Annotated in this window: 58 protein-coding genes (2 of these 58 running past the window's edge); 42 read left to right on the top strand and 16 right to left on the bottom strand. The window is 32.4% G+C overall.

Features of this window, described 5'->3' with window-relative positions:
• The 13 genes from CW733_RS09620 to CW733_RS09560 all read left to right on the top strand — a co-directional run.
• Nucleotides 1-118, top strand: the 3' end of a protein-coding gene (locus CW733_RS09620; RefSeq protein WP_100996981.1) for a hypothetical protein. It extends 533 nt beyond the left edge of the window; the window shows 118 of its 651 coding nt (coding positions 534-651); its start codon lies beyond the left edge, outside the window; the stop codon is at nucleotides 116-118.
• A 17-nt stretch (nucleotides 119-135) separates the two neighbouring features.
• Nucleotides 136-1,401, top strand: coding sequence for a kynureninase (gene kynU, locus CW733_RS09615; protein ID WP_100998758.1), 1,266 nt, complete (start codon nucleotides 136-138; stop codon nucleotides 1,399-1,401).
• A gap of 4 nt (nucleotides 1,402-1,405) precedes the next feature.
• Entirely contained in the window at nucleotides 1,406-1,966 is a 561-nt protein-coding gene (locus CW733_RS09610) for a hypothetical protein (RefSeq protein ID WP_157811565.1), read from the top strand.
• Nucleotides 1,959-3,356 (top strand): NAD(P)/FAD-dependent oxidoreductase, encoded by a 1,398-nt coding sequence (locus CW733_RS09605; RefSeq protein WP_100996979.1) that lies wholly within the window; start codon nucleotides 1,959-1,961, stop codon nucleotides 3,354-3,356. Before CW733_RS09610 ends, CW733_RS09605 begins: the two co-directional genes overlap by 8 nt.
• Before the next feature lie 92 nt (nucleotides 3,357-3,448).
• Nucleotides 3,449-3,853 carry a RidA family protein gene (locus CW733_RS09600; protein WP_055435764.1) on the top strand — a complete coding sequence of 135 codons (405 nt, stop codon included), beginning with the start codon at nucleotides 3,449-3,451 and terminating at the stop codon, nucleotides 3,851-3,853.
• Between the two features lie 79 nt (nucleotides 3,854-3,932).
• Nucleotides 3,933-5,372: an aldehyde dehydrogenase gene (locus CW733_RS09595; RefSeq protein ID WP_100998756.1), complete on the top strand. Its 1,440-nt coding sequence runs from the start codon at nucleotides 3,933-3,935 to the stop codon at nucleotides 5,370-5,372.
• A 10-nt stretch (nucleotides 5,373-5,382) separates the two neighbouring features.
• On the top strand, nucleotides 5,383-6,714 hold the full coding sequence (locus tag CW733_RS09590) for a short-chain dehydrogenase (protein WP_100996978.1): 1,332 nt from the start codon (nucleotides 5,383-5,385) through the stop codon (nucleotides 6,712-6,714).
• A 123-nt stretch (nucleotides 6,715-6,837) separates the two neighbouring features.
• Nucleotides 6,838-7,620, top strand: coding sequence for an SDR family oxidoreductase (locus CW733_RS09585; protein WP_100996977.1), 783 nt, complete (start codon nucleotides 6,838-6,840; stop codon nucleotides 7,618-7,620).
• A 228-nt stretch (nucleotides 7,621-7,848) separates the two neighbouring features.
• Nucleotides 7,849-8,376, top strand: coding sequence for a 3-hydroxyanthranilate 3,4-dioxygenase (locus CW733_RS09580; RefSeq protein WP_100996976.1), 528 nt, complete (start codon nucleotides 7,849-7,851; stop codon nucleotides 8,374-8,376).
• A 104-nt stretch (nucleotides 8,377-8,480) separates the two neighbouring features.
• Nucleotides 8,481-9,566 carry an amidohydrolase family protein gene (locus tag CW733_RS09575; RefSeq protein WP_100996975.1) on the top strand — a complete coding sequence of 362 codons (1,086 nt, stop codon included), beginning with the start codon at nucleotides 8,481-8,483 and terminating at the stop codon, nucleotides 9,564-9,566.
• Between the two features lie 54 nt (nucleotides 9,567-9,620).
• Nucleotides 9,621-10,262 carry an O-methyltransferase gene (locus CW733_RS09570; protein WP_100996974.1) on the top strand — a complete coding sequence of 214 codons (642 nt, stop codon included), beginning with the start codon at nucleotides 9,621-9,623 and terminating at the stop codon, nucleotides 10,260-10,262.
• An 8-nt stretch (nucleotides 10,263-10,270) separates the two neighbouring features.
• Nucleotides 10,271-11,050, top strand: a complete 780-nt coding sequence (locus tag CW733_RS09565) for a HipA family kinase (RefSeq protein WP_100996973.1) — start codon at nucleotides 10,271-10,273, stop codon at nucleotides 11,048-11,050.
• Nucleotides 11,040-11,423: a DUF3037 domain-containing protein gene (locus CW733_RS09560; RefSeq protein ID WP_100996972.1), complete on the top strand. Its 384-nt coding sequence runs from the start codon at nucleotides 11,040-11,042 to the stop codon at nucleotides 11,421-11,423. Before CW733_RS09565 ends, CW733_RS09560 begins: the two co-directional genes overlap by 11 nt.
• 80 nt (nucleotides 11,424-11,503) lie before the next feature.
• Here CW733_RS09560 and CW733_RS09555 read toward each other — a convergent pair whose 3' ends face one another.
• The 5 genes from CW733_RS09555 to CW733_RS09535 form a co-directional block, all read right to left on the bottom strand.
• Nucleotides 11,504-13,024, bottom strand: coding sequence for a S8 family serine peptidase (locus CW733_RS09555; RefSeq protein WP_100996971.1), 1,521 nt, complete (start codon nucleotides 13,022-13,024; stop codon nucleotides 11,504-11,506).
• 102 nt (nucleotides 13,025-13,126) lie between these two features.
• Nucleotides 13,127-13,414, bottom strand: coding sequence for a twin-arginine translocase TatA/TatE family subunit (locus CW733_RS09550; RefSeq protein ID WP_232730343.1), 288 nt, complete (start codon nucleotides 13,412-13,414; stop codon nucleotides 13,127-13,129).
• Between the two features lie 91 nt (nucleotides 13,415-13,505).
• Nucleotides 13,506-13,880 (bottom strand): DoxX family membrane protein, encoded by a 375-nt coding sequence (locus tag CW733_RS09545; protein WP_100996970.1) that lies wholly within the window; start codon nucleotides 13,878-13,880, stop codon nucleotides 13,506-13,508.
• 140 nt (nucleotides 13,881-14,020) lie between these two features.
• Nucleotides 14,021-15,598: a hypothetical protein gene (locus CW733_RS09540; RefSeq protein ID WP_100996969.1), complete on the bottom strand. Its 1,578-nt coding sequence runs from the start codon at nucleotides 15,596-15,598 to the stop codon at nucleotides 14,021-14,023.
• A gap of 92 nt (nucleotides 15,599-15,690) precedes the next feature.
• Nucleotides 15,691-22,095 (bottom strand): alpha-2-macroglobulin, encoded by a 6,405-nt coding sequence (locus CW733_RS09535; protein ID WP_100996968.1) that lies wholly within the window; start codon nucleotides 22,093-22,095, stop codon nucleotides 15,691-15,693.
• Between the two features lie 174 nt (nucleotides 22,096-22,269).
• Between CW733_RS09535 and CW733_RS09530 the strand changes: the two genes are divergently transcribed.
• Both CW733_RS09530 and murC read left to right on the top strand, forming a co-directional pair.
• Complete coding sequence (locus tag CW733_RS09530; protein WP_100996967.1) at nucleotides 22,270-23,226, top strand: tetratricopeptide repeat protein; 957 nt, start codon at nucleotides 22,270-22,272, stop codon at nucleotides 23,224-23,226.
• Between the two features lie 287 nt (nucleotides 23,227-23,513).
• Nucleotides 23,514-24,869 carry a UDP-N-acetylmuramate--L-alanine ligase gene (gene murC / locus CW733_RS09525; RefSeq protein WP_100996966.1) on the top strand — a complete coding sequence of 452 codons (1,356 nt, stop codon included), beginning with the start codon at nucleotides 23,514-23,516 and terminating at the stop codon, nucleotides 24,867-24,869.
• A 254-nt stretch (nucleotides 24,870-25,123) separates the two neighbouring features.
• Here murC and CW733_RS09520 read toward each other — a convergent pair whose 3' ends face one another.
• Nucleotides 25,124-26,254, bottom strand: coding sequence for a T9SS type A sorting domain-containing protein (locus CW733_RS09520; protein WP_100996965.1), 1,131 nt, complete (start codon nucleotides 26,252-26,254; stop codon nucleotides 25,124-25,126).
• Between the two features lie 212 nt (nucleotides 26,255-26,466).
• Nucleotides 26,467-27,939: a glycosyltransferase family 39 protein gene (locus tag CW733_RS09515; protein WP_100996964.1), complete on the bottom strand. Its 1,473-nt coding sequence runs from the start codon at nucleotides 27,937-27,939 to the stop codon at nucleotides 26,467-26,469.
• Between the two features lie 334 nt (nucleotides 27,940-28,273).
• On the opposite strand from CW733_RS09515, the gene CW733_RS09510 reads away from it, so the two are divergent.
• Nucleotides 28,274-28,909: a hypothetical protein gene (locus CW733_RS09510; RefSeq protein WP_100996963.1), complete on the top strand. Its 636-nt coding sequence runs from the start codon at nucleotides 28,274-28,276 to the stop codon at nucleotides 28,907-28,909.
• Between the two features lie 2 nt (nucleotides 28,910-28,911).
• Entirely contained in the window at nucleotides 28,912-29,547 is a 636-nt protein-coding gene (locus CW733_RS09505; protein WP_100996962.1) for a hypothetical protein, read from the top strand.
• On the opposite strand, the gene CW733_RS09500 is transcribed toward CW733_RS09505, so the two are convergent.
• Entirely contained in the window at nucleotides 29,548-30,138 is a 591-nt protein-coding gene (locus tag CW733_RS09500) for an FMN-binding negative transcriptional regulator (RefSeq protein ID WP_100996961.1), read from the bottom strand. It abuts the gene before it with no gap.
• Nucleotides 30,139-30,317: 179 nt separating this feature from the next.
• Here CW733_RS09500 and radC point away from each other — a divergent pair, with 179 nt between their 5' ends.
• From radC to CW733_RS09480, 4 genes are all read left to right on the top strand, one after another.
• Complete coding sequence (gene radC / locus CW733_RS09495; RefSeq protein ID WP_100996960.1) at nucleotides 30,318-31,016, top strand: DNA repair protein RadC; 699 nt, start codon at nucleotides 30,318-30,320, stop codon at nucleotides 31,014-31,016.
• A 100-nt stretch (nucleotides 31,017-31,116) separates the two neighbouring features.
• Nucleotides 31,117-32,418 (top strand): polysaccharide deacetylase family protein, encoded by a 1,302-nt coding sequence (locus CW733_RS09490; protein WP_100996959.1) that lies wholly within the window; start codon nucleotides 31,117-31,119, stop codon nucleotides 32,416-32,418.
• The gene (locus tag CW733_RS09485) at nucleotides 32,408-33,094 is read left to right on the top strand and encodes a YjjG family noncanonical pyrimidine nucleotidase (protein ID WP_100996958.1); all 687 of its coding nucleotides are present in this window, start codon (nucleotides 32,408-32,410) and stop codon (nucleotides 33,092-33,094) included. The genes CW733_RS09490 and CW733_RS09485 overlap by 11 nt, the downstream gene beginning before the upstream one ends.
• Before the next feature lie 98 nt (nucleotides 33,095-33,192).
• Nucleotides 33,193-34,029, top strand: coding sequence for a hypothetical protein (locus tag CW733_RS09480; RefSeq protein WP_100996957.1), 837 nt, complete (start codon nucleotides 33,193-33,195; stop codon nucleotides 34,027-34,029).
• Between the two features lie 21 nt (nucleotides 34,030-34,050).
• Here CW733_RS09480 and CW733_RS09475 read toward each other — a convergent pair whose 3' ends face one another.
• A complete protein-coding gene (locus CW733_RS09475; RefSeq protein ID WP_100996956.1) occupies nucleotides 34,051-35,328 on the bottom strand; it encodes a replication-associated recombination protein A in 1,278 nt (425 codons plus the stop codon).
• Between the two features lie 191 nt (nucleotides 35,329-35,519).
• Here CW733_RS09475 and CW733_RS09470 point away from each other — a divergent pair, with 191 nt between their 5' ends.
• Nucleotides 35,520-36,278, top strand: a complete 759-nt coding sequence (locus CW733_RS09470) for a rhomboid family intramembrane serine protease (protein ID WP_100996955.1) — start codon at nucleotides 35,520-35,522, stop codon at nucleotides 36,276-36,278.
• On the opposite strand, the gene rlmB is transcribed toward CW733_RS09470, so the two are convergent.
• From rlmB to CW733_RS09435, 7 genes are all read right to left on the bottom strand, one after another.
• Nucleotides 36,273-37,007: a 23S rRNA (guanosine(2251)-2'-O)-methyltransferase RlmB gene (rlmB, locus tag CW733_RS09465; RefSeq protein WP_100996954.1), complete on the bottom strand. Its 735-nt coding sequence runs from the start codon at nucleotides 37,005-37,007 to the stop codon at nucleotides 36,273-36,275. The two genes, CW733_RS09470 and rlmB, sit on opposite strands and share 6 nt — an antisense overlap.
• A gap of 64 nt (nucleotides 37,008-37,071) precedes the next feature.
• Nucleotides 37,072-38,706 carry an aryl-sulfate sulfotransferase gene (locus CW733_RS09460; RefSeq protein WP_232730342.1) on the bottom strand — a complete coding sequence of 545 codons (1,635 nt, stop codon included), beginning with the start codon at nucleotides 38,704-38,706 and terminating at the stop codon, nucleotides 37,072-37,074.
• A gap of 65 nt (nucleotides 38,707-38,771) precedes the next feature.
• On the bottom strand, nucleotides 38,772-39,551 hold the full coding sequence (locus CW733_RS09455; protein ID WP_100996952.1) for a hypothetical protein: 780 nt from the start codon (nucleotides 39,549-39,551) through the stop codon (nucleotides 38,772-38,774).
• Nucleotides 39,552-39,571: 20 nt separating this feature from the next.
• Nucleotides 39,572-40,414 (bottom strand): hypothetical protein, encoded by an 843-nt coding sequence (locus tag CW733_RS09450; protein ID WP_100996951.1) that lies wholly within the window; start codon nucleotides 40,412-40,414, stop codon nucleotides 39,572-39,574.
• A 19-nt stretch (nucleotides 40,415-40,433) separates the two neighbouring features.
• Nucleotides 40,434-41,852: a SusD/RagB family nutrient-binding outer membrane lipoprotein gene (locus CW733_RS09445; protein ID WP_100996950.1), complete on the bottom strand. Its 1,419-nt coding sequence runs from the start codon at nucleotides 41,850-41,852 to the stop codon at nucleotides 40,434-40,436.
• A gap of 12 nt (nucleotides 41,853-41,864) precedes the next feature.
• On the bottom strand, nucleotides 41,865-44,996 hold the full coding sequence (locus CW733_RS09440) for a SusC/RagA family TonB-linked outer membrane protein (RefSeq protein ID WP_100996949.1): 3,132 nt from the start codon (nucleotides 44,994-44,996) through the stop codon (nucleotides 41,865-41,867).
• Nucleotides 44,997-45,114: 118 nt separating this feature from the next.
• Complete coding sequence (locus CW733_RS09435; RefSeq protein ID WP_232730341.1) at nucleotides 45,115-46,740, bottom strand: POTRA domain-containing protein; 1,626 nt, start codon at nucleotides 46,738-46,740, stop codon at nucleotides 45,115-45,117.
• 248 nt (nucleotides 46,741-46,988) lie between these two features.
• Between CW733_RS09435 and rpsL the strand changes: the two genes are divergently transcribed.
• The 20 genes from rpsL to rplF form a co-directional block, all read left to right on the top strand.
• Nucleotides 46,989-47,363: a 30S ribosomal protein S12 gene (rpsL, locus tag CW733_RS09430; RefSeq protein WP_013869047.1), complete on the top strand. Its 375-nt coding sequence runs from the start codon at nucleotides 46,989-46,991 to the stop codon at nucleotides 47,361-47,363.
• Between the two features lie 23 nt (nucleotides 47,364-47,386).
• Nucleotides 47,387-47,863 (top strand): 30S ribosomal protein S7, encoded by a 477-nt coding sequence (gene rpsG, locus CW733_RS09425; protein WP_055446734.1) that lies wholly within the window; start codon nucleotides 47,387-47,389, stop codon nucleotides 47,861-47,863.
• Between the two features lie 3 nt (nucleotides 47,864-47,866).
• Nucleotides 47,867-49,993 carry an elongation factor G gene (gene fusA / locus CW733_RS09420; protein WP_100996947.1) on the top strand — a complete coding sequence of 709 codons (2,127 nt, stop codon included), beginning with the start codon at nucleotides 47,867-47,869 and terminating at the stop codon, nucleotides 49,991-49,993.
• Between the two features lie 12 nt (nucleotides 49,994-50,005).
• Nucleotides 50,006-50,311: a 30S ribosomal protein S10 gene (gene rpsJ, locus CW733_RS09415; protein WP_007650482.1), complete on the top strand. Its 306-nt coding sequence runs from the start codon at nucleotides 50,006-50,008 to the stop codon at nucleotides 50,309-50,311.
• 151 nt (nucleotides 50,312-50,462) lie between these two features.
• Complete coding sequence (rplC, locus tag CW733_RS09410) at nucleotides 50,463-51,080, top strand: 50S ribosomal protein L3 (RefSeq protein ID WP_055446732.1); 618 nt, start codon at nucleotides 50,463-50,465, stop codon at nucleotides 51,078-51,080.
• A complete protein-coding gene (gene rplD / locus CW733_RS09405) occupies nucleotides 51,080-51,709 on the top strand; it encodes a 50S ribosomal protein L4 (protein ID WP_100996946.1) in 630 nt (209 codons plus the stop codon). The genes rplC and rplD overlap by 1 nt, the downstream gene beginning before the upstream one ends.
• Before the next feature lie 7 nt (nucleotides 51,710-51,716).
• Nucleotides 51,717-52,007, top strand: coding sequence for a 50S ribosomal protein L23 (gene rplW, locus CW733_RS09400; RefSeq protein ID WP_100996945.1), 291 nt, complete (start codon nucleotides 51,717-51,719; stop codon nucleotides 52,005-52,007).
• 11 nt (nucleotides 52,008-52,018) lie between these two features.
• Nucleotides 52,019-52,843: a 50S ribosomal protein L2 gene (gene rplB, locus CW733_RS09395; RefSeq protein ID WP_055435707.1), complete on the top strand. Its 825-nt coding sequence runs from the start codon at nucleotides 52,019-52,021 to the stop codon at nucleotides 52,841-52,843.
• A gap of 3 nt (nucleotides 52,844-52,846) precedes the next feature.
• Complete coding sequence (rpsS, locus tag CW733_RS09390) at nucleotides 52,847-53,125, top strand: 30S ribosomal protein S19 (protein ID WP_100996944.1); 279 nt, start codon at nucleotides 52,847-52,849, stop codon at nucleotides 53,123-53,125.
• A gap of 6 nt (nucleotides 53,126-53,131) precedes the next feature.
• Nucleotides 53,132-53,539, top strand: coding sequence for a 50S ribosomal protein L22 (gene rplV / locus CW733_RS09385; RefSeq protein WP_055435709.1), 408 nt, complete (start codon nucleotides 53,132-53,134; stop codon nucleotides 53,537-53,539).
• 7 nt (nucleotides 53,540-53,546) lie between these two features.
• On the top strand, nucleotides 53,547-54,269 hold the full coding sequence (gene rpsC / locus CW733_RS09380; RefSeq protein ID WP_055435710.1) for a 30S ribosomal protein S3: 723 nt from the start codon (nucleotides 53,547-53,549) through the stop codon (nucleotides 54,267-54,269).
• A 20-nt stretch (nucleotides 54,270-54,289) separates the two neighbouring features.
• Entirely contained in the window at nucleotides 54,290-54,709 is a 420-nt protein-coding gene (gene rplP, locus CW733_RS09375; protein ID WP_055435711.1) for a 50S ribosomal protein L16, read from the top strand.
• 13 nt (nucleotides 54,710-54,722) lie between these two features.
• Nucleotides 54,723-54,914, top strand: a complete 192-nt coding sequence (rpmC, locus tag CW733_RS09370; RefSeq protein ID WP_013869036.1) for a 50S ribosomal protein L29 — start codon at nucleotides 54,723-54,725, stop codon at nucleotides 54,912-54,914.
• A 12-nt stretch (nucleotides 54,915-54,926) separates the two neighbouring features.
• Entirely contained in the window at nucleotides 54,927-55,184 is a 258-nt protein-coding gene (gene rpsQ / locus CW733_RS09365) for a 30S ribosomal protein S17 (RefSeq protein WP_100996943.1), read from the top strand.
• Nucleotides 55,185-55,186: 2 nt separating this feature from the next.
• Nucleotides 55,187-55,555 carry a 50S ribosomal protein L14 gene (gene rplN / locus CW733_RS09360; RefSeq protein WP_013869034.1) on the top strand — a complete coding sequence of 123 codons (369 nt, stop codon included), beginning with the start codon at nucleotides 55,187-55,189 and terminating at the stop codon, nucleotides 55,553-55,555.
• A gap of 13 nt (nucleotides 55,556-55,568) precedes the next feature.
• Entirely contained in the window at nucleotides 55,569-55,880 is a 312-nt protein-coding gene (gene rplX, locus CW733_RS09355) for a 50S ribosomal protein L24 (RefSeq protein WP_100996942.1), read from the top strand.
• 2 nt (nucleotides 55,881-55,882) lie between these two features.
• The gene (gene rplE, locus CW733_RS09350) at nucleotides 55,883-56,434 is read left to right on the top strand and encodes a 50S ribosomal protein L5 (RefSeq protein WP_100996941.1); all 552 of its coding nucleotides are present in this window, start codon (nucleotides 55,883-55,885) and stop codon (nucleotides 56,432-56,434) included.
• Between the two features lie 3 nt (nucleotides 56,435-56,437).
• Entirely contained in the window at nucleotides 56,438-56,707 is a 270-nt protein-coding gene (gene rpsN, locus CW733_RS09345; RefSeq protein WP_055435713.1) for a 30S ribosomal protein S14, read from the top strand.
• Between the two features lie 60 nt (nucleotides 56,708-56,767).
• Nucleotides 56,768-57,166 (top strand): 30S ribosomal protein S8, encoded by a 399-nt coding sequence (gene rpsH, locus CW733_RS09340; RefSeq protein ID WP_100996940.1) that lies wholly within the window; start codon nucleotides 56,768-56,770, stop codon nucleotides 57,164-57,166.
• A 19-nt stretch (nucleotides 57,167-57,185) separates the two neighbouring features.
• Nucleotides 57,186-57,671, top strand: partial view of a 50S ribosomal protein L6 gene (gene rplF, locus CW733_RS09335; protein WP_100996939.1) — the 5' portion only. Its footprint extends 57 nt past the window's final position; the window shows 486 of its 543 coding nt (coding positions 1-486); the start codon lies at nucleotides 57,186-57,188; the stop codon falls past the right edge of the window.

The following is a 57,671-nucleotide window of genomic DNA, read 5'->3' as shown; positions in this document are numbered from 1 at the left end:
GATAAATACTTTTGAAAACTATAAAGATTTCAATGGAATAAAAGTAGCTCAAGATCATAAAAAAAGTGAAGGTAATTGGAACCTAAACTTTACAAACATAAAAGTAATTACAGAATAATATCTAAAACCAACCAAGTGTCAAACTATAATTTAGGCAGCGATTACGCTAAGCAATTAGATAAAGAAGATAAAATATCACATTATAGAGATCAATTTCATATTCCAAAAGATAAGGATGGAAACGATTGGTTGTACTTTACAGGTAACTCTCTTGGTTTGCAGCCAAAAGCTACAAAAGAATACATTAAGCAAGAATTAGACGATTGGGCTAATTTTGGAGTAGAAGGTCATTTTGAAGCCAAGAATCCTTGGATGCCTTACCATGAATTCTTAACAGAATCTATGGCAAAAATCGTTGGTGCAAAACCTATTGAAGTAGTTATAATGAATACCTTAACTACCAACTTGCATTTGTTAATGGTTAGCTTTTACCAGCCTACAAAAACCAAATACAAGATTGTAATTGAAAGTGATGCATTTCCTAGCGATAGATATGCAGTACAAACACAATTAGAATTTCATGGTTTTGATGCAAATGAAGGTGTTATAGAGTGGAAACCCAGAAAAGGCGAAGATCTTTTAAATATTGAAGATTTAGAAACTATACTTGAACAGCAAGGAGACGAAATTGCATTACTACTAATTGGAGGTGTAAACTATTACACAGGACAATATTTAGACATAAAGAAAATTGCAGAACTCGGTCATGCAAAAAACTGCATGGTTGGTATCGATTTGGCGCATGGAGCAGGTAATATTAAACCAGATTTTCATGAGTCTGGAGTAGATTTCGCAGCTTGGTGTACTTATAAATATTTAAATTCTGGACCAGGAAGTTTAGGAGGTCTTTTTGTGCACGAAAAACATGCACATAATAAAGACTTAAAACGCTTTGCTGGGTGGTGGAGCCATAATAAATCTACGCGATTTAATATGCGACAACCATTAGACGTTATTCCGGGAGCCGAAGGTTGGCAACTTAGTAATCCTCCAATTTTATCTATGGCAGCAATTAAAGCATCTTTAGATATGTTTAATGAAGTTGGAATGGATGCACTTCGCGAGAAGTCTGAAAAACTAACAGGTTATTTCGAGTTTTTAATAAATGAACTTAATAACGATAAAATTAAAATCATCACACCTTCTAATCCCAAGGAAAGAGGTTGCCAGCTTTCTATACAAGTTAAGAACGCTGATAAAAATTTGCATAAAAAATTAACCGAAGCACATATAATTACAGATTGGAGGGAGCCAGATGTTATACGTTGCGCTCCTATTCCGCTTTACAATACTTTTGAAGATGTATATAGAATGGTAGAAACTCTTAAAACGCTATTATAACAAAATGATTAAAAAAATCATATTAGTTTTAATGTCTCTTTTCTTAGTGTGGCAATCTTATAGTATACTAAGTGTAATAGATAAAATAGAAATAAACTCTTGGTGGTTTACAATAATACTAGCTTTTGTAATTAATTTATTTATTACAGGAATTTTTGCCTTTTTAGGATTTGCTTTACCAACACAAGAATTAATTTCGAATTCTTATTATAAAGTTTCAAATCCCAAAAGATTAAAAAAAACATACACCTTTTTAAAAGTGGCCATTTTTAGAAAGTTTTTATTAACCACATTTTGGAGAAGTAAAAAGCAGCAAAGAAAATATTTTAATGGAACACTAGAAGGTATTACAACTTTAGAAGTTCAATCTAAAAAATCTGAATTCGGTCATTTAATACCTTTTGTTGTTATTATAGCAATTAGCATATATTTTATTATTTTAGGGTTAATTACATTAGCAATAATTACTGTCGCAATAAATATTATAGGAAATTTATATCCAATTATATTACAAAGGCATCATAGAATGAGAATACAAATTTTAAGAAAAAGAATGCATGCATAAAAAAGAAAACATACTAATTATAGGAGCTGGACTTTGTGGTTCTTTACTAGCATTACGTTTAGCTCAAAGAGGTTACACTGTAAACGTATACGAAAGTAGACCAGATTTACGTACTACAGATATTTCTGCAGGACGATCTATAAATTTAGCACTTTCAGATCGTGGATTAAAAGCCATGCGTCTTGCAGGTGTTGAAGACAAAGTAAAACCACTCTGCATACCAATGTATGGTCGTTTAGTTCATGATGTTGAAGGCAACACATTTCCTTCAAATTATTCTGGTCGTGATAAAGAATATATTAATTCTATATCTAGAGGAGAGCTAAACGGGTTACTACTTACTGAAGCCGATAAATATGAAAATCTAACCATTCATTTTAATAAAAAATGCAATGGTATTGATATAGAAAAGAACACTGCGGCTTTATACGACTACCAAACTAAAACGGAATTTGAAGTAAAAGGTGATGTCCTTTTTGGAACAGATGGAGCTGGTTCTTCATTAAGAAAAAGCTATTATTTAGAACGTAAATTTTTATTTAGCTACTCGCAAAACTACTTAACACATGGTTATAAGGAATTAGAAATCCCTGCTTCAAAAGAAGGAACTCACTTAATTAGTAAAGACTATTTGCACATTTGGCCAAGAGGAGAGTATATGCTTATTGCATTGCCAAATTTAGATGGAAGCTTTACAGTAACACTATTTTTAAGTTATGAAGAAGGAAAATATAATTTTAAAAACCTTACTACAGAAGACGCTATAAAGGAATTCTTTAATACACAATTTCCAGATGCATTAGCATTAATACCGAATATAGCCGAAGAATTTTCTAACAACCCAACTGGTGCCTTAGGAACAGTAAAATGTTCGCCTTGGCATTACAAAAACAAAAATGTTTTATTAGGAGATTCTGCACATGCTATTGTTCCTTTTTACGGACAAGGTATGAATGCATCTTTTGAAGATGTAACCGTTTTCGATGCTATTTTAGATAAACACGAAGGCGATTGGGAAACCATTTTTAAAGTCTACGAAAAAACTAGAAAAGCAGATACAGATGCCATTGCAGATTTAGCAATAGACAATTATTACGAAATGCGTGATCATGTTGCTAATCCTATTTTTAAAGAAAAACGTACTATTGAAATGGCTTTAGAAAAAGAATTTCCAAACGATTATTTTTCAAAATATTCTATGGTAACTTTTAAAGAAGATATTCCGTATCACGAAGCTATGACAAAAGGAAGAGCACAAGACAAAGCTATTTTAAATTTATTAGTAAATAAAGAAATTACTACAAGCGAAGATTTAAATAGTATCTTAAAAAAAGTACAACAAGAAACCGAAGCGATTTTGCAAGATGATAAGATTGCTGGATTGAAATAGGCTTGTCATTCCTGCCTTCGCAGGAATAACAAAAAGAAAGAAGAATTTAAGCTAACATTAAAAAGATTCCTGCCTTCGCAGGAATGACAAATATGGAAGGAACAAAGGTAACACCAAGAGGAGCATATCCACACGTAAAACAAGTGGGCGATTTCATTTTCGTTTCAGGAACAAGTTCTCGTAGAGCAGATAACAGTATTGCTGGAGTTGATATTATCGACGAAATGGGAACCAAAAAACTAAACTCCTACACACAAACGCAAGAAGTTTTAAAAAACATAGACACCAATCTTAAAAAAGTTGGAGCCAGTTTAAAAGACGTTGTAGATGTTACTTCATTTTTAGTAAACATGAATGACTTTGCAGATTACAACAAAGCTTACGCTGAGTTTTTTGACAAAGAAACTGGGCCAACCAGAACAACTGTTGCAGTACATCAATTACCACATCCCGATTTGGTGGTGGAGATTAAGGTTATGGCTTATAAGAAATCTTAACTGTCATTCCTGCGAAGGCAGGAATCCATAATAAATGATAATTAAAAAGTAGATTCCTGCCTACGCAGGAATGACAAATATGGAAAACATAAAAAACTACATAAATGGAAAATTTATGCTTCCCATTGCTAATGGGTGGATAGACAACTACAATCCTAGCAATGGAGAAGTTTACGGGCAAATTCCTAACTCGACAAAAGAAGATGTAGAAAACGCATATATAGCTGCAAAATCTGCTTTTCCTAGTTGGTCACAAACTAGTATCGAAGAACGTAGTAGAATACTAATAAAAATTTCAGAGTTAATAGAAGCCAATTTACAACGCTTCGCGGAAGCAGAAAGTAAAGACAACGGAAAACCTATTAGCTTAGCAAAAGCAGTAGATATACCAAGAGCAGCAAGTAACTTTCGTTTTTTCGGAAATGCAATCACACAGTTTGCAAGCGAAAGTCACGAAAGCGTTGGACAAGCCATAAATTACACCTTACGTCAACCTATTGGTGTTGTGGGTTGTATTTCACCTTGGAACCTTCCACTTTATTTATTTACATGGAAAATCGCTCCAGCAATTGCAGCAGGAAATTGCGTGGTTGCCAAACCAAGCGAAGTAACACCAATGACCGCTTATTTATTAGGTGAGATTTGTAACGAAGCAGGACTCCCAAAAGGTGTTTTAAATATTGTGCATGGACTTGGCGGCTCTACAGGACAAGCCATTATAGAACATGAAGACATAAAAGCAATTAGCTTTACAGGAGGAACAGCAACAGGAGCGCATATTGCAAAAGTAGCAGCTCCAATGTTTAAAAAATTATCGTTAGAATTAGGAGGCAAAAACCCAAACATCATTTTTGCAGATTGCGATTATGATGATATGTTAGACACAACAGTACGTTCATCATTTGCCAATCAAGGACAGATTTGCTTATGTGGAAGCCGCATTTTTGTGGAAGCTTCTATTTACGAGAAATTTAAAAAAGATTTTGTTGTCAAAGTGAAGGCTTTAAAAGTCGGGCATCCATCTGAAGCTTCAACTAATATTGGAGCATTAGTATCCAAACCACATATAGAAAAAGTAAAAGAATATATAAATATCGCTAAAGCGGAAAATGGAACAATCCTTTGCGGAGGAAATGAAGTGACTGTAAAAGGTTATGAAAACGGTTACTATCTAGAACCTACAGTTATTGAAGTTCCAAACGATGAATGCAGAGTGAACCAAGAAGAAATTTTTGGACCTGTAGTTACCATTATGCCTTTTAATACAGAAGACGAAGTCTTAAAAATGGCAAATAAAGTAAAGTATGGTTTGTCTGCAACACTATGGACAAACAACTTAAAACGTACCATGAAAATGAGTAACGAATTACAAGCTGGTATAGTTTGGGTTAACACTTGGATGATGCGCGATTTGCGTACACCTTTTGGTGGTGTAAAAGCTTCAGGAGTTGGACGTGAAGGTGGTTTTGAAGCCTTACGCTTTTTTACCGAAGCTAAGAATGTTTGTATAAAATATTAGTCCATTAAAAATGAGAAAAGTAATATTTATATTCATACTAATTTTATGTAGTTGCTCTACAGAAGATAAAACAGATGAGGCACTTATAGAAAAAGATAAACAGACACTTATTGAAAATCTAGATGCTGGAAAAGTAGCAGGTTATAAGTTTGGTAAAATATTAATTAGAGCATCTGCAAAGAAGGACTCTACCTTTTATTCGCAAGACGAAACTAAAATAGATGCAGAAGAATTTATAAAGTTTAAAACCAATTTAGATAATACATTTAAAAAACTAGAGAAGCTAAGTGAAAATGAAGAGCTCTCAGTTTTGGAGTATATTTCTATATATCGCGATTATAAAAAAATGCAAGATTTTATAATGGAAACAGATGAAGATTTGTTCCCAACACTAACCGAAGCATTAAATAATACATATGGAGATTCATCTCAAAACGAACCTTATTTAACAGGTCTTAAAAAGAAAGAAGCAGAGGCTTTTGAGCATGCTATTTTAAGTGCAATTGTTTTATTAAGTAAAGATTTGGGTAAAGAAGTTGCTTTGTATGAATGCTCAAAAACACAACCCGAATTTTTAGCAGATTCAGAACTTAAAACACTTATTCAATATTTTAGAGGTTTTGTTTTTTTTGAAAAAGGATTAAACTACCTTTCTGAAGATGAGATTACCAGAAATATAAATTGGCTCGATGAGAATCAAGATGTAGATTTACCTTTAACAAGAGCAATGTTTAAATGGGGAAATTTAGATAACAAACAAACACATATTGGTTTTCATTCTATAAATCATCTATTCAGAGGTTTTAATAGACTTATGATGGATAGAGAAATAGATGAGCAACGAGCACTTGAAGATTTTGAGGTGTTTTTATCCGATTCAAAAAAACTAGGAGTAGATAATGAAATTGTTTGGTCTATTGAAACTTATTTATATCTTAAAAATGAAGACAACGAAAAAGCAATAGTATCGCTACAAAAATTAAAAACAAGTGTATTTGTATCTAGTAGTGATAAAACTAATATTGATGAGTCGATAGACTATTTAAAAAACAGAGAACCAGACAAAGTCTTAAATGGTTTTTATGATAAATATTTTTTAAGTAAAATAGCAACAAAATATATCTTTTCAATATTATCTGCTATTGATTGGGAAAAAGTATTAATTGAAAATGATGTTTCGCATACCAAAGAAATTTTTGAAATGATAGAGACTTTAAAAATACTATCACAAAAAATAGATGATCAATTAAGCGGTAAAGCATTAGAAGAAGCAGGTGAATCGTTAAAAAATAAAAGTAATAGCTTATTTAATAAAGCAAAAGGGCTATTTTATGATGAGTAACTGAGCTTATAAAATTAAAATAAAAGATCTCCTCTAGTGTAGTCGTGAGGTTTAAAACTAAAAAATAATTATCAATTGAAAGCAAGGTTTCGACTGCGCTTGACAAGGTATAAAACTTATATTATGAATCTAAACTTAAACAATAAATACGCATTAGTTTGCGGAAGTACAGCAGGAATAGGAAAAGCAACAGCAATGGCATTAGCCGAAGAAGGTGTGCAAGTAACGCTTATTGCTAGAAACGAAGATAAATTAAAAGCGACTTTAAAAGAGTTACCACAACATAGAGACCACAATTACATAGTTGCAGATTTTTCTGATCCTTCGGAATTAAAATATAAAGTTTCAGAATATGTTTCTAATCATCATGGCTTTCATATTTTGGTAAATAATACTGGTGGACCAAAAGGAGGGCCTGCTTTTTCTGCTCACGTAGATGAATTTGAAGCAGCTTTTACACAACACTTAAAATGCAACCATGTATTAGCACAAGCGGTTGTTCCGTTTATGAAAGATGAAAAATTTGGTCGTATTATTAACGTTATTTCAACGTCTGTTAAACAGCCTTTAGATGGTCTTGGTGTAAGTAATACCATTCGTGGTGCAGTTGCCAATTGGAGTAAGACGTTAGCTAACGAGCTTGGACAGTTTGGTATTACTGTAAATAACGTGTTGCCAGGAGCAACAGGAACAGATCGTTTGGCTGAAATTATTAAAAACAAATCGGCTAAATCTGGAAATACAGAAGAGGAATCTGCAAATACCATGAAAAGTGCAGTACCTGCAAAACGTTTTGCTAAGCCAGAAGAATTAGCAGATGCTATTACGTTTCTAGCGAGCGAGCGTGCAGCATATATTAACGGAATTAATCTTCCGGTTGATGGCGGAAGAACGAAGTCTTTATAATTATATCTGTCATTGCGAGATTTTTTCTTTTTAAAAAATCGTGGCAATCTGTTCAATTATCATTAATTTTATTGAATTGATTAATTTGCGTTAAGGATAGAAGTGGCATCCTTTTTTGCCTTTCGCAAAAAAGATATAACAAATAGCCTGACCCTTTTTAGGGTAACGCCCAAAATATATTAAAATCCTAAATTTAGCTTGGGATGATAAAAACATAAAATTTGTATTATGAGTAAATTAGTTTCTCCTTTAAATTTTAAAGCCTGGATTGAAGAAAATAGACACCTTTTAAAACCACCTGTTGGCAATAAATGCGTTTGGAAAGATGGCGATTTTATTGTTATGGTTGTTGGTGGACCAAATAATAGAAAGGATTACCACTATAACGAAACACCAGAGTTTTTCTACCAGCTAGAAGGCGATATGGTTTTAAAAATAATGGATGGAGACACACCTAAAGATGTGCATATTAATGAAGGTGATATTTATTTATTACCTCCTAAAGTACCGCATTCTCCGCAACGTGGTGAAAACACAGTAGGCTTAGTAATTGAGTATCCTCGATCTAAAAAAATGAAGGATGCTTTAGTTTGGTATTGCGAAAATTGTAATGAAAAACTATATAAGAAAAAGTTTAAACTTGATAATATTGAAACTGATATGCCAGTGATTTTTGATAAGTTTTATAACAATGAAGAAAAACGTACTTGTAAAAAATGCAGTACAGTTATGCAACCACCAAGTAAAATAAAGTAGATTAAACAAAAACCAACCTGTCATTGCGAGCCTTTTTTTGCGGCAATCTGTTTAATAAAACGGAATGACATTAATAAGATTCCTGCCTTCGTAGGAAAGACAAAATGGAAAAACGTAAACTTAGAATTAACGGTCACTCACATCTATTACCTTATCCAGAGGAAATCCCTCAGTTTATGCAAGACAAAGAAATTTTTTGGGTGGATAAAGATCGAAAATTCATGCTTCAAAAAGATTGGAACAGACCAATTACAGATTCTAGTTTTTTTTTAGATGAAAAACTAGCTTGGATGGAGCGTTTTAAAATTGACCATGCAGTTGTTTTAAACTTATCGCAATTATATGGTAACGGTTTGCGTGTGGAAGAAATGAAGCAGGCTCTTAAGTTTCAAAACGATTTTAATGCTAAAGTACAGCGAGAAAACCCAAGTAAATTTACTTGTGGTTTTGTGGTACATCCTGGTTTTGTTCGTGGAGCGTGCTGGGAAATTGAACGTTGTGTAGAAGAGTTAGGTCTGCAATTGCTTTGTTTGCCAACTCATTATATGGATACTATTGGAACTTGGCGTTGTATTTTTGATGAAGAAAATGAGCCTATTTTTGAACTGGCTAATAAATATAATTTAGCTGTAGAAATTCATCCTTACGATGGTGAGAAATTTATAAAATTAGAAAACACGTCTTGGCGTTTTCATTTAATATGGATGTTAGCACAATGTGCAGATGCATACCACTTTTTAACTTTAAACGGTTATCAAGACAAGTATCCAAATATGAGAACTTGTTTTGCTCATGGTGGACAATTAGCACAAATAAATTTAGGACGACGTATTCAAGGTTTTGATGGTAGACCAGATTTATTTGAAGGGAAAAGCCATCCCAGAAAAGCGGTTGGACATAAAAACATCTTTTTCGATACTTTAGTACACGATACTGGCGGATTAGATTTATTATTAAAAAACCAAGGTTCTAAACAAGTTTTAATGGGACTTGATGATCCTTATCCTTTAGGAGAAATGGAAAGTGAAAAACAAAGTTCTTATCCTGGTAAAATTTTAGATTTAGCAATAGAAAGAAAAATTATTACAGAAACAGAACGTGATGCTATTTGGGAAGATAACGTTATACAATGGTTATGTGGAGACGATCAAGCAGCTAAAGATAAATTAGTAAAACGAATTTTAGGTTAATTTAAAAAACAGATGTTGTAAGGTTTTAACACCTTCAATATCTAGTAAATATACATGCATTTTATACCAGAAAAATTAGACGACTACGTAGTAGCGCATTCTGAAAACGAACCCGAATTACTACAACAATTAACACGCGATACTTTTAGGAAAATATTACAACCTCGCATGTCTAGTGGACCTTATCAAGGTCGTGTTTTGAGTATGATTTCTAAATTAATTAATCCGAAACATATTCTAGAAATAGGAACTTTTACCGGTTATTCAACTTTGTGTTTGGCCGAAGGTTTACAACTTAACGGAACTCTTGATACTATAGATATAAATGAAGAACTCTTTGATTTTCAACGTGAGTTTTTCGATAAGTCTGAATACGGAACACAAATAAATCAGCATTTAGGAAACGCTTTAGAGATTATTCCGGAGCTTAATAAAACCTTTGATTTAGTTTTTATAGATGCCGATAAGGATAACTATGTTAATTATTTCAACTTAATTATCGATAAAATGAATCCTGGTGGAATTATATTATCTGATAATGTTTTATGGAGCGGAAAAGTAATTGAAGTGCTTAATCCTAAAGACAAAATGACGAAAGCTGTTTTAGAATATAACACACTTTTAAAAGAAGACAAAAGAGTAGAAACGGTAGTTTTACCTATTCGTGATGGCTTAACTATTAGTAGAAAATTGTAATATACTTTATGAGTAAACTAAATATAAGAACCGTTGATGTTACACAATACATTACGCCTTTAAGAGAAGGTGGTTCTTTACCTGCTATTGTTAAAGCTAGCGACGATTTTCTATATGTCTTAAAATTTAGAGGTGCTGGACAGGGAAAAAAAGCGTTGATTGCTGAGTTTATTGGAGGCGAATTAGCACGAGCTATTGGTTTAAAAGTGCCAGAGTTGGTATTTATGAATTTAGACGATTCGTTTAGTAAAACAGAACCAGACGAAGAAATACAAGATTTACTGAAGTTTAGCGTAGGCTTAAATTTAGGTTTACACTATTTAAGTGGTTCTATAACCTTCGATCCATTAGCGTCTGTTGCAGATGCCAAAACAGCGTCTAAAGTTGTATTATTGGATAGTATTATTAGTAATATCGACCGAACGGCTAAAAATCCAAATGTATTAAATTGGAATAAAGAATTATGGGTTATAGATAATGGTGCGAGTTTCTATTTTCATCATAATTGGGAAACATGGAGAAATCATTTAACAAGAATGTTTCCGTTAATAAAAGACCATGTGCTTTTAAGTCGTGCTACAGATTTACAGAATGCATCTAAAGACATAATAAAGGCTTTGGATAAAGACACTATTGAAGATATTATAAATACTATTCCTGAAGATTGGTTATTAAACGAATCTGACACCTTAAAACCAAACGAAATAAGAGCTGCTTATATTGAGTATTTAAATGCTAAGTTATCAATGATTGATTCACTAGTTAAAGAGGCTCAAGATGCAAGATAAAGTAACTTTTGAATACGCGATTATAAGATTAGCTCCTAGAGTAGAACGTGAGGAGTTTTTTAATATTGGAGTGATTTTATTTTCTAAAAGAAAAAAATTCCTTGATGTTAAATACAGCATCGACAGTGCAAAATTAAATGCTTTCTCATGCGAACTAGATCTAGAAGCTTTAAATAACTATCTAAAATCTTGGGATTTAATTTGCAAAGGAGATAAGTCTGCTGGAGTTATTGGTACGTTTGAATTATCCGATAGGTTTAGATGGTTAGCTGCATCAAGAAGTACGGTTATACAAAGTTCTAAAACGCATTCTGGTTTAACCGATAATCCAGAAAAAGAACTAGAAGATATTTTCGAAAAATATGTTTTGTAAAAATGTAACGATTATAGTAATAGAAAAGCCTCTTCAAATAATGAAGAGGCTTTTTTTTATTCTTAAAATAATATATAATCTTACTGTACAGCTTGTAAAGCATCAATATTCCCATAACCAAAACTTGAGCTTTTGTTAGGGTATAAATCTGCAGATTGCTTTAATTTATTTAATACTTGAATTTTACTCCAAGTTGGATGTTTAGCCCAAACTAAAGCAGCAATACCAGCAGTAGTTGCTGTTGCTACAGACGAACCACCAGAATAACGTCTCTGGTTGTTGTAAAACCCTAAAACAGGTGGCGCTTTACTAGTATTATTGTCTCCTTCCATAATAATAGTGAAATCTATTTTACTACCACTGTGGCAAACGTTGCATCTTTCGTAGTTACTACCATCTGTTACTCCTGTTACTGCAACTGTTTCACTCATGGTTGCAGGGAAAATAACACCATAACCATTAGTGAAACTAGTAGAAGTACCTCCTGCAGCAAAAATAAGCTTCCCTTTACTATTTGCATATTTAACAGCATCTTTAATATTACCAATAGACCATAGGTAACCAATAGACATAGAGATTATTTTTACATCACTTCTATTCCCTAAAGCAATTAAAGCTTTAGAAACACCTTTGCGTTCATGGTAATCGTTTAATAACACATCTTCTGTCGCTCTATAAGCTACTAAATTTGCATTGTAAGCTACACCAACTGGCATTCCGTTATCATTACGTGGTGCTGAAATTGTAGAGGCCATTGCTGTACCGTGACCACATTTATCGTGTACTCCATCGTAATTGCTAGACCACCACCAATTGGAGTCTATAAAGGTTCCGTATTTTTGAATATACCTTGAATTAGAAGAGTAACCATCTTTAAACCCGTTACCATTTAAAAGTGACTGAGATTGAGAAACACCTGTGTCTATTAATCCTATAGTTACTCCAGCTCCTGTACTATAATTCCATGCTTGAGGAATATTATGTTCATTAAAATGCCATGAAACTTGCGCGTTATTTGGATTAATAGTAGTGTAATGTGCGCTATTTATAGATTCTCCATTTTTATTGCAACCTGAACTTGATAATCTAAGATTATTAACTTCATCTTGAGCATAATGATTATATCCATTAGGCTCTAAATAACGAATACCTTCTGTTTTTCTAAGCACTTTTATTGTTTCGAAGTTTTCAACTTTAACATCGATAACATTAATTATTTCATGCTCTACAACAGTTTCTTTTCCTCGTTTGTAGTTTTCTTTACTTTCAACAATTTTTAAAATAGCGTCTTTTTTTGTTTCTAATGCAGAAGTGCGGTTTTCGCTGAAACTTTCATTTTCGCTTCCATAACCAATAGTTAAAATATTATCGCCATGAATAACAGCACTCCAAATAAAATGGTCTGATTCATTTTTCCAGTCAAATTCTTCACCTTTATTGATTTGTGTTTCAATTTCGGCATTAATTTCTTGAATGGTTAATGGTTTAGATTGGTCTGCAAGTTGTTGTGCTTCTTCTTGAAAATCGTTTGTCGTGTCTTTTGCACAAGACGACATGATAACTAGTGCTACTAGAAGTAGCTTGAAGGTATTGGTTTTCATTCAATATATTTTAAGGGTTAGATTCTAAATATATTAAATATTTCACATTTTATTAACTTTTAAAATATGAAATTATAAAAAAGAAGATAGTTTTAATGAGAATTACATTTTTCTACTAATAGAGCCAGTGAAATCTTCAAACTCGTCTTTAACTTTTTTTAGCTCTTCTTGCACATCTTTTGTAATGCTTGTGTCTAAGCCTTGTTTCTCTGCAGTTTTGGTGATTTCGGTTTTAATATCATTACTAGCATCTTTAAGCATACGCATACCTTTGCCTAAACCTCGAGCTATCTCAGGAATGTTTTTGGCGCCAAATATCATAATTATAGCTAGTATAATTAAAATCATTTCTGGGCCTCCAATAAATAAAAATGTTGCTAATTGTATCACGTTACAAATATAGTGAGTTAAAAATTAAAAAACCTTTCAAAATTAAATTCTGAAAGGCTTTTTTAAGATGACCGAAAGGTTTACTACAAAATTAACTTAGTAAATATTTGTATTTGTGTTTGTAGCCTATTAAAGCTACAATATTTAATGCTAATAAAGCTAAAGCTGGAGCTATATTAGCAGAGTCTAAAACAGCGTGAAATAATACTGCATTTATAGATACACTCATTAATATAATAGCCATTAATGCTCCAAATTTATTGAAGATTAATGCTAGACCAGCAACTATTTCTACTATAGCTACTAAAGCCATGGTTTTTGAGTTTACCAATGCGCCAAAATATGCGCCTGCATCAGCACTCATACCTTCTGGAGCTGGTAAAAAATTTAAAAATTTGTTTATTCCGAAGATTAAAACGAAGATTCCTAGTAAAATTCTTAGAATCATAAATACTTTTGGATTCATAATTATCGATTTTTGGTTAGTAATTAAACATATTACCAGTATATATAGTCGTAATATGTTTAATTACTAACATAAAAAGCCTTCAATATTAATTTTTTGAAGGCTTTTGCAACTTAATTGTTACTTTAATTTTTTGAATATTATTTTAATTCAAGTTTCAATATTTGTCCGTTTTTTTTCTTTTCTCCAAGTAAAAACACACTTTGTTTTTCTGAGTTAGCAATACCGTTTCTTACTTTATAGTAAACTTTAGAATCCTTATCATCAACTAATTTTTTATAAGTAAAGTCTCCATTTTCATCAATAGAGATGACATATAAATTAGATTTTTTAGAAGAGGTTTGTTTAAAAGAAATTCTATCTGCACTTAATTTCTTGATTTTATCAGAACAGTTTATAAAAAAATGTGTTGAACCATTTATAGATAAAGTTGTAAAAGAACTTGTTAAGGTACCGGTTTGTGCTTTATTAATATTTCTTGCCCATTTTAAGTTGCCATTTTTTTCTAAACGCATTGCCATAATATCATTGTAATGATATACTGTACGTGTACTCATTGAGCCATTAGCTCCCGTCATGGTGTGTGTGGTAATATAAAATTCTTCAGCATTAATAACAATGTCATCGTTATCCATAATATCGACACTTTTAAAATCTATATTTTTTATACCCTTATCTTTCTTTCTTTTTTTGCGACCTTCTTTATTACCATATTTATCATTTAAAAATTCACTAGAAAAATCATTAAACTTACTAAAGTTCTTTTCTAGTGTATTAGCGTTTAAATCAAAAAGACAAACGCCATTAATTTTATGTTCTTTTTCGTTTCCATAAAACCCAACACAGGCTAACTTATTTTCGTTTTTTACTAAATATAAAGATTCAACAAATTTGTTAGCAGTTTTAAAGCTAATGTTTTTTTCTCCATCTTTATCGATTCTATTAAGCTCGTAGTGATAATTTACTTTTCCTTTTTTCTTCGTTTTATTAGAATTATTCTCGTAAGCTTTTCCTAAGAAGTAAGTAGTGCCATCTAGATCATCTACCTCAAAGCTATTGTATTCAAATAACTTGTCTTTAATATCTTTTACAATTAGCTTATCATAAATTTTCTCAAAATTGTCATTATAAACAAAGATTTTATGAGTTTCTTTTTCTTTGCTTTTGAAGTCAAAATTAATTGCGAAGAATTTCTTGTTTTCAGAAAATACAATTTCTCCCATATGGTTTCCATCTATCTGATTAAATCCGTTATTAATAAAAAAAGGAAAGAGTACCACTCCAAAGTATTGTTTGATATTATCTTCGGAAAAAGATAGTAATTTTTTCGTGCTAAAGCTGAGGCTTTTTAAGCTAGCTGAAGATACATTGATAGCTATTTTATCTTCTTTCTTTTTACTTTCAATTTCTATAAGATGTAATGTGCCATCCTTTAAAAATGCATTCTCAATTCTTTTGTCTTTTACTTCGTAATCAATCTCTTTTATTAGTTTTAATTTAGAGTCGAAACATTGTATGTAATACCCTTTAAGTTTTTGAAACATACCTTTACGGTATTCTCTAATTGTAACGATTCCGCCATTATCTGCTTCCAAGGCAAAAGATAGGTATGAGTTTTTTTTCTTGTCTTTAAATATGCTACTCTTAGTAACAGAGAAGTCTTGTGAAAAAGATAAAGTGATAAAGAAGAATAATGCAATAGTTAATTTTTTTTTCATGTTTTGTGTTTAAGAGAGCTAAATATATAATAATAATTGAGACTAAAATTCTATTTTAGCTTCCATTTTTTTATTGCTACTTATTATTTTGTTTACTCAACCGTAATCCTAACACCTTCACTATGGCTACTATATTCAGGAGCATACATACTCTGGATTGTTGTAATACCATTACTCATATTTCCTGCATTACTAACACGTAAATCGTATTCAAAAACATAAATACCTTTAGGTAGATAATCGAAAAAGAAGTTAGTTGACGCATCTTTTGTAGCTTCATAATAGCCTAAGCCATCTTGGTATTTGTAACTAGACAATACGTTTACAGGCTCTAAACCAGCAGCTCGCATATCTTTCATGTGTACAAATTCCATTGCACGATCACTTCTTAATTCTATGCGTACTCTAACTAAATCTCCAACTTTAAGCTTGGTGTCTTTAGTAATATCTGTAATTACTTCACCTTTATCTGTATTTGTTTTTTTGAAGAGTTTTTTCTTCAGTTTTAAAGGTGTTTCAGCTGAGGTGATTTTATCTAAATCCTCGAAATACTGCCAGTACAAACTTCCCCAAGCAATACCATTTCCTTTTTTGGTGATTTTAACATCAGCCATTTCTGGTGTAATTTCAGAACCATTCCAAGCTGTTTTGTAATAACCGGTTCCAGCTTCTACTTTTACTGCCTCCAATTTTGAAGGCTCAATAGGATTGTTTCCAACTATTACTTCTACCATATCTGTAACACTTAGCCAGTCACTTCCTTGAAGCAATAAAGCATAAACAGCATCTGTAGTTGCTTTTGTAGTTTTCCAACGATTGGTTTGCTTGTTTTTTAGCAACCAAATTTTAAGCTCATCTATTGTTGCTAGATTCTTCGCTTCGTTTTGAATAGTCGTTCCAGCTTCAGAAAAAGCTTCAATCATTAACGCTTGCGTTTCAATTGGTGCTTGATACCAATACCACGAATTTGTATTTGCTTTCCAATACATGCCTAATTCTTCGCTAGTAATACTCGTTTCTTTTAAAGAGTTTAAAATTTTAGCAGAAGTTGCCTCATCTTTATTTCTATGTGCAACCAAAGCCATCATACCTTTTGCATATAATGATCTTTTTAACCAATAGCTTTTAATTTGAGAATGGTAATAGTCCATAATCTCACTAACTTCTTTATTTGGTTTCTTCTCTGGGAAGAAACTTCGCATGTATAAATAGTGTAATTGCGTGTAACTTAGTCTATCAGTATTTAAATCGGCATCTTTATCATATTTTCTAATGTCTTTGTATTCTTTAACAAATTCATCATCAAGATAATTTAAAGCTTTATCAATCATTAAGGCTGTTTCTGAAGCGTTTGAAGTTACTTCAAGCTTCTTCAAGTGTCCAAAGCCAGTAATAATATGTTGAGTGATATATCTATTTGGACGATAATCGCCAAACCAAGACCAAGCACCACTAGACATTTGGTTTTGTTCTAGTTTGTTTTTAGCACGTGACAATTCGTTATTCATTTTATTTAAATCGAATAACAACGCAATACGTTTTTTTTGTTCGGTTTCACTTTGCGCATCTCGTAACCAAGGTGTTTCTTGAATTAAAATAGATTTTAATTCTTGATTTTTTTCTAAGTTACTTAATAAAGCATCTGTGTTTTTCCATTGGTTAAACACTTCTTGAATTCTAGGATTCGAGTTTGCAATATGGCTAGCTAGCGCATTTGCATAAAAACGTGAGAAGGTTTGCTCGTTACACTCGTAAGGATATTCCATTAAATATGGTAATGCTTGTACAGCGTACCAAGCTGGATTACTAGTCATTTCTAACGTTAATTTATGGTTTTTAAGTGTTGTTGAGGCATTGTTTTTTAACTTATCTAAGGTAAAAGTTTTTGTTTGATTGCTTCTAATCCACATTGGTAAACTTTCTGTCACTAACATTCTATTGGTTAAAACAGGTAGCGCATTTTGTTCGCCATCGCTATAATTACCAGATTTAGCTATTATTTTATATTGAATAGCTTGCACATCGTCCGTTACATCAATACTCCAAGTTACACTTGTGTTACCTTTTGCACCTACAGTGAATCCTAACTCGTTATAAGCGTTAGATAATTTACCATCTATAGATTCTCCCGATAAGGCATCGAACAACTGAAGCACTGCAACACCTTCTAATTCTTTTTTAGTAAGATTAGATATTTTAGTTGAGATTTTAATTTGATCACCTTGACGTAAAAAACGTGGTACATTTGGTAGCACCATCAATTCTTTTTGAGTTACTGTTGTTAGCGATGTTGTTGCGTTTTCTAATGTTTTAGTATGCGCCAACAATTGCAATTTCCATTTGGTTAATGCTTCTGGAGTTGTAAAACTAAAACTAACTTCTCCTTTTTCATTTGTTTGTAATTGCGGAAAGAAAAATGCTGTTTCTTGAAGGTTTTTACGGATTTTAACACCACTGAAATCTGTTTTTTCTTTTTCGTTGTATTCATTTCCATCATTTTGTGGACTCCATGCTTCATTATTAGCATAGCCAACAGCTAGACCAGAAGCTTTACCTTCTAATTCTTGAACCACGTTTGAGTTAACAGATTGAGATAATTCATCAGCTTGAATCATTTGGTTAGGAGCAGAGGCCATTCTTTGTTTACTCCTTTTCATTCCCATAGCAGTAACAACAACTTCCTCTAAATTGTTTTCATTTAGATGAATTTTAAAGGTGTTTTCTTTATCAATAACAATTGAGTGTGTAATGCCAACATAAGTAAGTATTAATTTGTCTCCTTTTTTTACTGAAATTGTAAAAACTCCATCAAAATCTGTTGTTGTGCCTGTGATTTCACCTTCAACAACAATATTTACTCCTGGAAGTGGTAGGCCATCATTACCATAAACGATACCTGTAACAGTTCCAGCTTTTAAATCTTTATTGTAAGTAGAAACTGTCCTTTTTTGCTGTAGATTTCTCAAGTACTGTTGGTATTGCCATTTGTTATTTAAATCAAGTCCAAACCAGTTTAATTGGTCATAACTTTGCGGTTGCGCATAGCTTTTAAAAGAAACATCTCTATTCACATTAAAACCTGTGTTTCCAAAACTCTTGTAGGCATTACGTCTAAAACGAGAGTAATACGTTGCACGATGAATAGGATTAAAATTCCAACTGTGAGGTTTAAATTCGTCTAAAGACGCGTCGTACATACTTGCTAAAAGCTCTGCAGCTACTTTATCGCCTTTAGGTCCTTTTATTTTAAACTTCCAAGTCTCGTCTGTTCCAGGTTGAAGCCTATCTCTAAATGTTAGCGTTTCAATTTCTAAATCGGTTTTAGGATAAGGCACATTTATTTTAACCGTATTAGTATGAAAGCTATTAAAAGCGGCAAAACTATAATGCACTACAAAACCGCCAAGATCTTTAGAACTTACAGGAATACGAATGGTTTTACTGTTTCTATTTAATTTTACAATTTCTGTTTTAATAATTTTGTGTTCTTTTTCTACGTCTACAGTTACCCAAATATCGTTTGCCGCAGTTGCTAGCGTTAATTCTACGGTATCGTTAGTTGCGTATTGCTCTTTATCTGTTGTAATACGAAACAATTGGTTATCTGCTAAAACAGTGTCTTTATCACTAAACAGTCTCGTTTTTGCTTCATCTTTTACGGCTTGACCAAATTTATCTTTGGTTTCAAGTAGTACAATGTATTCTCCAGGTAGCCACTTTTTAATGGTTCCTAAATCTAGATCTTTTGATTTTTCGGTATCGAATTTTTTATCAAAAACCAATGCTCCTTTTTCCCAGTTTTCAGTTTGGTGTTCGTTTGTAAATGCTTCGTGAGGGAAACGTTGTTTAAATTCGGTTTCTGTAAAATTTTGATAATCTGGAGCAAGCCAAGGTCTTGGACGTAGCACATTATTTGGTGCCTTTAGTTTATAGATTTTAAGCGTCCCTCTTGCTGGCACAAATTCACCATTTAAATTTTTGGTGTCTATTGTAATTTTATGGTCTTTATTGGTTTTGTCCAAACTGTTTTCAATACCAATAATTGCAGTTAAGGAATGATAACCAACATTTACAATTGTTGTTGCGCTTCGTGTTTCTCCATTAATATCTGTAACATCTGCAGTAATTTCGTAATTAAAAATGGGTAGACTTGCTTTGTCTACACTTTCGTCTGGAATGGCTTTAAAGGTAATCTCGTAATTTCCTGCAGCATCTGTAGTGGTTTCGCCTTGTGTAATTTCTTGACCTTGATCTACAGTGTTATTAGGTTGTCTCCAATAATACCAACGTGGATATTGCACATTTCGTTTTACACGATATACCACTTTTGCATCGCTAATAGTAGATCCTGCAAAAGCTAAAGCCTCTCCTGTAACTTTTACACTATCGTTAACTTTTATTGTTTCGGTAATGGGTTTAAAATTGGTTTCGAATTTAGGGCGTTTATATTCTTCAACTTGAATATTAGTATAACCACCATGTGAATATTTGCCTTGCAAACGAATAGAAAAGTTACCTGTTAAACCGCCTTCTGGCAGTATAAATTCTCCTGCAACAGAGCCATAGTCGTTTGTGTTTAATTCGAGTTCTTTTACAATTTCACCATTAACATTAGAAAGCAAAGCTTTTATGTTTTGGTTTGGAAGTACTTCAGACTTGTTGTCTTCCGTTTTTATAGAAATACCTTTAAAATAAACCGTTTGTCCTGGTCTGTATATACTTCGGTCTGTAAAAACAAAGGTGTTGTATCTTGGTTTTTCGTCTTGATTGCGATCTCTATAATAATTATTTATATATAGATTAGAGTAATGCGCAACATCGTTAGAAGTTTCAATTTTTATATTAGCACTGTTATGCCTTTTGCTTGATTTAGTAATGGTTAGTTTACCATTAGAATCTGCAGTTGTGTTTACAGTTTCTACTTCGTCGTTTCCATAAGTGTAATCTATTTCAACTTTAGCATTTGCAATAGGTTCTCCATTATTTCTATCTATAAATTGTAAATATTTTTTTTGAGCATCGTCATACTCCAATAGTGCAATATTGGTAATTTGAACCAATGTATGTGCTTTGAAATTTTCTTTTAAAGCTTTAGTATTAACTGTAATAATATAACGACCATTATCTAATTTAGCTAGTGAGATTTCTGTAGAATGTCTCTGGTAATCTTTTTCGTTTTTAAGAGATGCTTCCCAGCTTTTAAATGGATCTAGTTTTGCAATAAATGTTTCTTGTTCATCACGTCTGTACGTTTTTGTGAATTTTTTGTATTGCTTTTCAGACAGTTTATAAGCCGAAAGGTTAATAGCTTCCAACTCTTTATACGTTACTAAAAGTCTTGCTTCTGTTTGAATAGGAAGTGTAGCTTCTGTTGTAATTTGCAAACTAGGGTTTTCCATGTGCTGCTTTAAGACGCTACACTGCTCAGCACCTTTACTATTTGGAAACTTAGTAATTGCTTTATCGCAAATTGCAATGGCTTCTTTAATTTTCCATCTTACATCTGTATTATTTACAGAGTTGTAAGTCGAGCCTTGCGCATTATAAATAGAGGCTAATTGAAAACTATACAATGCAGAAACTTCGTGTGTTTTATGTTTTTCAATTTCAGTTTTAAGAGCAGCAATGTAAACGTTGTCTTTATCACTAAAAGTAGCATATTGTTTTACAAAATTTAAACGTTCAATATTAGCATCAGCTAAAGCATAAGGTTCTTTGTCTTTTAAATGAAATTTTATAAGTTCTTGATATAGTTTTAAAGCATTAAATTCTAGAGAAGACGTGTCTTTAGATGTAATTCTTAAATTAGCAAATTCATTTGAAGCCGATAAATACTTTGTATCATCAATTATAAATTTATAAGCAGGCTTTGTAATTCTACTTTCTTGGTGTTTGTAGAAAATAAGCGCATTGTGTGCTAAAAAGTCGAATAGACTTGGTCTGTAAATTCTAGAATTCTTTTGTTTATTTATAATAACATCAAAATCCTTTAAATTGGTTTGTTGTAAAATCAATCCGTTATCAAGCGAGTTCTTATAGTGCAAGTGTACCTCTTCAAACAAAGTTTCTAAATCCCATGTTCTAAAATCTATAGTATCTACTTTATCGTTTGTTTTTGTTCTGTTATAAAATTTCCATCTGTTTTGTTGAAAATATTGCCAGTACAAAGTTGCTAAAACATTCTCTAAAACATTTTTAGTAGGTGCTTTACTTATTTTAATTTCAGCTTTAAAAGCATCAATAATATTAAGCTGTGCATCTTCTTCAAGCGTTAGCATAAATTTACTTTTAAACAGCATTATTTTAATAAGTTGTGGCGAATTATTTTCGGCTTTAGCCTTAACTTCAATTTTTTCTAAAGCCTTTAATGCCGATTTTGGCAAACCTTCAACTTCAAAATTTTCAACATCATTCCATAATTTGGAATAGTTGTTGTTTTGTGAGAAAGAAGTATTGGCAAAGAGAATAATCATTAATATGGTAAGTAATTTGTTCATTATTATACATTTTTAAAGCAATATAATTGCAAAGCTTCATTTACAAAACACTAAATGCGTAACACTAGCGTTTGAATGAGTAAACTAAGTCGTTTTAAAAGTAAAGCTTTTATTTTCAACTTAAAATCAAAAACAATACCAATTGATTATTATTTTTGCAGTAACTTATAAATTATGAAAAGCGTATTATTTTTATTATTGTTTTCACCTCTGTTTTTAATAGGGCAAACAAGCCTTCTTGATGCTGAAACATTAATTGTAAGCAAAAAATTCTCTCATGCCGAAACAATCCTAACTTCATATATAAAAGCAAACCCAAACGACTTAAAAGCTACCGAATTATTAGGTGATGCCTATGGTCACCAAAAAAAATGGGACGAAGCCATAAAACAGTATAAGCAGTTAGTGGAAGGGAAGCCAACCGAAGCGAGTTTTCAATACAAATATGGAGGTGCTTTAGGTATGAAAGCCTTAACCATTAGTAAACTAAAAGCTTTAGGGATTATTGGAGACGTAAAAAGCGCTTTTTTAAAAGCTGCCGAACTCGATCCAAAGCACATAGATGCACGTTGGGCTTTAGTAGAATTATATATGCAATTGCCAGGCATTATTGGAGGTAGTAAAAGTAAAAGTTTTAAGTATGCAAACGAGCTCGAAGCACTTTCTAAAGTAGATGGTTATTTGGCTAAAGGTTATATTTATGAGTATGACGACGAACCAGAACTTGCCGAGGAATTCTACAAAAAAGCCATAAAAGAAGGTGGCTCTATTACCTGTTACGATAAGTTGACGAAGCTCTACGAAAAAGAAGGGAAATCTATAGAAGCCATTGCCAATCTTGAGGCAGCACATGTAAAGCATAATCGCAATGCAATGCATTATCAAATAGGTAAAGTGTGCTCAGATTATAATGTGCAGTTAGAAAAAGGTGAGTTTTGCCTAAAAGTATATATCGATAATTATAGTGCTAGAGATGGAGTTCCAAAAGCTTGGGCTTATTACAGGTTAGCAAAAATTTATAGACACAAAAAGGATAAGGCCGAAGCTTTTATTTGGATTAATAAAGCGATTGCAGATTTGCCAAAAATTGATGTTTTTAAAGAAGAAAAAGAAGCTATAAATAATCTTTAATTTTTGGGCGTTACTTAAAGGTCGGGCTTTCACAAGTCGCTATCATAGATGAGCTCCAACAATTGTTCCATCCCTAACGCAGAAATCCTGACATGTCATTACGAGCCTTTTCAATAGAAAAAAAGCGTGGCAATCTGTTAATTAGAATGATTTACTTTCAATTTAAGAGATTGCCACGTCCTTTGTCCTCACAATGACGTGTTATTTTATTATCAGTGAAAACTAGTGAAATTCGTGTCAGAATTAAAACCAATACTTATATTTACTTTTTATTCTAAGACAACTCTATGAACGTACATTTTATAGCCATTGGAGGTAGTGCCATGCACAATCTCGCATTAGCATTACATAACAAAGGATACCAAGTAACTGGAAGTGACGATACCATTTTCGAACCTTCGAAATCTCGATTAGAAGCTAAAGGTTTATTGCCTGAAGTTTTTGGATGGTTTCCAGAGAAAATAACAGCTAGTTTAGATGCTATTGTTTTAGGAATGCATGCTAAAAAGGATAATCCAGAGTTGTTAAAAGCACAAGAACTAGGCTTAAAAATTTATAGTTACCCAGAGTTTTTGTACGAACAATCTAAACATAAAACCAGAGTTGTTATTGGTGGAAGCCATGGAAAAACAACAATAACCTCTATGATTTTGCATGTTATGCATTATCATGATCGCGATGTCGATTATATGGTTGGTGCACAACTAGAAGGTTTCGATGTTATGGTAAAATTAACCGAAGACAACGATTTTATTGTGCTAGAAGGCGACGAGTATTTAAGTTCACCAATAGACAGGCGACCAAAATTTCATCTCTACAAACCAAATATTGCGCTTTTAAGCGGTATTGCTTGGGATCACATTAATGTGTTTCCAACATACGAGAATTATGTAGAGCAGTTTAGCATTTTTGTGGATTCTATAGTACAAGGCGGAAGCATTAATTATAACATAGAAGATGCTGAGGTTAAAAGAGTGGTGGAAGCCAGCGAAAACCAAATTAGAAAATTAGCTTACAAAACTCCAGAATATACAGTCGAAAATGGAGAAACACTTTTAGAAACTCCAGAAGGTCCTTTGCCAATAGAAGTTTTTGGAAAACATAATCTTAATAACCTTGCAGGAGCAAAATGGATTTGCCAACACATGGGAATCGATGAAGACGATTTCTACGAAGCCATTTCAACCTTTAAAGGAGCAAGCAAACGTTTAGAGAAAATTGCAGAAAGCAAAACCAGTGTTGCTTACAAAGATTTTGCACATTCGCCAAGTAAAGTAGAAGCAACAACAAATGCTGTTAAAGAGCAATACGCAAATAGAACCTTAGTGGCTTGTTTAGAGTTGCATACTTATAGTAGTTTAAATGCTGAGTTTTTAAAAGAATATAAAGGCGCTTTAGATGCTGCAGACGTTGCTGTAGTTTTCTATTCTCCACATGCTGTAGAAATAAAAAAACTTGAAGAAGTTACGCACGAGCAAATTGCTAATGCTTTCCAAAGAGACGACTTAATTATTTATACCAATCCAGAAGAATTTAAAGATTTTTTATTTTCTCAGAATTTTGATGATAAAGCTTTATTGTTAATGAGTTCTGGTAATTATGGAGGTTTAGATTTTGAGGCTTTGAAGGCTTTGATTGAGTAGTGTTTTTTGGCTTTCGTTTAACGGTTTTGGCTAAGGTTAGTGTGGGAGTAGATAAATCAGAATTTATCGGAGCTCGCACTAAGTTAGAGCCCTTTTTTAGTTTATTTTTTTGTTTTAAAAGCTAAATCAAAAAGGATTTAGCAACTTAGTAAATATACACAAAACATCGAAGTTAAAATCAAGCCCACATTAATTTTAGCAGGTGTTGTGTTTAGTTTTCTGTCAAACTTCACACTCTTAATATTTTTAAATAATTATTCTACAATTATTTTTTTAGAAGCTTCACCTTTGTTAGTAGTTATCACAACTAAATAAATTCCTTTTGCTAAACTTGAAGTCTTTATATTGGATTCTTTACTTGATCCTACTAATTGCCCAATATTGTTATAGATAGTAAGCTTTTCTAGTATTGTCGAATTCCCTAACTCAATTGTAAATTCATTGGTTGTTGGATTAGGATATAATTTGAATTGACTAATTTCAACATCTAAAATACTTAGCGTATTCGTGACTTCTAATACAACACTAGAAGCGTTATACGTAATATTCCATATATAATTAGAAGGTAAATTAGTTGTGTCAAATGTACCAGTAACTGTATTAGCAGTTAGAATGGTAAACGTATCACCTACAGTTGGTGTAAAACCGTTTAATAAATTTACTGTTAAAGTACCACTTAAACTTGCAATACCACTAGTACCCGAATTTATGGTTAGTTTATCATAAGACGTGGTGCTTTCTAATTCTATTAGTAAGGTAGCGCTATTATGTGTATAGGCATCACTTGTACTAAAGGGACTTATAAAAGTATTTACTCCATAAGCACCTATAGGATTTAATATGCTTCCAGGACTTAATACACCATCATTAGAGAAATTTTCTTCGTGTACACCAGTACCTGAAAGAGTTCCGAAATTATATATAATTCCTGCAGTGGAAAAAGGATGATCGATTAGACCAAAATTATATATAATTCCTGAAGAAGTATTAGTTACGCTTCCATAGTTAGTTAGATTTCCTCCACTAGATATTTCTATAGTTCCATAATTAGTTGTAAAACCTAAATTGTTATATATGAGTCCTGAAATTTTTAGATTCCCATAATTTACTATACCATAATCATTTATAATAGTTCCAATTGAGGTTATGGTTCCATTATTAGTAATAACTAATGTGCCAGAAATATTTGCATAACCATCAATGATCACTTCATCGCCTGAATTTATAGTAGTTCCAGGATATGAAGGTGCCCATTTTGTTACATCTTCCCAAAGACCATTTAAACCTGCACTGGTATAGGTATAAGTTGTTTGGGCAGTTACGGTAAAAGTGGTTAAAAAATAAATTAGGTTAATTAGATATAGTCTATTTCGTTTAAAAAGCATATTAGTCGTTTAATTGCAAATATAAAAAAAGTAATAAAGCTTGAGGTTTTAATTAAACACAATGTTTTATATCATACGTTAAACGAAGTTCGACTATTTTTTTGACAAAGTCAAGTAGAAAAAACGAACCAAACACATCGCCCATAACACTTTAAATCTCTCTTTGTTTTTTCTGATAATGCTTAAGTTTCCTTCTCTCAAGAAGTAATACACTAGTTAGGTTTGCTAATTAAAAAGCCATCTTCAAAACATCTAATATCGTATGCTTTAAAATGGTTTAATAACGAGTCTTTTGTAATAAAGTAAGGTCTGTAAATATTATTGAAGTAGAGTATTTCTTTATTTCCATTAAGTACTTCTTTTTCCATTAAATCTAAATCTTGTTGATAAGTTTCAAGTTCAGGAAAAGGTAAATAATCATTATTTATATTTTTGTAAAACCTTGCTATATCATGAGCGTTACTATATATGTTTAACGAGTCGCTACTTTCTATATATTTAATAACCTCAGAGTTTTTCCATCTTTTTGCTGTATAACCTGTTCCATTATTATAATGATAAATCCACTGAGTACTTGTTCTGTAAATAGCACCACAAAACAATAAAACAAAACCAATTAACACTAAATTATTTAATCGTTTTTTTTCAATTGAAAAATTAAAAACTAATGCAATTAACATTAAAAGTAAAGGGTAAAGGCATGAAAATATTCTATTACTAATAGGAATTCGCGAATCGAAAAAGGTTAGTGCTATAATAATAAATAGAATATAACTTACTATTAGTATAATTATTAGACTTAAATAAGTTTTGCTAATAGCTATGTTTTCTTTTATTAATTGAAGAGTTGTTGTAATTTTTGAGCTAGCCAAGCCTACTATTATTAAAAAAAGAAATGCAATACCAATAGGTATAGTAGAAATAATCCATTTAGCCATAACTTTAAAAATAGATATTAGCTGTAACCAACTTATTGGATGAAATTGAAATTCTCTAATGCTTTTAGAAGTGTCCATTCCTTTGTAATAGAGCAACCATATTAAAAATAAAAAAGAAGTTGAAATTATATATATACCTAGCGTTTTAAATTTGTAACGAATGCTTTTAGGCTGTATAAATAATAAATAGAAACAAAATCCAGCTAAAAAACCAATGCCTGCATATCGTGTTAAAATTAATAGACTAGAGAGCAAACCAGATGCTATTAAGTATTTTATTTTGTTGTGCTTTACCCATTTTAGAAAAAATAATATAACTAGTAACAGTAAGGTTAAAAAGAGGCCTTCGGTAAGTAGAAACCTGTGCCTTAAAGTAGCCCATGAAACAACTAAAATTATAGGCAGTAATATCTTGTAAGTATATTTAAGGTTAACTGCTTTTATTATTTGGAAATAAAGAATAGGTAAACTAAATATTAGTACTGCATTAAGGTACAATGCAGATAATTGAATGTTTGCAAGTGTGATTTTAGAAACTAAAGCTAGTAGTATTGTGTAGAGTGGTGGCCAATGGCTTACAAATACACCATACTCATTTACAACACCATTACCTTTTAGAATACTTTCGGCTGTAAAAATATAAGAAACCGAATCTGGAGATAAACCAAGCTTATAAGGGAAAGTGAAATATATAAAACCTATTAAAGATACTATAGATGTTATTATTGCTGCGTGCTTTGCTTTCATAATTACATTCTTAAATAGTCCAATGTTTTACTATCATATTTCGGAGAATATTTAATGATACTTTCTTTTTTGTTAAATAACAGAACACTTTCCAGTCTTTTTATAACCGATATAAAAACGCATTCTTTATTGTAAACTGAAATTAGTATTGCTGATTTTTTAGCACTCATAGTTTCGCGAATTTACTACTTATATAATATATAAGAACACATTTTTATACTCTTAAAATACTAAAAAGCTAAATATAAACGTTAATGCAGAAACCAACCTAACTAAAAAAAATACTACACAATTACCTTTTTTAAATATACAAACCAATTAAACTTAAATTAAAATGAAACGTTCACTTTTTTACTTGTGCATATTAGCGCTGTTTTTTTCATGTTCTTCAGATGAAGAAGAAAACACTGTAGAATCTCAATCTAATTTTTATGGATTAGAAGTTGGGAACTCTTGGAATTATAAAATTTACCAACGTAATTCTCAAACTCAAACATTAGAATATTATGGTGTTGACCAAGACATTTCTGTAGTAGGTACTGAAAATTTATTTGGTAATATTTATTATAAAATAAAAGTTGTTACCTCTGGTGTTGAGAATAATAGTTTTGACACTCCTAATGGAGAAGTTTTTCAATATAGAAGAATTGAAGGAGACACATTACTTAATGAAAATAATTTCGCTCTTTTTGTGAATGATAATTTTACAGAGCGTTTAATATCTGAAGAGGATTGGGGAGATATTTATCATCAAACTCTAGAAGAATTAGCGACAATAGAAGTTGATGCTGGAGAATTTATATGTGCAGAAATGTTAGAGTTTGGTAAAAATCCTGAAGGAGAACAACTTCCAGGTGTAAACCATATTTATTATGCAGATGGTATTGGATTAATTTCTTATTCAGTTTCATATTCAAATGCAAGTATTACTATTTATAAAACAGTTCTTAACTCTTATAACATTCAATAAATATGAAAAATATTCTTTTTTTAATAAGCTCCTTTGCACTTTTACTTTCTTGTAATTCTAACGATGATGATATTACAGAGCAGCAAGTTGATAATACTTCATTTTACGCTTTAAAAGTAGGCAATACATGGAATTATAAGCATTACGATTATAATGCAGATACAGAAGAATTTATAGATACTGGAATTTCTGAACAAGTAGAAATAACAGGAAAAGAAACAATTTATAATGATGAGTATTTTGTTATTAAAACAACGACCGTTGGAAACGATAATACTTTGAATTATTTCCCTGACAACGGAGTTAAAATCACCTACAACAGAGTCTATGAATATAGTTTAGTTGCAGAAACAAATCGCTTAATTTTTTACACCAATAATTTTGATGAAACTATGTTAGCATTTAGCGATGGATACTTTAGTAAAATAAATCCTGAGGCTCTAATTCGTTCTGTAAATGCAGGAGATTTTAATTGTCTAGAGATGGATATTTATAGAAAAAATGATGCTGGCGAAATTATAGGTAATAGATCTAAACGATATTATTCTGATGGTATTGGATTGATTAATACAATATCTATAAGGCCAACTCAAAACCGTTTAACAGAGAAACGCTTGGAATCTTATTCTATACAATAATTAAAAGATCCTATCTAAGAATTTTTTAACACTATCTTGGTTGGCACGAACCAACTCTGCTCTTGCACTTCTAACATCTTTTGGGTGCTTATCCTGAGAAAGTTTAAACTTGCCTTCCCAAGAAGTAATATCAATTTCAAACATTTTAATATAGTTGAGGTTGGCATCTAATCTTGGATTATCTACATCTAAAACATACTTGTGATCTGGCGCTTCTAGAAATTCAGTCATTTTTATAAGAGAATCTTTTAAAGCATCTGTACTTTCAATAGCATTTACTTTCCCTTTTAAATGTACACGAATATAGTTCCAGGTTGGCAATTGCGTTGTACTATAAATACTTGGCGAAATATAACATTGTGGACCATAAAATAATATGGTTAAATCGTTATTGTCTTTTAGTAATTGGGTTTGAGGATTGTAGATGTCTATATGCCCAACCAATTTACCATCATCAAAAATTAAAGGTAAATGTGTAATTAAAGGCACGTTATCTTTTACAGAAATTAAAGTAGCTAAAGGATAGGTTTTAATCACTTCTATTATGTGATTTCTATCGTTGTCTTGATGGTGTTTTGGTGGATAATTCAAAAGATAGTTGTTATTCCTGCGAAGGCAGAAATCTTATTGTTTTAAAGTTAAACTTTATAATGCGACTGAAATTTACAATAATTTATCGTTTTTAAATGTGATGTTTTAGTTTTTCATATTAAAAAAACCAAATGTATACGCTTCAATATAAAGTCGTTAAAAAAATGTAGATTTACTAAATGACAGAAAAAAGCACTTCATTTTCTATAAAAAACTGGTCTCAAGACGATCAACCAAGAGAAAAGTTGCGAGATAAAGGCAAAGCAACTCTAAGCGATGCAGAGTTGGTTGCTATATTAATAGGTTCTGGAAACAGAGAGGAAAGTGCTGTTGCTTTATGTAAACGTATTTTAGCGAGTGCAGAGAATAACTTAAGCGAACTAGGTAAACTATCTATTAAACAACTTATGGAGTTTAAAGGTATTGGTGAAGCAAAAGCCATTTCTATAGTTGCAGCTCTAGAATTAGGAAGGCGTAGAAGAGGAGGAGAGGCTTTAGAACGTAAAAAAATAACATCAAGCAAATCTGTATTCGAACTCATGCAACCTGTAATAGGCGAGTTGCCACACGAAGAATTCTGGATTGTATATTTAAATAATTCTAATAAAGTTATTCAAAAAAACCAATTAAGTAAAGGTGGTATTACAGGTACTTTGGTAGATGTTCGCTTGGCACTAAAAATAGCTTTAGAAGTTGGAGCTATAGGCATTATTTTGGCTCATAATCATCCTTCAGGAACTTTAAAACCAAGTCAAGCAGATAAAGATTTAACAGCGAAACTAACAATAGCAGCACAAAGTTTAGACATTAAAGTATTAGATCACTTAATTATTACCGAGAGCGCTTATTTTAGTTTTGCCGATGATGGTATTCTTTAGAATTCTAAATTCTAAAAAAATTTTGCTGAAACAAATCTAGTTTTTCAACGATTGCGGTTGGAATTTGGTATTTTTAACCTTTTAGAATCTACCATTACCTATGTTATTAGTTTACACTCATAAAATTACACCAAGATTACGCTACACGTTTAAGCAAATTTGTACGCGAATTTTGGGCATACCTGTGAGTTTTACTACTACAGTCGAAGATTTTATTGCGCATGATAGTTTAAAAATGTCTTATTCAAGACAGCCTTTAGGAAACGAATTTTTTATTCGCTCTCAAGAGTTGCTTTTCGAGCAAGGTTTAAGTGATGTCGAAACCAAAGTAAGCGATTGGGAGGAAACAAAGTGCTTTTTCCCAAATGGAGAACAAAGCGCTTTACCATTCGATATTTTTGCAGCCTCTTTTTATCTATTGAGCCGTTACGAAGAGTATTTACCACATGTAAAAGATGAGTTTGGTCGTTTTACAGCCGAAGAAAGTTTGGCATATAATAATGGCTTTTTAAGAGCACCAGTTGTAGATATTTGGTCTTTTAAATTTAGAAAAGCTTTAGAAATACAATTTCCCGAATTTCTATTTCCAGAACGACACTATAAAATAACACCAGTAATAGATGTGCCATCGGCTTATAGTTATAAGTTAAAAGGCATTATGCGAACAATTGGAGGAACGTTTAGTGACTTATTTCGCTTTAGATTAAAGAATATTTACAAACGTTATTCTGTTATTTTTGATTTTCAGCATGATCCTTTCGATACCTTTAAATACATTATTAATAAACAAAAACAAGTTAAAGATAAGTTTATATTTTTCTTTCTAATTGGAGATTTGTCGACTTACGATAAAAACATAAACGTCCAGAAAAGTAAATTTGTATCACTAATTAAACAAGTAGGAGACTACTCTAAAATAGGATTAAAAGCTTCTTATTTCGCATTAGACAATCTCTCGATTCTTAAAACCGAAAAATTAAGAATGGAGTCGATTATTAATCAGGATTTATGCGCATCTAGACAATCTTATTCTAAACTTAATCTTCCAGAATCTTATAGAAACCTTGTAGAGTTAGAGATACCTGAAGATTTTACAATGGGTTATATTAATCATATTGGTTTTAGAGCAGGTACTTGTACACCATTTTTCTTTTACGATTTGGATTACGAAATACAAACACCTTTACGTATTAATACCTATCATGTTCTCGATTATGCTTTGTTAAAATACCAATCGACTTTAGATAAAAAAATGCACTTAAATAAAATTATTAAAGCTGTTAAAAATGTGAATGGCGAGTTTGTTTCTGTGTTTCATAATTATACCTTTGGAGCATCAGTAACATGGAAAGATTATAAAGAGCTTTTTAATATTATATTAGATTCTACAGATGGTAAATAAAATAACAGATGTCTTTTTCGATTTAGACCACACACTTTGGGATTTCGATAAAAATTCGGCATTAACCTTCGAGATTATTTTTAAAAAAAACAATGTTGTTGTGGATTTAGAGCATTTTTCTGAAATTTATCAGCCCATAAATTTAAAATATTGGAAACTATATAGAGAGGAGAAAGTTTCTAAAAACAACTTACGCTATGGAAGACTTAAAGAGTCTTTTGATGCCTTAGAAATAGTTGTTCAAGACAATGTTATACATCAGTTGTCTATAGATTATATCGACTATTTAACAACACACAACCATGTGTTTGATGGCACAATTGAAATACTTGATTACTTAAAGTCAAAATATAAATTGCATATAATTACCAATGGTTTTGAAGAAGTGCAACAAATAAAATTAGACAAATCTAAAATTGCGCATTATTTCGATACCGTTACAAGTTCTGAAGCAGTAGGTGTAAAAAAACCGAATCCTAAAGTATTTAATCATGCTTTAAAAATGGCTAACATTACAAAAGAAAATGGTATAATGATTGGTGATAACTATGAAGCCGATATTCTTGGCGCATTAAATATGGGATTGGATGCTATTTGTTATAACTACCATAATGTAGCATTAGAAAACGAAATAAAAGAAGTCAAGCATTTACTTGACTTAAAGAAATACTTATAAATATTATTATAAATGCGCGTGTTCAATGCATTAATCATTTAAAAGAAATGATTAATAACAAAAAGCATGTGACCATTAAAACCAATAAATAGATAGACATGAAAAAAATAGTTTTAATTTTACTAGCGTTAGTGGCTTTAACTTCCGTTTCTGCACAACAAAGTCTTAACGATTATAAATATATTATAGTTCCTAAGAAGTTCGACTTTTTAAATGAGGCAGACGAATACAGATTAAACTCTCTAACCAAATATCTTTTTGAAAAGCAGAATTTTGAAGCCTTAATGGAAGGTGAAACTTTGCCAAGTGATTACGCCAAAAACAATTGTCTTGGTCTAAAAGCAGATGTTATAAAAGAATCTAATTTGTTTAAGTCAAAGTTATCGGTACAATTAACAAATTGCCAAAACGAAGTGATTTACACGAGTATACAAGGAGAATCTAGAGAGAAAAACTATAAAGTTGCATATAATCAAGCCTTAAGAAATGCTTTTAAAAGCATTGAAAAGGTTAATTATAGTTATAATGCTAAAAACGCAATAAAAACAGAAAATGTTGCTCAAGTAGTTGAAGAGGAGGAGCAAGTAGAAATTGAGAAGTTAAAAGAAGAAATTAAAGTTTTAAAAGAAGAAAAAGCAGCTATCGTAAAACAACCAGCTGTAGTAAAAGAAGTTATTAAGGAAACTGTTTCCGATTCACCATTACCACAAGCTAACAATAATTTTGATGTTTTATATGCTCAAAAAACACCAAATGGATTTCAGTTAGTTAATAAAACACCAGAAGTACTTTACAAGATTAGAGAAACAGGAATGTCTAATGTTTATTTGGTTGAAGGAAAAAATGCAATACTATATAAATTAGATGCAAATTGGGTTTTAGAGTATTATGAAAACGGAAAATTACAAACTAAAATAATACATATTAAATTTTAGGATAACATTAAAAGACTAAAATTAATACCCATACTTTTCTTTCCAACGCGATTTTAAAAAATCGCGTTGTGCATTTTCTCTAGCATTATTACCTGGTTCGTAAAGTTTAGTATTAATAATTTCTTGAGGTAGAAATTCTTGAGAAGCAAAATTACTCTCGTAGTTATGCGAATATTTATAGTTTTCACCATACCCAATCTCCTTCATAAGTTTTGTAGGCGCATTTCGCATTGCTAAAGGCACAGATAAATCACCTGTTTGTTTTACTAACTGTTGTGCATTGCCAATAGCCATATAGGCAGCATTGCTTTTTGGAGAACATGCTAAATAGGTTGCACATTGGCTTAAAATAATTCGTGATTCTGGATAGCCAATTGTCGAGACTGCTTGAAACGTGGTATTAGCCATTACCAAAGCCGTTGGATTTGCATTACCAATATCCTCACTAGCTAAAATTAATAGACGTCTCGCAATAAATTTCACATCTTCGCCACCTTCAACCATTCGCGCTAAATAATAGACAGCAGCATTTGGATCGCTACCTCGAATAGATTTTATAAAAGCCGAAACAATATCGTAATGTTGCTCGCCAGTTTTATCGTAACGTACAGTGTTGTTTTGTACTTTCTCTAAAACCAATTCGTTTGTAATTGTTATTTTATCTGAAGCTTCAGAGCTTACAATAAGTTCAAAAATATTAAGCAATTTTCTTGCATCACCTCCAGAAAGTCGCAATAAAGCATCTGTTTCTTTAAGTTTTATCTTTTTTTTAGATATTTCCACATCGGTATCTATTGCACGTTTTAAAAGCACCTCTAAATCCTTTTTATCAAACGGCTTAAGTATGTAAACCTGACAACGTGACAATAATGCAGGAATCACCTCAAAACTTGGGTTTTCGGTTGTTGCTCCAATTAAAGTTACCCATCCTTTTTCTACAGCTTGCAAAAGAGAATCCTGTTGAGATTTACTAAATCTGTGAATTTCATCTATAAAAAGAATCGGATTTTTAGTAGTAAACAAACCACCACTTTGTTTTGCTTTTTCTATTACTTCACGCACATCCTTAACACCAGAACTAATAGCACTCAATGTATAAAAAGGTCTACCAGAAGTTTCTGCGATAATATTAGCAAGAGTAGTTTTACCTATTCCTGGAGGTCCCCAAAAAATCATAGAAGCAATCATGCCTAAATTAATTTGCTTAGTTAGGGTTCCGTTTTCACCAACTAAATGTGCTTGGCTAACGTAATCTGCTAATGTTTTGGGTCTTAATCTTTCGGCTAAAGGAATATTCATAAAGTAAAATTAAACATTTTTTTATGTTATGGCGTGCCTTTTTTGCTCATACTTCACAAAAAAGTCAGGCTCTCACTACTCAATCTTTTGCTAAGCAAAAGGATTTCAAACAAACCGTTCCATCCTTCACGCAACTGACATTGTAACACCATTTTAATTATTGGATTACAAATTGCTATATTTATTGCAATATGAAAAAACAAGAACAGCCTTTCACATTTACTTTAGATACACTTTTGTATCCATTACTGTTTGTGCTATTAATCTGGTTGGTGTTTGCAATAGAAATACGTTTTGGTTTACGTTTCAATAAATATGGTGTGTATCCTCAAACCTTAAAAGGTTTGCGAGGTGTTTTGTTTAGTCCGTTTATACATTCAGGAATCAAACATTTATATTCTAATACCATTCCTCTATTTGTGCTGTCTTCGGCATTATTTTATTTCTATAAACCAATTGCCTTTAAAGTGGTAATCTACGGTGTTTTAATTTCTGGTTTTATAACATGGCTAATAGGAAGGCCATCTTATCATATTGGAGCTAGTGGTTTAATTTATGTATTATTTAGCTTCAATTTTTTTAAAGGTATTTTTGCTAGACACTACAAATTAATCGCTTTATCACTAGTCGTTGTGTTTATTTACGGAAGTATGTTTATGTATGCTTTCCCAATAGACGAACAGATTTCTTGGGAAGGGCACACTGCTGGCTTAGTTACAGGTTTTATATTTGCATTATTTTTTAGGAAAGAAATAGCCAAACCAAAACGCTATAATTGGGAAGACCCAAATTATAATGAAGAAGAAGATCTTTTTTTAAAACATTTTGATGAAAGCGGGAACTTTATAGATTTGCCTCCAGAGAATGAATGGTTCTCCGAAACATCTGAAATATCTAGAGAAATTTCAGAAATCAATTATATTTTTAAAGAAAATAAGGAAGAGTTATAGACGTTGTCTTACTGCTTCATATAAAAAGGCACCACAAGCAACAGAAACATTTAGTGATTCTATTTCACCTAATAAAGGTAATTTAGCTTTAGCATCTACCAGTTTTAATACCGAAGGATTAATTCCACGACCTTCACTTCCCATAATGATAGCACAAGGTTCTTTAAAAGATACATCAAAAAGTGTGTCATCAGTTTTTTCTGTAGCTGCAATTACTTTTATGCCACATGCTTGCATGTGAAACATCGCATCTTTAATATGATCGACTTTACAAATAGGGACTTTAAAAACAGCTCCAGCACTTGTTTTTATAGTGTCTCCGTTTATTGGAGCTCCACCTTTTTTCTGTATTACTATTCCATGTACACCAGTACATTCTGCAGTTCTAATAATTGCTCCAAAATTTCTAACATCACTAATTTGATCTAGTAGAAGGAATAGAGGAGTAGCGCCACTTTCAATTGTTTTTTCAACTAATGTATCTAAATCGTGAAATTCAATTGGTGATATTTGGGCTACAACACCTTGATGGTTGTTTTTAGTAAGCCTGTTTAACTTTTCTATAGGTACATAAGAAGAATTTATTCCTTTCTGTCTCAACAGTGCCTCGAGCTCGTTAAATAACTCGCCTTTAAGGCCTTTTTGTAAAAAAATCTTATCTATTGTTTCTTTAGCATTAATTGCTTCAATTACTGCTCTTAAACCAAATATTTGTGTGCTATTTTCCATTGGTGTAAAGGTATAAAAAAGAGCCTGATATAAATCAGGCTCTAAGATATATATTGAGGAATAATTATTTTTTTATTATTTTTTTAGTAATTGACCCATCATCTGTGCTTATTTTAATTAAATATAACCCAGAAGCTATTTTTTCAAACCTAATAGTTTTAGTGTTTGTTACTTTTTTTAAAAGCTGACCAAATATGGTATAAACCTCTAGACTATTAATTGTTTTTGGATAATCAATAGTTAAATAATCTAATATAGGATTAGGATAAAGTTTGATACTTGTTTCATCTAAAGAATATTCTGAAACAGTAAGTAAATTACAATTACTTAAATCTGGATTAGCCTCTATTGGGTTTCCAGGTGTTAAATCTCTTCCATTAAAAGCTGGATAGTCAAATGAGAATTTTTTCGCTCTAAAAGTAAAATTTCCTGAAGAAACATCGCCTTGCGATAAAATACCATTAGAAGTATCAGGATTAACATACTCCCAAACTATTGTATTGTTTATATCAATTTCAAAAAAGTAACCAGAATCACCATCACAAATTAAAGTATTGCCATTAGGCAAACGTTGAGCACTTGAAAGAATCGATGAAAAAAAATCTGTAGGAGTTGGCGAAGTATAATTCCATTCAGATGAATTAGGACCATAGCCAGTAGAATTATTATATAAATACACACCTGATGAAGTGGTAGGAGGATCGATAATCTCTACAGAAGAATACCCAACAGAGTTACCGTTATTAAACACTAGAATTTTACCTTCATCTGTTAATGTATCTGCAATCCAATGTGGATAGTGCTGACCATCTAATTTACGGTTTGTACTATTGCCTTTACCATAAGCTTCTGGGTTTCCCCATCTATAAAGAAAATCACCACCTTTACCATAGATACCACCAGTATGTGAAGACGATTCTTGTGTTGTTGTAGAATGATCTATTATATAGATCTCACTGAGCTTTCTACTACTTAGTATTATCTGATCTAAAGTTTCATTGTACTGTATTGAATTAATATGTAACCAATTTGCTACTGGATTATCATAGTTAAGAAAGTTGATATCTAACAGTTGCGGATTGTCTGCAACAATACCGTAATTATCTTTTAAAGGATCATAATCTTGAACAAGGTGGTCCTTAATATTCCATTCCCAAATAATATTCGCTTGATTAGTACCTACAGGTTGTAATTCAATAATTTGTTCATTAAAAAGTTTTCCATCACTTAATAATAATGGATCTCTCCCAGCTTGCACAGCCTCTAAAGTTTCCATTGTTGAAACCGCTAGTACAAGTATATTACCATTTGGTAACGGATAAATATCATGGTGTTGAGAAAAATTTGGAGAGGAATAAGTATACTCCCATAAAAGAGTATTATCCCAATCAAATAACTCTAGTTTACCACCTACACCACCAAAGTTAATGTCGGAATTAGTTATTTTCCCTGTTCTTAAAAGATTACCATTCTCTAAAAGGTAAGCTGAAGCTCCAGGAGTGTAATTACTTGTCCATTGGTTTATTACTTGTCCACAATTATCAATAAGGTAAGTTTCATTTGAGCTTGATGGATAAAGTAAAGTGAGTCCATCGAAAGATTCAGGAGTATTTGTTAGTGTTCCAACTGTGTTTTGAGAAAAAGAACTCAATGAAATTAGAATAGTTAAAATTGTAAAAAGAACTTTTTTGGTCATCATTTCTTAAATTAAAAAAAGCCATCTCTAGGAGATGGCTTTTAAAATATTGTAATTATAACTAATAATTAGTTACATGCATCAGAACCACTTACAATTACTCCAGCTGTTGGAATAGGTCCGTCAGAATAAACTGTACCATCTGGAGAAGTAATTACATAATTGTTTTCACTTTCCCATCCTGGTCCATTACCAGTTCCTCCACCAGAAACATAAGTAATTGAGAAGTCTACTGCATCTTGAATAGCAACATCAATTACTTGAGTTTCAGATCCAGTTACGCCATCTAAATTTTCAGCAGCATAAGTTGAAATGTCACCATTAGAATTTACTTCGATGTAACCACCATTCCATCCGTCACCGTATGTATCAGTCATTTCAAAAGTCCAATTACAAGTTACATAATCTACAAGAGTAAATGTTATTTCTTGAGGAGTAGAATTTGCATTTATAACAGGATCTCCAATTCTTAATGTAAAAGTTTCAGTAGGTTCAACTGCTAAATCTCTGTGAATAGTAACTGTTCCAGTTACCATCTCTGCAGATCTGCTACCAATATAAATAGAATGATCAAAATCGAAATCTTCACCCTCTGTAGCTGTTCCTCCTACTAATGTAACAGGCACATACGTATCAACAATTTGTGCAGCAGATAATTGAGCAGTATATGAATAAGTCATATCTGTCTCTACTATATTTACTTGATTACCAAAAGGGATAACGTAGTTTACGTTTACATCTTTTGCAACCATCGTACTATTACCAGTACCATCATCATCAGAATCGCAGCTTGCGAACACTAATAAAGCTAATACTAATAAGGACGAACTTAATTTTATTTTTTTCATAATTGTTTCTATTTAATAAATTATATTCTTACGTAAGTTGATGTATAACTAGAAGCAGCCCAAGTAAAGAAGGTATTTGTGTTATCTAGTGTTAAAACACCTGAGTTTTGATCCCAAGAACCACCAGTAATACAACCAATACCATTACTTCCACAATATTGTGCTCCTTCTGTTGAAGTAACTATACCTCCACAACCAACTTCAATAGTACCAGGATTAACAAAAGTAGTATTTGAAGAACAGAATTGTAATAAACCACCATCAGCTTGACTTAAAGCCCAAGTACCATCAGAGTTTTGGCTAATTGTAACCATTTCTGAAGATGCACAAACAGTATTTGTCATAACATAAGTTCCAGTTAAGTCAGAAGAACAATTTAAAGTTAGATTAAAACGACCTTGATTATCAAATTGATAAACCTGTCCATCTGTTTTAACAACTTGAACTACAAACTTTACAACATCACCAATACGTAGATCCGATTCTGTTAAACCACTTCCTTGTAAGAATTCAGCGATTGAACTTATTGAAACATTTAAAGGCAATGTAGTAGATTGAGCAACTACAGATATTGTACCGTTATTTATTTGTTTCGTTATTTTAACTTCACTAACAGTACTTAAATCGCCAGCAACTAATAATACATTTAAATCTAAAGCAGCTTCAGATACTGTTACAGGTGCATCAGCTATCGGAGTACCCGTTTCAGGCGAACCTAAAAGAGCTCCAGATGATTGAGTTGATACATCAACTAGAAAACCTGCATTTCCTGAAACTTCTATTGCCTCAGAATAATCGTCTGTACAACTAAACACCATAAGTGCTATTGTAAGTAATCCTAATAATTTTTTTATGTTTTTCATGTTTTTCTTTTTTTTAAAATTATTGCCAGAATAATGTAGAATCTAAAGCATCTCCATTATTTAATGTTGCTTTTGCAGCATTATAACTAGCTGCGTTTAAAGACGCTTCTGTCGTAGGATAATACAATCTAGTTGGAATAGATGGTAAGTCACCGTCAACAGCAGGTGTTAAAGCAGGGAATCCTGTTCTTCTCCATTCTGTCCAAGCTTCAAAACCTTGACCAAATAATGCAATCCATTCTTGAGTTGCAATTTTTGCTCTTGCATCAGTTTGACTACTAAAAGTAATCGCAGATGAATAAGCTCCAGCACCACCAATAGCGTTAAAGTCGAAACTAGCTGCTATTCCTTGATCCATAAAAGTTTTTGCAGCAACCATACCACCACTAATTTTTCCTTCATTAGCCGCTTCAGCCATTAAAAGGCTTAACTGCGAGTAAGATAACATTACTCCAGGTAATGTAGGGTCTAAGTACTTATCTCCTAATGGACTAATATTTCCATAAGTGTAACCTAAAGTTTCACTAGGTAAATTTAAATATCCTGCTGGTTTACCAACAATATCACCATCTGCATTTAATCCTGCATAAACTGATAATCTTGGATCACCTAAGCCCGTTAAAATATCTACTACAGCAGAAGAAATTTTATATTCTGGTCTATTACCAAAAACGATAGTTTCAAAAATTGGGTTAGCATCAGGATCTAAGTCTGTATACACTAATTGTGCATTATCCGCATTAGATGAAAACATCTGACCTTCATTTACTAAAGCTTGTAGTTCACTATTAGAACCATTGCTACGCATTAATGCTTTAAATTTTAATGAATTCCCTAATTTTTGCCATTTACTAGCATCTCCAGAATATAATAAATCTGAAGTTGCTACTATTTCACCAGTGTTAGCTGCTAATAAAGCATCTGCTTGGTCTAACATAGAAAGAATACCTGCATATACTTCTTCAGAAGTACTGTAAGCTGGTTGTTCTACTGCTTCGTTTAATGCTTCAGCAAATGGAATTGGACCATATAAATCTGTTAATATTTGAAATGAATTTGCTTGAATTATTAGAGAAACTGCTTGTAAATTTGAGTTTCCTTCTTCTCCAGCTAATTCATACATTGATTTAGCATCACTTAATACAGAAGCATATAATACGTTCCATATTCTATCTATAGAACCTCTTCTTGGAATATAACGAGCTTCATCATTATATTGAACTTTAGACCAGTGTTGAGCCCAACACTCTCCCATATCTCCACTTCCTTGTACGAGATACATTTCATTTTGATTAATTCTAATCAAATTACCTAATAATAAATGCGCAGGTATAACTGTAGCATTATTAGGGTCTGTATTTACTTCTTCAAAATCTTGATCACAGCTAAAAACAGCTAGTGATAAAAACATTAGAAGGATTAATTTTGTGTTTTTCATGTTATTTTTTTTTTAAAATGATAAGTTAACGTTAAATCCAATAGAACGAGCAGATGGTATTTGACCAAATTCTTGCCCTTGTTCTCCGTTACCACTACTGAAACCAGTCTCTGGATCAATATGTGGAACATTAGAATGTAGTATTGCTAAATTTCTACCTACTACTGCAAATTTAGCGTTAGAGATAAATGTTCCTTTAAGTAAACTTTGAGGTAAAGAATAACCAATTGATACAGATCTTAATTTAACATAAGATGCATCAAAAATTGCACTTTCTTCAACACCGTTACCAAAAGCATTTTGGTTAAATAATTTAGCAGTAGTTACAACGTTGTTTTGAACATAACCTCCAGAACCGTCTGACATTACACCATTACCAACAACACCAGTTTCTCTTCCTTCTAAAGTTTCTTCTAAAGTACCAGCATATCTACCCCAAGCGTAAGACATACTATGTACATCTCCTCCTATTTTGGCATCAACTAATGTATTTAATGTAAAACCTTTATATTGCATATTAAGACTTACACCACCAGTCCAGTCTGGAGCAATATCTCCTAAAACTTTATAAGTATCATCTATTTTAGGTAATCCATTCTCATATATTACTTGACCAGAGTCGTTTCTCTCGAAACCACGACCTACAAGAACACCATAAGGTTGTCCAGGTCTTGCTTCAAGTCTAACTCCCCATTGGCTACCTAAAATGTAAGAATCAAGTCCTCCTAAAGAAACTACTTCGTTTTTGTTTTTAGCCCAATTGAAATCAACACCTAATTTGAAATTGTCATTTTCAATAACTGTAGCTCCTAAAGATAACTCAATACCTTTATTCTCCATTTCACCTGCATTTTTCCATGCGCTTGTAACACCTGTTGAAGCAGATAACTGTATTGGTAATAATAAATCTGTACTTAACTGATTGTAGTAAGTAGCACTAAATTTAATTTTACTATTAAACATTCTAACATCTATACCAGCTTCATAACCAGTTACAGTCTCAGGAGTTAATGTATTACTAAATCTTGTGTTAGGTGTTGATGCTTGATTACCAAAAGCATTATTAGATAATCCGTAAGTTTGGTTTAAGTTGTATGGTCCTAATGCACCTGTACTACCAACTTTAGACCAACCACCTCTTAATTTAAGATAATCAATTTTAGCTCCATCCAATTCTACCATATCTGATACAATTGCAGATAAAGAAACTGAAGGATAAAAGAATGAATTGTTTGCTACAGGTAATACCGAAGCCCAATCATTTCTTCCTGAAAATTCTAAAAATAAATAATCATTATATCCTATAGAACCAAATCCGTAAACACTATTAATACGTCTTTCAGATGAATAGTTAGAATAAGTAGGTGTGGCACCTGTTAAAATGTTAGATAAATTATATAAACCAGGAAGCTCTAATCCAGGAGCACTACCAATTAAAGAAGAATAATTTCTTTTCATTCCATTAGTACCTGCATTAAGAGATAGTGTGAAGTCGTCAGATAAATCTGTATTATAAGATAATAACAGTTCTATGTTTGCTTCAGTATAATCTCTTTTTACCTCTGTGTAAGCTCCGTCTGGAGACTCATTTGATCCTTTTGCTTTAATAATACTTTCTGCTTGAGCATATTGATCTCTACTGTATTTTGCTGTAGCACTAAATTTGTCAGAGAAATCGTAAGTGAAATAAATGTTTCCTACATAACGATTTTTTGCAAATGTATTCCTATTGTTTTCTAAAATCCAATAAGGATTATTTTGGAAATTATGATTCCAGTTTAAAGGTGTTCCTGCAGCTGCAGTATTAGAAGGCGCTAAAGGGAAGTTTCTCCAATCTCTTAAATCAGAAAAATTCACTTGTCTAGCAGACCAGATAAATTGTTGCATTGGGTTTTCGTTGTTATAACCACCTGTTGGTAAGTTATCACTTTCAGAGTTAATATAACTCATAGACATACCTCCGTGAAATTTCTTTCCTAAATCCATTTTACCGTTAAATCCAAGATTTAATCTGTTTAATTCAGTAAAAGGCACCATTCCATCTTGTTCACTTTTTCCTAAAGAAAATCTCATTGATCCACCTTGACCACCTTTAGTAACACTAATACTATTACTTAAAGCTACTCCTGTATCGAAAAAGTCTTTAACGTTATCTGGGTTAGATACCCATGGTAATGCTTGTCCTCCATTTAATTGAGAGTTCCATTGAACAAATTCAAGTCCAACGTCTAAAGCAGGTCCCCAACTTTCATCAACACCATCACCAATTCCTCCACTAGCACCATCTACAAATTCAAAATAGTTTGTGTCTCCACCTTGACCATAAGAATTTTGGTAACTTGGAAGTTTTAGAGGGTTAGAAAAAGTTGCATTAGAGTTAATATTTACGCTAAATGAACCATCTTTATTACCTCCTGATTTAGTTGTAATAACAATTACACCATTAGCACCACGAACTCCATATAATGCAGCAGCATTAGGTCCTTTTAAAACCGAGATTGATTCAATGTCATCAGGATTAATGTCTGCAGCTCCATTAGGTAAATCTCTACCTCCACCAGAACCGGCAGAACTATAACTAGAATTGTCTAATGGTACACCATCAACAACAAATAGAGGTTGGTTGTTACCAGTAATAGTAGAGTTACCTCTTAATACTATTCTTGAAGAAGCACCTACACTACCAGAACTGTTAGTTACTTGAATACCTGCAGCTTTACCAGAAAGTGCATTTACTAAGTTTCCTTCTCTAGCTTCAGTAAGTCCATCACCTGATACTTTTTGAACAGAATAACCAATTGCTTTTTCAGCTTTCTTGATACCAAGGGCTGTAATTACAACTTCTTCAAGTTGATTTTCAAGCATTGTAAAACTGATTTTGTTATTAGCTCCAACAGTTTTTTCTTCATTGTTTCCAACAAAAGAGAATACTAATACATCTCCTGTATTTGCTGAAATTGAATAATTACCGTCAAAATCTGTTGTCGTACCATTACTTGTACCTTTAACAACAACATTTACTCCAGGTAAGGGTAAATTGTCTCCATCGGAGATTGTACCTGAAATTGTTTTCCCTTGTGCGAACGAGAGTTGCACAACAAACGCTAGTAATAGCGTTAAAATTCCACTAAACTTTGTTTTCATTTTATATTTTATTTGAATTAGTCTGTGTCAAAAATCATAATAAAAAGTTAATAAAACAATATTTAATGGTTAAAATTTCGTTTTTTTTTCAAAAAAGTTTTTTTTAAGTCTTGTTAAACTAAAATATAGAGACTAAACTGAGGTGTATTTTACTATTAGAAAATTGAAAACTTTGTGTTTCTGTTTTACCATTTGCAAAATTGAATTTTAATAACCCTGCTTTTGTTTTAATACCAAACCCTAATCCAAAACCATATAGATTTTCTTTAGTCTTAGATAATTTGTTTTCAAAATTAGAGAAATCTAATATTGTGTGCGCGTATATACTATTGCTTAATTTGTACCTGTATTCTGTATTTAGAATAATATAGCGACTTGCAAGTACGCTATTTTCTGTAAAACCTCTTATGGAGTTTATGCCGCCAAATCTGAAGAGTTCATTTTCAAAATAGGAATCCGAATTCAATAAGGCTCCATTTATTCTTGTAAAAAAACTATTTTTTAAGTTAAGTTGAAAACTATGGAATGCATCTATAGTTATTTTTTCTTGACCTTCATTATAAAGATCTGTTTTTCGTTTACCTAAACCTAATTCTAATTTTACTCTATTCTTTATTTGAAATAACGAATTTGAAACCCATCTGTTTTCAAAAATATATTTAAGATTGTAGAGATTACTTTTGTAGTCTGTTATTGGAGAATTGTTTTTATTTTCTAATAGGTTGCTAGATTCGGTACTTTCAATTCCTAAAAACACTCTGTTTTTTGAATTCAATTGATAAAATACGCTAGCTTTTTGATTTACGGATGTAAAGGAACTATCTCTTTTTAATATTTTTAATGAAATCTCTGTTCCAATTGGAGTTGAGAATAAATAAGGTAGGTTTAGTATTGCTTCGAAATTTTTTTGTTCGCTTTCATCACTTTTATAAAGTAGGTTGAAAGTTTCTCCATAATTTAGATTATTATTTAATTCTAAATCTATGTAACCATTAAAATCTAATTTATTTGTTTCTTCATTTGTGCTAAACCCTAAGAAGCCATCAAAAGTATTACTCTGCGATTTTTGAAGGTATATATATAAGGTAGTTGAGTCTTTTGTAAATAAAACTTCAGACTCTTTGGTTTGTTCCGCAAAGCGTAAATTATTTAGCGCAATCATTTTGTTCTTTATTGTTTCAATATTAAAAACTTTGTTAGGCTTAATTTTTAAATACCTTCTTAAATAAGATTTAGGAAATTTCTCATAGCCTTTAATGACTATTTTGTCTAAACTGCGCTTGTTTTCTTCTTTTTCAATGATTAGTTGTGCTACTAAGGTTTTCTTGTCTTTGATTTTAATTTCTGAAAGCTTGACCTTTGTAAATGGAAAGCCATTATTAGCGATTTTGATATTAATATGTTCAAGTGTTTCTTCTATATTATTAAAAGGGACTACAAAATAATTACTGGAGCTTTCTTTATAGACCGAACTTATTAAGCTTTTTTTTATTTTAGTTGAATCGTAATTTATCTCAATAGTTTCATATTTGTTTTTTAATTGAAATTTAATTTGAAAAGAACTGTCGTTATTTTTTTTTATTAATAAACGCTTGCTCTCAATATAGCCAGTTTTAATTATTTTCTCATGAAACGAATTTGCTTCATTAATAATTGAATTATAATCAAAGTGGTTTTGCTTATAGCCGAAATTTGTAATTATTGTAGTTTCTTTTTCATTTGAACCAGTGATTTTTAAACTCAAATTCTGAGCATTTAATTCCGAAGAAAAAAAACAGAGTATTAAAATAAGAAAGTAAGTATATTTGCACACGAATTCTATGTATTATTTATGATGTAAATTTAATGGAAAAACTATACATATAATATAGGCGTAAAGAAAAAAATAAAAAAGTATTGAAAATTAATCTTTTAGGGTTTGAAATTCAAAAATAAATTTCTACATTTGCATCCCTCTTAAAAGAGGTCAATTAAATTTACATATTAAGATATATGCCAACAATTTCACAATTAGTAAGAAAAGGAAGAGCCAAAATAACCAAGAAGAGTAAATCGGCTGCTTTAGATTCTTGTCCGCAAAGACGTGGTGTGTGTACTCGTGTTTATACAACGACACCTAAAAAACCTAACTCAGCAATGCGTAAGGTAGCAAGGGTTCGTTTAACAAACGGTAACGAGGTTAATGCATACATCGGTGGTGAAGGACATAATTTACAAGAGCACTCGATAGTATTGGTTAGAGGTGGAAGGGTAAAAGATTTACCAGGAGTTAGATATCACATTGTACGTGGAGCATTAGATACCGCAGGTGTTGATGGTCGTACGCAACGTAGATCTAAGTATGGTGCTAAACGCCCTAAGAAGTAATTTTAAAACTTTAAGAAGAAGACATGAGAAAAAGAGCAGCGAAAAAAAGACCGCTTTTGCCAGATCCTCGTTTTAACGATCAATTAGTGACTCGTTTTGTAAACATGATGATGTGGGATGGTAAGAAGTCAGTAGCTTTTAAAGTATTTTACGATGCAATAGATATCGTAGAGTCTAAAAAGACAGACGAAGAGAAAACAGGTTTAGAAATCTGGAAAGAAGCATTGTCTAACGTTATGCCTCACGTAGAAGTGCGTAGTCGTAGAGTTGGTGGAGCTACATTCCAAATTCCAAATCCTATACGTGCCGATCGTAAAGTTTCAACAGCAATGAAATGGTTAATTAGCTATTCTAGAAAAAGAAACGAAAAATCTATGGCGCAACGTTTAGCATCTGAGGTTTTAGCAGCAGCTAAAGAAGAAGGAGCAGCGGTTAAGAAAAGAGTAGATACTCATAAGATGGCTGAAGCAAACAAAGCATTCTCTCACTTTAGATTTTAAGAAATGGCAAGAGATTTAAGATTAACAAGAAACATAGGGATTGCGGCTCATATTGATGCTGGTAAAACAACAACGACAGAGCGTGTTCTTTATTATACAGGAGTTTCACATAAAATTGGTGAAGTGCATGATGGTGCTGCAACAATGGATTGGATGGAGCAAGAACAGGAACGTGGTATTACTATTACGTCTGCAGCTACAACTTGTGAATGGGTGTTTCCGAAGGAAAATGGTGAGCCAACAGCAGAAGCTCAAGGTTATCATTTTAATATTATTGATACACCAGGTCACGTAGATTTTACTGTAGAAGTAAATAGATCTTTACGTGTATTAGATGGTTTAGTGTTCTTATTTAGTGCAGTTGATGGTGTTGAGCCGCAATCAGAAACTAACTGGAGATTAGCAGACAACTATAAAGTGCCAAGAATTGGTTTCGTTAATAAAATGGACCGTCAAGGATCAGATTTTTTAGGTGTTTGTCAGCAAGTAAAAGATATGTTGAAGTCTAACGCGGTACCAATAGTTTTAAACATTGGTGACGAGGAAAACTTTAAAGGTATTATAGATTTAGTAAAAAATCGTGCTATAGTATGGCATGATGAAACTCAAGGGGCTACTTTCGATGTTATTGAAATTCCTGAAGAGTTAAAAGAAGAGTCTCGTAAGTATCGTGCGCTTTTAATTGAAGAAGTTGCAAGTTATGATGAGAATCTTTTAGAGAAATTTATGGAAGATGAAGATTCTATTACAGAAGAAGAAGTGCATGCTGCACTTAGAGCTGCTGTAATGGATATGGCTATTATTCCAATGATTTGTGGTTCTGCGTTTAAAAACAAAGGTGTTCAGTTTCTATTAGATGCTGTATGTCGTTATCTACCTTCTCCAATGGATAAGGAAGGTATTGTTGGAATTAATCCAGATACAGACGAGCAAGTTATACGTAAACCAAGTGTTAAGGAGCCTTTCGCTGCATTGGCATTTAAAATTGCTACAGATCCTTTCGTAGGGCGTTTAGCGTTTTTTAGAGCTTATTCAGGCCGTTTAGATGCTGGTTCTTATGTGTTAAATAATCGTTCTGGTAAAAAAGAACGTATCTCACGTATCTATCAAATGCATGCTAACAAGCAAAATGCAATTGATTATATAGAAGCTGGAGATATTGGAGCTGCTGTTGGATTTAAATCTATTAAAACAGGGGATACACTTTCAGATCAAGATCATCCTATCGTTTTAGAGTCTATGGACTTTCCAGATCCAGTAATTGGTATCGCGGTAGAGCCTAAAACTAAAGCAGATGTAGATAAATTAGGTATAGGCTTAGCTAAATTAGCTGAAGAAGATCCTACGTTTACTGTGCGTTCAGACGAAGCTTCAGGACAGACTATAATATCAGGTATGGGTGAACTTCACCTTGACGTTATTGTAGACCGTTTAAGACGTGAGTTTAATGTTGAAGTAAATCAAGGTCAACCTCAAGTTGAATATAAAGAGGCTATTACTCAGGCAGCAGATCATAGAGAAGTTTATAAAAAACAATCTGGTGGTCGTGGTAAATTCGCAGATATCGTGTTTACTGTAGAACCAGCTGACGAAGGTGTTGTAGGTCTTCAGTTTCAATCAGTTATTAAAGGTGGTAATGTTCCTAAAGAATTTATCCCTTCAATTGAAAAAGGGTTTAAGCAAGCAATGATTAACGGACCTTTAGCAGGTTTTGAAGTAGATGCAATGAAAGTTACTTTACGTGACGGTTCTTATCACGATGTGGATTCGGATCAATTATCTTTCGAATTAGCTGCTAAATTAGGATTTAAAAACTGTGCTAAAGCTGCAAAAGCTGTAATCATGGAACCTATAATGAAACTAGAAGTTATTACTCCTGAAGAAAACATGGGTGATATTGTAGGTGATTTAAATAGAAGAAGAGGTATGATGGAAGGTATGGGAGACCGTGCAGGCGCAAAAACAATAAAAGCTACAGTGCCGCTTTCTGAAATGTTTGGATATGTAACAACATTAAGAACATTATCTTCTGGTAGAGCAACGTCAACAATGGAATTTTCACACTATGCTCAAACACCTTCAAATGTATCTGAAGAAGTGATAAAAGCAGCTAAAGGAGAACAATCTTAAAAAGTTAAGAAAATGAGTCAAAAAATTAGAATAAAATTAAAGTCTTACGATCATAACTTAGTAGACAAGTCTGCTGATAAGATTGTAAAAACAGTAAAAAGTACAGGTGCTGTTGTAACTGGGCCAATTCCATTACCAACACACAAGAAAATTTTCACTGTATTACGTTCACCTCACGTTAACAAAAAGTCTAGAGAACAATTTCAATTAAGCTCTTATAAGAGATTATTAGATATTTACTCTTCATCTTCTAAAACTATTGATGCTCTAATGAAGTTAGAGTTACCAAGTGGTGTTGAAGTAGAAATCAAAGTTTAAGTTTAAGCTTTACATGTCCTAAGCTGCGCGCGAAGGAAAAACGGAAAAATACAATTCAAGGCTGAAACGTATTTTCGGCCTTGAGTTTTTTAAAAATAAGTAGAGTTGAAACATGTTTCAACAAAATAGTAATAATAAATAAATAATAATTATGTCTGGGTTAATTGGAAAAAAAATCGGTATGACCAGCATCTTCGATGAAAATGGTAAAAATATGCCATGTACAGTAATCGAAGCTGGACCATGTATCGTTACCCAAGTCAGAACTGAAGAAGTTGACGGCTATACAGCTATTCAACTAGGTTTCGATGACGCGACAGAAAAAAGTGCTACTAAAGCGGACTTAGGTCACGTGAAAAAAGCAGGAACTTCTGTAAAACGCAAAATCGTAGAATTTCAAGGTTTTGATGAGGAGTACAAATTAGGTGATGCAATAACTGTAGATCACTTTAAAGAAGGTGAATTTGTTGATGTTGCAGGAACATCAAAAGGTAAAGGATTTCAAGGTGTTGTAAAACGTCATGGTTTTGCTGGTGTGGGTCAAGCTACTCACGGTCAACATAACCGTTTAAGAGCGCCAGGATCTATTGGAGCTGCATCTTATCCAGCAAGAGTCTTCAAAGGAATGAAGATGGCAGGAAGAATGGGTGGAGACACTATAAAAGTTCAAAATTTAAGAGTTTTAAAAGTAGTTGCTGAAAAGAATCTACTTGTGGTTAAAGGATGTGTTCCTGGCCATAAAAACGCTTATGTAATTATTAGAAAATAATGAAAGTAGCAGTTTTAGATATAAACGGAAAAGAAACAGGTAGAAAGGCAGACCTTTCTAGCGATGTTTTTGCTATTGAGCCTAATAATCATGCAGTGTATTTGGATGTTAAACAATATTTAGCAAACCAAAGACAAGGTACTCACAAATCGAAAGAAAGAGCTGAGATTACTGGATCTACACGTAAGATTAAGAAGCAAAAAGGAACTGGTACAGCTCGTGCAGGTTCTATTAAGTCGGGTGTTTTTAGAGGAGGTGGACGTATGTTCGGACCAAGACCTAGAAGTTATTCAATCAAACTTAATAAAAACCTAAAACGATTAGCTCGTAAATCAGCTTTTAGTATTAAGGCAAGTGAGAAAGAAATTATTGTTTTAGAAGACTTTAATTTTGACTCTCCAAAGACTAAAAATTTCACTAATATTTTGAAAGCTTTAGACTTACAAAACAAAAAATCACTCTTTGTGTTGGGTGCTTCAAATAATAATGTATATTTGTCGTCACGCAATTTAAAAGGCTCTGATGTGGTACTAGCCTCAGAACTAAGTACTTATAAAATTCTAAAAGCAAGTAAAGTAGTGCTTTTAGAAGGAGCTTTAGAAGGAATTGTAACGAATTTAAGTAAATAAGAAACAAATGAATATCTTAATTAAACCTATTATCACAGAAAAAGCAACTGCAAACAGTGAATTAAACAACTGTTTTAGCTTCTTCGTGAATACAAAGGCGAACAAGGTAGAAATTAAAAAAGCAGTGGAAGCTGCTTATGGAGTTTCTGTTGAAAAAGTTCGTACTATAAATGTCCGTCCAGATAGAAGTACTAAGTTTACAAAAACTGGTATTCAACATGGTAAAACTAACGCAAAGAAAAAAGCGATAGTACAGCTGGCGGAAGGTGAGATAATTGATTTATACACTAACATGTAATTAAAAGACAAATGTCAGTAAGAAAATTAAAACCAATCACACCAGGACAGCGATTTAGAGTTGTAAATGGATTTGACGCCATTACAACTGATAAGCCGGAGAAAAGTTTATTAGCTCCGAAAAAACGTTCAGGTGGTAGAAACAGTCAAGGTCGTATGACTATGCGCTACAAAGGTGGTGGTCATAAGAAAAGGTATCGTATTATCGATTTTAAGAGAACTAAAGCGGGTATTCCTGCTGAAGTTGCTTCAATTCAATATGATCCTAACCGTACAGCGTTTATCGCATTATTAAATTACCAAGATGGTGAGAAGACCTATATCATTGCTCAAAATGGTTTACAAGTTGGACAAACTATTGTTTCAGGTGAAAATGTAGATCCAGAAATTGGAAATGCAATGCCTTTAGCGAATATTCCACTAGGTACAATTATTTCTTGTATAGAATTACGTCCAGGACAAGGAGCTGTTATGGCTCGTAGTGCTGGTGCTTTTGCTCAGTTAATGGCAAGAGATGGTAGATTTGCAACTGTAAAATTACCTTCAGGTGAAACAAGATTAATCTTGGTTACTTGTATGGCAACAATTGGAGTAGTGTCTAATTCAGATCACCAATTATTAGTTTCTGGTAAAGCAGGTAGATCTAGATGGTTAGGTAGAAGACCAAGAACTAGACCAGTTGTAATGAATCCAGTCGATCACCCAATGGGTGGTGGAGAAGGTAAATCTTCTGGAGGACATCCACGTTCAAGAAACGGTATACCTGCTAAAGGATTTAGAACTCGTTCTAAAACTAAAGCAAGTAATAAATATATAATCGAACGTAGAAAAAAATAAGACATGGCAAGATCATTAAAAAAAGGACCTTACGTTCATTATAAATTAGAGAAGAAAGTTGCTACTAACGTTGAGAACAACAAAAAGACAGTAATTAAAACTTGGTCAAGAGCAAGTATGATTACTCCAGATTTTGTTGGTCAAACAATAGCAGTACACAATGGACGTCAATTTGTTCCAGTATATGTTACTGAGAATATGGTAGGTCATAAATTAGGAGAATTTTCACCAACAAGATCTTTTAGAGGTCACGCTGGTGCTAAAAATAAAGGTAAAAAGTAGTAAGCTATGGGAAGTCGTAAAAAACAAATGGCAGACGCTATTAAGGAAGGTAAAAAGCAAATTGCTTTTGCTAAACTTAATAACTGTCCTACATCACCGAGAAAAATGCGTTTAGTAGCCGATTTAGTAAGAGGTGAACGCGTGGAAAAAGCACTTAACATATTAAAGTTTAGTTCTAAAGAGGCATCAAAACGTTTAGAAACATTGTTAGTATCTGCAATTGCAAACTGGCAAGCTAAAAATGAAGATGCATCTATAGAAGAAGCTGAACTTTTTGTTAAAGAGATTAGAGTTGATGGAGGATCTATGTTAAAAAGATTGCGTCCAGCACCTCAAGGTCGTGCACACAGAATAAGAAAGCGTTCTAACCACGTAACAATCGTAGTTGGAGCTAACAATAATACACAAAGCTAAGATAGATATGGGACAAAAGACAAATCCAATCGGAAATCGCTTAGGAATTATCAGAGGATGGGAATCTAACTGGTATGGAGGTAACGATTATGGAGACAAACTTGCTGAAGATTATAAAATCAGAGAGTATGTTCACGCACGTTTATCTAAAGCTAGTGTAAGTAGAGTAATAATCGAGAGAACTTTAAAACTTGTAACCGTTACTATCACAACTGCTAGACCTGGTATTATTATCGGTAAAGGCGGTCAAGAGGTAGACAAGTTAAAAGAAGAACTTAAGAAAATTACAGGTAAAGAAGTTCAGATCAATATCTTTGAGATTAAAAGACCTGAATTAGATGCATTTTTAGTAGGAACAAGTATCGCTCGTCAAATTGAAAATAGAATTTCATACAGACGTGCAATAAAGATGGCTATTGCTGCTACTATGCGTATGAACGCTGAAGGAATTAAAATCCAAATTAGTGGACGTTTAAATGGTGCTGAAATGGCACGTTCTGAACACTACAAAGATGGACGTATACCTTTGTCTACATTTAGAGCCGATATTGATTATGCTTTAGTTGAGGCACATACTACTTATGGTAGGTTGGGTGTTAAAGTATGGATCATGAAAGGTGAAGTATATGGTAAAAGAGAACTTTCTCCTCTTGTTGGATTATCTAAGAAGCAAGGAAAAGGTGGACGAGGCGGAAGAGATAATAAGAATCAATCTCGTCGTAGAAAGTAATTTTTTAAAGAACAAGAAAAATGTTACAGCCTAAAAGAACAAAATTTCGTAAACAACAAAAAGGACGTATGAAAGGTAATGCCGGAAGAGGGCACCAACTATCAAACGGAACTTTTGGAATAAAATCACTAGACTCGAATTTTTTAACTTCGCGTCAAATAGAAGCAGCGCGTATTGCAGCTACTCGTCACATGAAAAGAGAAGGGCAACTTTGGATTAAAATATTTCCAGATAAGCCTATTACAAAGAAACCTCTTGAAGTACGTATGGGTAAAGGTAAAGGTGCCGTTGAATATTGGGCAGCAGTAGTAAAACCAGGTAGAGTCCTTTTTGAAATAGGAGGTGTGCCATTAGACGTTGCAAAAGAAGCATTACGTTTAGCAGCACAAAAATTACCTGTAAAAACAAAGTTTTTAATCGCTAGAGATTACGAAGCATAATTTATTTGATATTATGAAACAATCAGAAATTAAAGAATTATCTGTAGCTGAGTTACAAGAGAAACTCAGTGAGACAAAAAAGAGTTATTCAGACCTAAAAATGGCACATGCAATATCTCCTTTAGATAACCCAATCCAATTACGTTCTGTAAGAAGAGACGTAGCTAGATTGGCAACGGAATTAACTAAAAGAGAATTACAATAATTCTGCTGAAAGATGGAAAAAAGAAACTTAAGAAAAGAACGTATAGGAATAGTTACTAGTAACAAAATGATGAAATCAATCGTTGTTGCCGAAGTAAAAAAAGTGAAGCATCCTATGTACGGAAAATTCGTTTTAAAAACGAAAAAATACGTAGCACACGACGAAACAAACGACTGTAACATTGGAGATACAGTAAAGATCATGGAAACAAGACCTTTATCTAAATCTAAGTGTTGGAGATTAGTTGAAATAATTGAAAGAGCGAAGTAATTATGGTACAACAAGAATCAAGAATAAAAGTAGCAGATAACACTGGAGCAAAAGAAGTTTTAGTAATCCGCGTTTTAGGAGGTACTAAAAGAAGATATGCTTCTGTAGGTGACAAAGTTGTTGTTTCTGTTAAAGATGCAACTCCTAATGGAAACATTAAGAAAAAAGCAGTCTCTACAGCAGTTGTTGTACGTACTAAAAAAGAAGTAAGACGTCCAGATGGATCTTATATTAGATTCGATGACAATGCTTGTGTACTTTTAAACCCAACGGGTGAAATGAGAGGAACACGTGTATTTGGACCTGTTGCTAGAGAACTTCGTGATAAACAATTCATGAAAATTGTATCATTAGCACCAGAAGTGCTTTAAGACATTTATAAAGATGACAAAGCTTAAAATAAAATCTGGAGATACTGTAAAAGTAATTGCTGGAGATCATAAAGGATCAGAAGGTGTAGTACAAAAAGTATTAGCCGATAAGAACAAGGCGATCGTTGAGGGCGTGAACATGGTAAAGAAACATACTAAACCAAGTGCACAAAGTCCACAAGGAGGAATCGTAGAAAAAGAAGCTCCTATCCAAATTTCAAACTTATCATTGTTAACTTCTAAAGGAGAAGCTACAAGAATTGGATATAGAATGGAAGACGGAAAGAAAGTAAGATTTTCGAAAAAATCAAACGAAGTAATATAGTTATGGCATATTCACCTAGACTTAAAGAAGAGTATAAAAGCAAAGTAATTGCAGCTCTTACAGAAGAATTTGGTTATAGTAATGTAATGCAGGTTCCTAAACTTAAAAAGATAGTATTATCTAGAGGAGTTGGGGCAGCAGTTGCAGATAAAAAATTAGTTGACTACGCATTAGATGAGTTAACAACTATAACAGGACAAAAAGCGATAGCTACATTGTCTAAAAAGGATGTTGCAGCTTTCAAATTACGTAAAGGTATGCCAATTGGCGCTATGGTTACGTTAAGAGGAGAAAGAATGTACGAATTTTTAGATCGTTTAGTAACTTCAGCTTTACCACGTGTAAGAGATTTCGGTGGTATTAAAGCTAAAGGTTTTGATGGAAGAGGTAATTACAATTTAGGAATTACTGAACAAATAATATTTCCAGAATTAGATATTGATAAGATCAATAAAATTTCTGGTATGGATATTACTTTTGTGACTTCTGCCGAAACTGATAAAGAAGCAAAATCATTATTAACAGAATTAGGTTTACCTTTTCAAAAAAACTAAGTTATGGCTAAAGAATCAATGAAAGCCCGCGAGGTGAAAAGAGCTAAAACAGTAGCAAAATATGCTGAGAAACGTAAAGCTTTAAAAGCAGCCGGCGATTACGAAGCACTACAAAAGTTACCAAAAAATGCTTCTCCAGTTCGTATGCACAATAGATGTAAATTAACAGGACGACCAAAAGGTTACATGCGTACATTTGGTGTTTCTCGTGTTACATTTAGAGAGATGGCTAACCAAGGTTTAATACCAGGAGTTAGAAAAGCAAGTTGGTAAAAATTTAAATTGGTCTAAGGTTCATAATAGTATGAAAACCAAGCCCGTAAATTAATAAATATGTATACAGATCCAATTGCAGATTTCCTTACAAGAGTTAGAAACGCTGTGCGTGCTAACCATAGAGTAGTGGAAATTCCTGCATCAAATTTAAAAAAGGACATAACTAAAATATTATTCGATCAAGGATATATTTTAAGTTATAAGTTCGATGATTCTTCAGTACAAGGAACAATTAAAATTGCCCTTAAGTACAATAAAGAAACAAAAGAGCCAGTAATTAGAAAATTACAAAGAATCAGTAAACCTGGTTTACGTTTGTATTCTAGTTCAACTGAATTGCCTCGTATTCTTAACGGTTTAGGTATTGCTATAGTTTCAACTTCTCATGGAGTTATGACAGGAAAGCAAGCTCAACGTGAGAATGTAGGTGGTGAAGTTTTATGTTACGTTTACTAATCTATAAAACAAGAAAGAGATGTCAAGAATAGGAAATAATCCAGTGGCAATTCCAGAAGGAGTTACTATAGAAGTAAAAGATAACGTTGTTACAGCAAAAGGTAAGTTAGGAGAGCTATCTCAATCTTATGATACAGTAACAGTTAAAGTTGAAGAAGGAAAAGTGTTAGTAACACGTCCTTCAGATAATAAAGAAAGTAAAGCTAAGCATGGTTTATATAGATCACTTATCAATAATATGATTGATGGTGTATCTAAAGGATGGACAAAAGAGCTTGAGCTAGTTGGAGTAGGATATAGAGCAAGTAACCAAGGTAACAAATTAGAGTTAGCTTTAGGTTTTTCTCATAACATTGTTTTAAGTGTTGCACCAGAAGTGAAAGTGGAAACAGTTTCAGATAAAGGTAAAAATCCAATCATTAAGTTAACATCTCACGACAAACAACTTGTTGGACAAGTAGCTGCGAAAATTCGTGGATTTAGACCACCAGAGCCTTACAAAGGA

The organism is Lacinutrix sp. Bg11-31 (genome assembly GCF_002831665.1).
GTDB lineage: Bacteria > Bacteroidota > Bacteroidia > Flavobacteriales > Flavobacteriaceae > Lacinutrix.
Note: the sequence above shows the minus strand (reverse complement) of the source record. Positions and strands in the feature narration are given on the sequence as shown.

What these genes read in the sequence shown, in the direction of transcription:
- rplW (WP_100996945.1), top strand. Translation starts at nt 51,717, where the DNA reads ATGAATATCTTAATTAAACCTATTATCACAGAAAAAGCAACTGCAAAC.
- CW733_RS09510 (WP_100996963.1), top strand. Translation starts at nt 28,274, where the DNA reads ATGAAACGTTCACTTTTTTACTTGTGCATATTAGCGCTGTTTTTTTCA.
- rpsQ (WP_100996943.1), top strand. Translation starts at nt 54,927, where the DNA reads ATGGAAAAAAGAAACTTAAGAAAAGAACGTATAGGAATAGTTACTAGT.
- CW733_RS09610 (WP_157811565.1), top strand. Translation starts at nt 1,406, where the DNA reads ATGATTAAAAAAATCATATTAGTTTTAATGTCTCTTTTCTTAGTGTGG.
- CW733_RS09445 (WP_100996950.1), bottom strand. Translation starts at nt 41,852, where the DNA reads ATGAAAAACACAAAATTAATCCTTCTAATGTTTTTATCACTAGCTGTT.
- rpsN (WP_055435713.1), top strand. Translation starts at nt 56,438, where the DNA reads ATGGCTAAAGAATCAATGAAAGCCCGCGAGGTGAAAAGAGCTAAAACA.
- rpsH (WP_100996940.1), top strand. Translation starts at nt 56,768, where the DNA reads ATGTATACAGATCCAATTGCAGATTTCCTTACAAGAGTTAGAAACGCT.
- fusA (WP_100996947.1), top strand. Translation starts at nt 47,867, where the DNA reads ATGGCAAGAGATTTAAGATTAACAAGAAACATAGGGATTGCGGCTCAT.
- CW733_RS09555 (WP_100996971.1), bottom strand. Translation starts at nt 13,024, where the DNA reads ATGAAAACCAATACCTTCAAGCTACTTCTAGTAGCACTAGTTATCATG.
- CW733_RS09450 (WP_100996951.1), bottom strand. Translation starts at nt 40,414, where the DNA reads ATGAAAAACATAAAAAAATTATTAGGATTACTTACAATAGCACTTATG.
- rplX (WP_100996942.1), top strand. Translation starts at nt 55,569, where the DNA reads ATGACAAAGCTTAAAATAAAATCTGGAGATACTGTAAAAGTAATTGCT.
- CW733_RS09540 (WP_100996969.1), bottom strand. Translation starts at nt 15,598, where the DNA reads ATGAAAAAAAAATTAACTATTGCATTATTCTTCTTTATCACTTTATCT.
- CW733_RS09520 (WP_100996965.1), bottom strand. Translation starts at nt 26,254, where the DNA reads ATGCTTTTTAAACGAAATAGACTATATCTAATTAACCTAATTTATTTT.
- CW733_RS09475 (WP_100996956.1), bottom strand. Translation starts at nt 35,328, where the DNA reads ATGAATATTCCTTTAGCCGAAAGATTAAGACCCAAAACATTAGCAGAT.
- rpsJ (WP_007650482.1), top strand. Translation starts at nt 50,006, where the DNA reads ATGAGTCAAAAAATTAGAATAAAATTAAAGTCTTACGATCATAACTTA.
- rlmB (WP_100996954.1), bottom strand. Translation starts at nt 37,007, where the DNA reads ATGGAAAATAGCACACAAATATTTGGTTTAAGAGCAGTAATTGAAGCA.
- CW733_RS09490 (WP_100996959.1), top strand. Translation starts at nt 31,117, where the DNA reads ATGTTATTAGTTTACACTCATAAAATTACACCAAGATTACGCTACACG.
- CW733_RS09470 (WP_100996955.1), top strand. Translation starts at nt 35,520, where the DNA reads ATGAAAAAACAAGAACAGCCTTTCACATTTACTTTAGATACACTTTTG.
- murC (WP_100996966.1), top strand. Translation starts at nt 23,514, where the DNA reads ATGAACGTACATTTTATAGCCATTGGAGGTAGTGCCATGCACAATCTC.
- CW733_RS09440 (WP_100996949.1), bottom strand. Translation starts at nt 44,996, where the DNA reads ATGAAAACAAAGTTTAGTGGAATTTTAACGCTATTACTAGCGTTTGTT.
- CW733_RS09480 (WP_100996957.1), top strand. Translation starts at nt 33,193, where the DNA reads ATGAAAAAAATAGTTTTAATTTTACTAGCGTTAGTGGCTTTAACTTCC.
- radC (WP_100996960.1), top strand. Translation starts at nt 30,318, where the DNA reads ATGACAGAAAAAAGCACTTCATTTTCTATAAAAAACTGGTCTCAAGAC.
- rpsC (WP_055435710.1), top strand. Translation starts at nt 53,547, where the DNA reads ATGGGACAAAAGACAAATCCAATCGGAAATCGCTTAGGAATTATCAGA.
- CW733_RS09515 (WP_100996964.1), bottom strand. Translation starts at nt 27,939, where the DNA reads ATGAAAGCAAAGCACGCAGCAATAATAACATCTATAGTATCTTTAATA.
- CW733_RS09590 (WP_100996978.1), top strand. Translation starts at nt 5,383, where the DNA reads ATGAGAAAAGTAATATTTATATTCATACTAATTTTATGTAGTTGCTCT.
- rplP (WP_055435711.1), top strand. Translation starts at nt 54,290, where the DNA reads ATGTTACAGCCTAAAAGAACAAAATTTCGTAAACAACAAAAAGGACGT.
- CW733_RS09455 (WP_100996952.1), bottom strand. Translation starts at nt 39,551, where the DNA reads ATGAAAAAAATAAAATTAAGTTCGTCCTTATTAGTATTAGCTTTATTA.
- CW733_RS09585 (WP_100996977.1), top strand. Translation starts at nt 6,838, where the DNA reads ATGAATCTAAACTTAAACAATAAATACGCATTAGTTTGCGGAAGTACA.
- rplC (WP_055446732.1), top strand. Translation starts at nt 50,463, where the DNA reads ATGTCTGGGTTAATTGGAAAAAAAATCGGTATGACCAGCATCTTCGAT.
- rplN (WP_013869034.1), top strand. Translation starts at nt 55,187, where the DNA reads ATGGTACAACAAGAATCAAGAATAAAAGTAGCAGATAACACTGGAGCA.
- rplD (WP_100996946.1), top strand. Translation starts at nt 51,080, where the DNA reads ATGAAAGTAGCAGTTTTAGATATAAACGGAAAAGAAACAGGTAGAAAG.
- CW733_RS09580 (WP_100996976.1), top strand. Translation starts at nt 7,849, where the DNA reads ATGAGTAAATTAGTTTCTCCTTTAAATTTTAAAGCCTGGATTGAAGAA.
- rpmC (WP_013869036.1), top strand. Translation starts at nt 54,723, where the DNA reads ATGAAACAATCAGAAATTAAAGAATTATCTGTAGCTGAGTTACAAGAG.
- rpsL (WP_013869047.1), top strand. Translation starts at nt 46,989, where the DNA reads ATGCCAACAATTTCACAATTAGTAAGAAAAGGAAGAGCCAAAATAACC.
- CW733_RS09560 (WP_100996972.1), top strand. Translation starts at nt 11,040, where the DNA reads ATGCAAGATAAAGTAACTTTTGAATACGCGATTATAAGATTAGCTCCT.
- CW733_RS09460 (WP_232730342.1), bottom strand. Translation starts at nt 38,706, where the DNA reads ATGATGACCAAAAAAGTTCTTTTTACAATTTTAACTATTCTAATTTCA.
- CW733_RS09605 (WP_100996979.1), top strand. Translation starts at nt 1,959, where the DNA reads ATGCATAAAAAAGAAAACATACTAATTATAGGAGCTGGACTTTGTGGT.
- rpsS (WP_100996944.1), top strand. Translation starts at nt 52,847, where the DNA reads ATGGCAAGATCATTAAAAAAAGGACCTTACGTTCATTATAAATTAGAG.
- rplV (WP_055435709.1), top strand. Translation starts at nt 53,132, where the DNA reads ATGGGAAGTCGTAAAAAACAAATGGCAGACGCTATTAAGGAAGGTAAA.
- CW733_RS09505 (WP_100996962.1), top strand. Translation starts at nt 28,912, where the DNA reads ATGAAAAATATTCTTTTTTTAATAAGCTCCTTTGCACTTTTACTTTCT.
- CW733_RS09600 (WP_055435764.1), top strand. Translation starts at nt 3,449, where the DNA reads ATGGAAGGAACAAAGGTAACACCAAGAGGAGCATATCCACACGTAAAA.
- rplE (WP_100996941.1), top strand. Translation starts at nt 55,883, where the DNA reads ATGGCATATTCACCTAGACTTAAAGAAGAGTATAAAAGCAAAGTAATT.
- CW733_RS09545 (WP_100996970.1), bottom strand. Translation starts at nt 13,880, where the DNA reads ATGAATCCAAAAGTATTTATGATTCTAAGAATTTTACTAGGAATCTTC.
- CW733_RS09485 (WP_100996958.1), top strand. Translation starts at nt 32,408, where the DNA reads ATGGTAAATAAAATAACAGATGTCTTTTTCGATTTAGACCACACACTT.
- rpsG (WP_055446734.1), top strand. Translation starts at nt 47,387, where the DNA reads ATGAGAAAAAGAGCAGCGAAAAAAAGACCGCTTTTGCCAGATCCTCGT.
- CW733_RS09570 (WP_100996974.1), top strand. Translation starts at nt 9,621, where the DNA reads ATGCATTTTATACCAGAAAAATTAGACGACTACGTAGTAGCGCATTCT.
- CW733_RS09595 (WP_100998756.1), top strand. Translation starts at nt 3,933, where the DNA reads ATGGAAAACATAAAAAACTACATAAATGGAAAATTTATGCTTCCCATT.
- CW733_RS09535 (WP_100996968.1), bottom strand. Translation starts at nt 22,095, where the DNA reads ATGAACAAATTACTTACCATATTAATGATTATTCTCTTTGCCAATACT.
- CW733_RS09565 (WP_100996973.1), top strand. Translation starts at nt 10,271, where the DNA reads ATGAGTAAACTAAATATAAGAACCGTTGATGTTACACAATACATTACG.
- CW733_RS09575 (WP_100996975.1), top strand. Translation starts at nt 8,481, where the DNA reads ATGGAAAAACGTAAACTTAGAATTAACGGTCACTCACATCTATTACCT.
- CW733_RS09530 (WP_100996967.1), top strand. Translation starts at nt 22,270, where the DNA reads ATGAAAAGCGTATTATTTTTATTATTGTTTTCACCTCTGTTTTTAATA.
- rplB (WP_055435707.1), top strand. Translation starts at nt 52,019, where the DNA reads ATGTCAGTAAGAAAATTAAAACCAATCACACCAGGACAGCGATTTAGA.